We start from the raw sequence: 46,724 nt of genomic DNA, 5'->3' as shown, positions 1-46,724 counted from the left end.
CCCAAGTACGTCCAGTACGAGGGCGATCCGGGCGCACGCCCAGCCGGGCGCCCAACGCCGCGGGCTGATCCGCCAAGATCGACCGGACAGGACCTGGAGCCGGGGCGCGGGCGCCCCGGCCGGTCGGGTGGGTCGGGTCGATCGAGGACCTCGGTGCTGGTGGAGCGGCGGGGTCCGTCAGAACGGGTTGGTACAGGTGGTGACCTGCTGGGTCGCCTCCAGCGCCGGGCCGGCGGTGGCGCAGATGATCCGCAGGTCGGTGGTGACGACGCGCGGGGTGACCGCCTTCGCGGAGCCCAGGCGCACGGTGGTCGCGGAGGCGACCGTCTCCCACGGGCTGCCCCAGGCCTTCTGGGTCCGCACCTCGACCTGAACCATCGTCAACTGGCGCGAGTCGGCGGAGACCTGGGCGACGCCGAAGAAGCCCTCGCCGTCGTGCTGGTGCGAGATGCAGGGCGTGTTGAGCACGGCGGCGCAGGCCACCGCTTCGTTCTCGGTCGTCGCCGGGGCCGCGATGGCCGGTCCGGCCGTCAGGCCTGCTATCCCTGCCACCATCATCGTCACAGCTGCGATCCGAGCGCGCATGATATGAACCTCCTTGGAAATTAAGGGGATCTCACTCCTTGAGATGAGTCTTGCACAGAACGTGGTCATGTCGTGTGTGTGTTGCGTCACACTCAAGGTGACCATTCAACTACGTGCTGCAACCACCTGCCGAGCGGTCGACGGACCGCAGGTGGGAGGCCTGGGGGCAACTCGGCGACGCCCGGGCCGGGTTGGCGGTGTCCCTTCACTCGTCCGAGTGGCGAACTGCCGTCGGGGCGAATCCGGCCGTTAGCATCGACCCGAACCGCGGAGGTGTCTGCGTGGACACGGTCATCGTGCAACTGCCCGACCGGGGGCCCGTGATGGCACCCGGCGAACCGCCCGGCCTGCTGCGGATGGGCCCCGGCGAGGCCGCGGTGTTCGGGCGCGGCGAGCCTGGCCGCCCGGCCCCCATCCCGCTGCCCGACCAGGGCGTCTCCCGGCGCGCGGGGGAGGTCACCGCCGCCGAGGACTACTGGCGGCTGTCCAACTTCAGCACCTCCGCCACCTACGTGGTGGAGAACCTGGAGGGCGCGGGCGAGCACGTCAAGGTGGCGCCCGGCCGGCTCGGCGCGCCCGTCCCGTTCGAGTTCTCCAGGGTGCTGCTGCCCGCCCTCGGCGAACCCGCCTCGTTCAAGGTCTTCGCCCCGCAACACGCGTACCTGGAGGGTCGGCCAGGCGGCGTCGAGGGCGAACTCACCGTCAGCCCGTTCGCCCTCGACCCGACCGCCAAGTACTTCCTGGTGCTGCTCGCGCTCTGCGAGCCCCGGCTGCGCTCGCCCTCCGCCGCCGTCGTCCCCGGTGTGACGGACGTGCTGGCCCGGCTGCGCGCCCTGCCCTCCTGCCACGGGCTGACCCGCTCGGCGGTCAACTACCACATCGACTACCTGGTGTGGACGAAGCTGCGGCTGCGCGAGCCGTACGAGGATGGCCCCGGCGGCGGCAAGCGCGAGGAACTCGCGGCCCTGGCACTGAAGTTCGACCTCGTCCGGGAGGAGCACCTGGCCCTGCTCCCGCCCCGGCGCCCGGTCGCCCGACCGTGAGGCCCGCCGGCCAGCCGCCCGACGGTCAGCCGCCCGTCGAGCCGGTACCCGTCGAGCCGGTACCCGTCGAGCCGGTACCCGCCGAACCGGCGTCCGAGCAGCGGGTGCCGGAGAAGGACCAGCCCCTGCCGGAGCGGCAGTTCGAGGTGCCGGCCGGCTACCGGCTCGCGGGCTACCGCACCGGCGCCTACCTCGGGGCCGGCGCCTGGGGCAGCGTGTACGCGGCCGAAGGCCCCGACGGCACCCCGGCCGCCGTCAAACTGCTCAGCCCCGCCCGGCTCAGCCCCGGCCAGCGCCGGACCATGACGGAGGTCGCCCGCAGCGAGATGCGCTTCAGCCGCCGCGCGGACCACCCCCACCTGATCCGCACCCTCGCCGTGACGGTCGTCGACGACCCGGCCCACCCCGGCCTGGACGGCGCCGTCGCCCTGGTGATGGAACGTGCCGCCCGCAGCCTCCAGGACGTCCTCGCCGCCGCCCGCCCCGGCGCCCCGGTGCCCGGTGCCGAACGCGTCCTCACCGAGGTCTGCGCCGGGCTCACCCACATGCACCGGGGCGGCTGGGTGCACGGGGATCTCAAACCGGCCAACATCCTGCTGATGCCCGACGGCACCGCCAAGATCGCGGACTTCGGCCTTACCGCCGAACTGGAGGGTACCCACGCCTACGCGCCGCCGCTCGGCTCGCCCGACCACGTCCCGCCCGAGTGGTGGTCCGAGCGCACCGGCGCGCGCGGCGTCGCGGTGCGCCCCAGCGCCGACATCTGGGCCTTCGGGGTGATCGCCCACCAGGTGCTCACCGGCGGCCTGCACCCGTTCCTCGGCGCCACCGCCCGGGCCCGCTCGCTGGCCGCCCAGGCGTACGCGCGCGGCGCGGCGTCGCTGCGGCTGGACGAGGCGCTGCCCGGGCCCTGGCGGGCCGTGGTCACCGCCTGCCTGACCCCCGGGCGGGAGGAGCGGGCCCGCACCGACCTCGCCGCGCTGGTCGCCCGGGCCGTCGCGCGTCCGGCCTGCCGCCGCGGCGCCGCCCTGCGGGCCGCCACCGGCCTGCTGGCCTGCGCCGCCACCGTCCTCGCCCTGACCGGGGCCCCCGAGCCGGAGGCCGCGGAGCAAGGCGCCGCAGTACCCGCCGCGGGGTCGGCCGCCCACCCGGCCGCGCACCCGCTGCCCGGCGCGATCCCGGCCGGCTCCGACGTCCCGGTCGCCTACCGCGGCATGATCGAGGACGCCGCCCGGCGCTGCCCCGAGCCCGAGATCACCCCGGTGCTGCTGGCCGCGATGCTCAAGGCCGAGAGCGGCTTCGACCCGAACGCGGCCCGCCCCGAGACCGGCGAGTACGGCATCGCCATGTGGACGCCCGCCGTCTTCGACGCCTGGGCGAGGGCCGCGGCCCACGACGGCCCCAAGTCCTACCTGGACCCGGGCGACGCGATCGCCGCGATGGGCAACTACGTCTGCTGGCTGGACCAGCAGCTCAAGCACCGGGGCTTCACCCGCGACCTGCCGGCCCTGGTCACCGCCGCCTACCGGACCAGCGACAAGACGGTGGCGGCCGCCGAAGGTGTCCCGGAACGGGTCCGCCCGCACGTCGACAAGGTGCTCCGGTACCTAGCCGACTACGGCGGGTGAGCGGGCAAAACGGGATGAGTTGTACCACATCCCTACGTATCCCGGCGCGGTCAGCCGGGTGGGCGGCCCCCGGTCTGGGATGCTCGGCGGCATGATCACGAAGCTCCGCGCGGCCACCGCGCAATGGACCGTCGTCGTTCCGGTGGTGTCGTTCGTCGTCCTCGCCCTGACCTGGCACCGGGACCTGCCCGGTTGGGTGGTGGGCGTCGTCGCCTGCTTCCTGGCCGGCGCCGTGCTCGCCGCCGTACACCATGCCGAGGTGATCGCGCACCGGGTCGGGGAACCCTTCGGATCGCTCGTGCTCGCGGTGGCGGTCACCGTGATCGAGGTCGCGCTGATCGTGACGCTGATGGCCGACGGCGGCTCCAAGTCCGCCACCCTGGCCCGGGACACCGTGTTCGCCGCCGTGATGATCACCTGCAACGGCATCCTCGGCCTGTCCATCCTGGTCGCCGCGATCAAGTACCGGACCGCCGTCTTCAACGCCGAGGGCACCGGCGCCGCGCTCGCCTGCATCGGCACCCTCGCCACCCTCAGCCTGGTGCTGCCGACCTTCACCACCAGCTCCCCGGGCCCGCAGTTCTCCACCACCCAGCTGGTCTTCGCGGCCACCGCCTCGATCGTGCTGTACGGGCTGTTCGTGACCACCCTGACCTTCCGGCACCGGGACTACTTCCTGCCGGTCACCCCCGAGGGCCGGGTGCTCGACGAGGAGGACCACGCCGCGCCGCCGACCGCCAAGGCCGCCTGGATCAGCCTGCTGCTGCTCGGCGTGGCCCTGGTCTCCGTGGTCGGCCTCGCCAAGGGCGTCTCGCCGACCATCGAGCATGCCGTGGACGACGCCGGACTGCCGCACTCCGTCGTCGGCGTCGTGATCGCCCTGCTCGTCCTGCTGCCGGAGACCATCGCGGCGCTGCGCGCGGCCCTGCGCAACCGGGTGCAGACCAGCCTCAACCTGGCCCTCGGCTCGGCGCTCGCCAGCATCGGCCTGACCATCCCGGCCGTCGCGATCGCCTCCTCCTGGCTCTCCGGCCCGCTCGTCCTCGGCCTCGGCCCGGCGCACATGGTGCTGCTGACCCTGACCATCGTGCTCGGCACCCTGACGGTCATCCCGCGCCGGGCCACCCCGCTCCAGGGCGCCGTGCACCTCGCCGTGCTGGCCGCCTACGTGGTGCTGGCGCTCAACCCCTGACGCCGCCGCAGCAGTTCCCCAGAGCCCCTGCCTCCGACACCGCCGTCGGAGGCAGGGGCTCCGCGGTCTCCCGGGCGGAGCGTGCCGGACGGCGGCCCGCCGACGGGCCCGTCTGGAGCGCGGTGGTCAACGGCGGGCTCCGACCCGGCGGGTGACCGCGCGCCCGCCCCGGTGGCCGGTATTGACCGGTCATCGGGGCGGGCCCGCGTGTCGGGGCGGCGGGCGGGTGCCGTGGTTCTCTATCGTCCGTCTCGGACCGCCGAGTCCGGCCGCGTCCGAATGGCCCCGTCCGAACGAACCTGTCCGAATGGCCCTGTCCGAATGGCCCTGTCCGAGTCCGTCCGGGGCCCCTGCGGCCCCGCAGCCGATCCGACCCCGTGGGAGTGCGTGATGCCCGGCCCAGAGCAGCAGGTGCCCGCAGACGGCGGCCGGGCCCCCCGGCCCGCCCGGACCGAGGAGGACGCCGACGTCATCGTGGTCGGCGCCGGCCCGGCCGGCTCCACCGCCGCCTACCACCTCGCCCGCACCGGCCTGGACGTCCTGCTGCTGGAGAAGTCCGCGTTCCCGCGCGAGAAGGTCTGCGGCGACGGCCTCACCCCGCGCGCCGTCAAGCAGTTGACCGACCTCGGCATCGACGTCTCCGAGCAGGCCGGCTGGCTGCACAACCAGGGGCTGCGGCTGATCTCCGGCCGGCGCGCGCTGGAGTTCGACTGGCCTGAGCTGTCCGCCTACCCCGGCCACGGACTCGTCCGTCGGCGCGCCGACTTCGACGAACTGCTCGCCCGCCGGGCCGCCTCGGCCGGTGCCCGGCTGATCGAACGGGCCAACGTGGCAGGCCCGTTGGTGGACGAGCGGAGCGGCCGGATCACCGGCGTCACCGCGAAGCTCGGCGACGAGCGCCGGCCCGTCAGCTACCAGGCGCCGGTCGTGGTCGCCGCCGACGGCAACTCCACCCGCCTCTCCGTCGCGATGAAGCGCTACCGCCGCACCGACCGCGCCATGGGCGTCGCCTACCGCACCTATTTCACCACCCCCCGCCACCAGGACCGCTACCTGGAGGCCTGGCTCGACCTGCGCGACCCGGGCGACCCCGCCCGCCGCCTGCTGCCCGGCTACGCCTGGGTGTTCGGCATGGGCGACGGCACCGCGAACGTCGGCCTCGGCGTCCTCGACACCGCCCACGTCGACCTCGACTGGCGCGACCTGCTCCGCCGCTGGTGCGACAGTCTGCCGCCCGCGTACGGCTACACCCCCGACGCCGTCACCGAGCCCGTCCGCGGCTCCGCCCTCCCGATGGGCCTCAACCGCCAACCCCACTACGCCGACGGCCTGTTGCTCATCGGTGACGCCGGCGGCACGGTCAGCCCCGGCACCGGCGAAGGCATCGCCTACGCGATGGAATCCGGCCGCTACGCCGCCGAGACCATCGTCCAGGCCCTCGCCCGGCGCACCGACCGCGGCCGCGAACTGGCCCTGCGCGCCTACCCGCAGGCGCTGCGCTCCGCCTACGCCGGCTACTTCGCGCTCGGCCGGCTCGCCGCCGACCTGCTCGGCCGGCCCAGGCTGCTCGGCGCGGCCGGCGCCGCCGGGCTCGGCCACCCGGCGTTGCTGAAGGTGGCGTTCCGGCTCATGGTCAACCTCACCGAGCCCAACTCCAACGACGCCCTCGACCGGCTGCTCCACCTGATCGGGCGGGTCGCGCCGGGGCGCTGACGGGTGGTTGCGCGGCGTGCCGGGGCCGGTGCCGGACCGCTCAGTCTTTCGGGTGAACCGGTCCGGCGTCCCGGGGTTGGCCGGAACCGGGGAATTCGGTGCGTCTTCGGCCTAGTCGTGTTGACGGATGATCAGCTGATCCGCTTGCCTGGTGTCGAAACGGACACGGAGGGTGAGCAGGACGCCCCCTCCGTGCGACCCCCCTCACGGCGGAGACACCGTGCGCCTTCGCCTTCGCCTGCTCGTCGCGCCACTCGCCGCAGCCGCCGCCCTGATCGCCCCGAGCATCCCGGCCGCCGCGGCCGATACCGCCACTGCGGGCACCTCCACCGCGGGCACCTCCGCCAGGGCCGCCACGCCCCCCGACGAGTGCTCCGCCGACTTCTACCAGGGTGACAAGCGGCTCGGCCCCGCCGACCTGCCCACCACCGGCCGGGTCGGCCGGGAACTCGTCGGCTACCAGCGCACCGGCTCCCTGAGCGAGCAGCAGTTCCTCACCACCTACTACGACCCGGCCGGCAACAACGGCGCCGGCGGCTGGATCTACCCGCCGTCCGACGGCTACGTCACCCTGCCCGACGGCACCCCGGTCGAGTTCGATCTCACGCTCTACCCGAACCAGAACATCGACCGCTACGGCAGCGAGTACGGCGCCTTCCTCGCCCCCGAGGGGCTGCCCTACTCCACCCGCTCCATCCCGCCGCAGAGCCTCGACGGCACCCCGCCGGCGGGCTGCAACTACCACGACTACAAGGTGGTCAAGCCCTTCAAGGTGCACGCCGGCCCGATCGCCCCGTGGTTCGGTCAGCCCGGCTGGGGCCTGCAGTACCAGCTCGACGCGGCCCTGGTGCCCGGCGGCCCGGCCAAGCTGAACGTGCTCTGGCTGGTCGACAACGGGTACCTGTCCCGGATCGTCTGACCCGGCCGTCCGGACGGCGCACGGCCAGCACGCCGTGCGCCGTCCCGCTCACCGGACGTCACCGGAAGTCACCGGGCGGTGGGAGCGGATCCCCGGCCGGGGAAATTCGCTGGCGGGCACCGGAGCGGGCGGGATAGGAAGGCCGGATGAGCACCACCGAGAACTCCGCCGAGCGGCGCGTCCTGCGGCCCGCCACCCTCGACCTGGGCGACTTCGCGCTGCGCCCCTGGGGCAGGGCCCTCGACCTGCCCGGCGGCACCGTCCCCGCCCTGATGGCGGCCGCGGCCGACCCGGAGATAGCCCGCTGGAACCCGCTGCGCATCGCCGACCCGGCCGACGCCGAGGCCTACCTCGACCGCTGCGACACCGGCTGGGCCGAGGGGCGCGCGGCCGCCTTCGCGATCACCGACGCCCTCGACGGGACCCTCCACGGCAACGCCTTCCTGGGCTGGACCAACCAGCCGGACGGCATCGCCACGGTCGGCTACTGGCTGCTCCCCACCGCCCGCGGCCGGGGCATCGCCACCCGAGCCGCCACCGCCGTCACCCGCTGGGCCGTCGCCACCGCCGACGCCCGCCGCATCGAGCTCTGGCACGGAGTCGGCAACGAGGCCTCCTGCCGCGTCGCCGTCCGCGGCGGCTTCCGTCACGAGGGCACCACCCGGGCCTCCTACCGCTACGGCGACGGCGACTACGTCGACGAACACCTCCACGCCCGCCTCGCCACCGACCCGGACGCCGGGTAGGCAGGCCCGCCGACCGGCCGCCGCGCGAGTCCTCCCGGTGCCGGTAAACCGGTGGGCCGCAGGCTGCGCGCACGGCGGGGGAGCGGCCTAACCTGGAAGGGCGCGTACGGTGCGTGGCCCGGGAAGGGAAACGGTCGGCCATGACGGTGATCTCGGCGGCTCTCTTCGGTACCGATTGGCGCCCTGCGCCGGCCGGTTCCGCCGAACTGCTGCGGGAGTGCGCCGCCCGGGGCTGGACGGTCGTGCTGACCGGGCCCGGGCCGGGCGGGGCACCGGCCCTGACCGTGACCGCCCCCGGGCGTGACCCGGTGCGGGCCGCGCTGGAACTGGTCGGCGGCACGCCGTCGCACGCCGTGGCGGTGGCCGGCAGCGTGCGCGAGGTGCTGGCGGCGCGGCGGGCCGGGGTGCCGTGCGTCGCCCTGGCGGCCGGTGCGGACGCCGGCCCCGAGCTGCGGGCGGCGGGCGCGGTCGAGGTCCACCGCGACGCCGACGCCCTGCTGCGCGTCCTGGACGACAGCCTGCTGGCCCGTCCCCGGGCCTTCGGCCCCGTGGGCGCCGCCGCCGGCGCCGCACCACACGCCGTAACCGGCGGCCCCCTGAGCGGTTAGCGCCTGCCCGTACCGGGCAACCGCCCGGGTGCGAGCACGTCACCGGAAGTGTCGGAGGTGACCGAGATGGACGGACCCGCGTTGAGCGGATGGGAGCGACGGCTCCTTGAGGAGATCGAGTCCGATCTGCGCCAGGACACGCGCCTCGACCGGAAGTTGAGCACGATGGGCGCCAAGCCGCCGAGCCGGGCCCGGCGCGTGCTGCGCGGCGTCGGGCGCCGCCTGTCCGCCGGGGTGGTGCTGACCGCCCTGGTGATGTCCGCGATCTGCCTCAGCATCGGCGTGCGGACCCCGACCACCGCGGTGCTGACCGCCCTCGGGGTGGTGTGGGCGGCCTCGGTGGCGGCGGCGATCGCCACCTCGGCGCTGCTGCGCCGCCGGGCCGCGGGCCGGGGCGAGGGCCGGGACCAGACTGCGGGCGGAGACCGGGGCGAACGCCGGGCCGCACCCCCCGACCGGGACGAGCGCCGCGAACGCCGCCCCTGGGACCAACCGGAGGCATGATGACCACCGACCTGTGGGAGTACCGTCCGGGCCCCCACCACGCCGCCGACCTGAGCCTGACCGGGTACGAGGTGCAGGCGACCGACGGCCCGCTCGGCCGGGTCGAACAGGACACCGGGGACCACCTGCTGATCGACGCCGGGCCCTGGGTGGCGGGCACCCGGCTGTCCGTCCCGGTCGGCCTGGTGTCGCGGATCGACCACCTGGAGCTGACCGTCCACCTGGACTGCCCGCGCGCCCGGCTCAGCCCCACCCCGCCCGCCGCCGTCCATCTGGGTTCTGCCTGCGATCCATACCGGCGCTGAGCCATGGGCTGGCCGTCCACCACGCTCACCGGCCGGACGATCGCCTTCCTGGTCGCGCCGTACGGGGCGGAGCAGATCGAGCTGGCCTCGCCGTGGCAGGCGGTGGCCGAGTCCGGCGGCACCCCGCGGTTGCTGTCCACCGGGCCCGGCCGCGTCCAGGCCGTCCGGCACCGAGCCCCGGGGGACACCTTCGCCGTGGACGTCCTCGTCGCCGGGGCGCGGCCGTCCGCCTTCGACGGCCTGGTCCTGCCCGGCGGCGTCGCGAGTCCCGACGCGCTGCGGCTGGACGAGGCCGCGGTGGCCTTCGTCCGTGCCTACTGCGCCTCCGGCCGCCCGGTCGCCGCGATCTGCCACGCCGCCTGGACCCTGATCGAGGCCGACGCCGTCCGCGGCCGCACCCTCACCTCCTGGCCGAGCCTGCGCACCGACCTGCGCAACGCCGGCGCCCACTGGGTGGACGAGGAGGTGTACGTCTGCCGCGCCGGCCCCGGCCCCCTCGTCACCAGCCGCCGACCCGCCGACCTGCCGGTCTTCAACGACACCCTGGTCACCGAGTTCGTCCACGCGGCGAAGCGCCGGAAGGGGTGAACCCGCGTCCTGCTACGGGGAGTTCCGGGTCAGCCGGGGCCCGAGGTGCGCGGGGGGCGGTCAGTCGCCGCGCAGCCGGACGAAGGCGGCGGCGGGTGGGCGGCCGGTGAGGGTCAGTTCGGCGCGCAGCGGGCCGGTGAGGGGGTGGACCGGGCCGTGCTCGGGGTCGGTGACGGGCGGGCCGGCGAGGGGAGCGGCGGCCTCGGCGACTTCGCGGGCCTGGACCGGGGTGAGCCGGGGGGTGCTGAGGAGCACCCGGCCGTCGTCGAGTTCGAGGACGAGGGCGTGCGGACGGGAGGCCGGACCGGTGAAGGCGCGGACGGTGGCGTCGAGGGTGTCGCTGCGGCGGTACTTGACCCAGGCGCGGCCGACGCCGCGCGGGCGGTAGGGGGAGCCGGCGGCCTTGCAGACCAGGCCCTCGACGCCGGTGTCGGCGAGGCGGGCCATCCAGTCCAGTGCCTCCGCCCGGTCGGTGGTGGCCAGGACCGGCTGGATCGGCGGCGGGACGTCGGCCAGGGCGGCGAGCAGCAGCCGGCGGCGGTCGGTGAGCGGCAGCCGGCGCAGGTCGCGGCCCGGCAGGGCGAGCAGGTCGAAGGCGATCAGGCCGAGGACGACGTCCGGGGCGGCGGCCCGGGCCCGGCGGGTGCGCAGCAGTTCCCCGAAGGCGAACCGGCCGGCCCGCCAGGCGACGAGTTCGGCGTCCAGCACCAGCCCTTCGGGCAGCCGGGCGACGGCGGCGGCGATCGGCGGGAACTCGGGGGCGAGGTCGCGGCCGGTGCGGGACTGCAGGACGGGCGGGCGGGCGCCGCGGGCGAAGGCGACGCAGCGGAAGCCGTCCAGCTTCAGCTCGTACTGCACGCCCGCGCCGCCCAGGCCGTCGGCGGGCGGGACGGCGGTGACGGCGGCGGGGCGCATCACCTCGACGGGCGGGTGGAGCACCTGGCGGGGCTGCTCCTGGCGGGGCGGCCCTTGCCGGGTCGCCGGGCCGGCCGGGAGCGGTCGGGCCCGCTCCGGGTCCAGCAGCGGGGCGAACAGGTCGCCGTGGGCGGCGAGGCGCTCCGGCACCTCGGCGAGGGTGAACACCAGGTCGTCCGCCGTGGCGGCGCGCTCCAGCTCGGCCCAGGACAGCGGGGTGGAGACCGTCGGCAGCGGCCGGGCCCGGAGGGTGTACGGCGCGGCGGTGGTCTTCCTGGCGTTGTTCTGCGACCAGTCGACCAGTACCCGGCCGGCCCGCCGGGCCTTCGCCATGGTGTGCACCACCAGCTCCGGGCGGTCGCCCTCCAGGGCGGCGGCGAGCGCCTTCGCGTACGCCGAGACCCGGGCGCTGGGGGTGGGCTCGATCGGGACCAGCAGGTGCAGGCCCTTTGAGCCGGAGGTCTTCACCCAGGCCGCCAGGCCGTCCGCCGCGAGCCGCTCGCGCAGCAGGACGGCGACGGTGCGGCAGGTGAGGACGGACGCGCCCGCGCCGGGGTCGAGGTCCAGGACGAGGCGGTCGGCGAGCCCGGGTTCGGCCGCGTGCCACTGCGGGACGTGCAGTTCCAGACAGCCCAGGTTGGCGGCCCAGAGCAGTGCGGCGCCGTCGTCGAGGACCACCTGGCGCAGGCCACCGCCGCTGCTCGGCACCTCGACGGTGCGCACCCAGCGCGGGGTGCCGGCCGGCGGGTTCTTGGCGATGAACACCTCGGCCTCCACACCGTCCGGGCAGCGCAGGAAGGAGACCGGGCGGTCGCGCAGGTGGGGCAGCAGGGCGCCGTGCACGGCGGCGTAGTAGCGCAGCACCTCGCCCTTGAGGGTGCCGGTGCGCGGGTAGTACACCTTGTCGAGGTGGGAGAGCGCGAGGGTGCGCCCGTCCACCGTGAGCTGCGGCATGGGTGCTCTCCGGAGCCTGGGCGGGCCTGTGCGTGGCCCCCGCAGCCAGTCTGCCCGGGCGGCGGCGGGGGCGCAGCCGGTCCACCGGCGTCGGCGGCGGCTCAGCCCCGCGCGGGGGCGGCGGGCCGCGGCGCGCCCGGGTAGGTGCCGAAGTACCACTGGTTGCCCTCCGGGTCGGCGGCGGCGAAGTCGCGCGAGCCGTAGTCCGTCTCGGTGAGCGCGGTGGTGATCCGGGCCCCGGCGGCGACGGCGCGGTCGTGCACGGCGTCCGGGTCCGCGGTGACCACGTACGCGGTGAAACCGCCCGGCCGGCCCGGGCAGGGCGCGCCGCCCTCGGGCGTCTCCCGGTCGGAGCCGAGCATCACGCCGCCGCCCTCCGGCCAGGCCAGTTCGGCGTGGGCGACGAACCCGCCCTCACCGTAGGCGACGACCTCCTGGAAGCCGAAGGCGTCGACCAGGAAGCGGATCAGGGCCCGGGCGTCGGTGGCGCGCAGGCTGGGCCAGACCTGCGGGGCGGGGGCGGTGCCGTCCATGGCTGTCTCCTCGGGGGCTCGGATTGCTTACGCCTCCCACTCTGCGGCCGCCGCAGCCGCCCCGCCTTGGACGTTTCGGAACTTCGCCTCCTCCGGCCCCTCCGCCGCCAGCCACACGCTCGGCGCCGCCCCGGCCAGGGCGCGGAACTCCCGGGCCAGGTGCGCCTGGTCGAAGTACCCGCAGCGGACGGCCAGGTCGCCGAGCCGGGGCGGCGGCGAGGCGGCCAGCAGATGGCGGGCCCGGTCGAAGCGGATCACCCGGGCGGCGGCCTTCGGCGTCAGACCGGTCTCCCGGCGGAACCGCTCCTGGAGGTGCCGGGCGCTCCAGCCGGTCTCCCGGGCCAGCGCCGCCACCGGCAGGGCGCCGTTGCTGCGCCGCAGCGCCCGCCAGGCCCAGCCGACCTCCGGCGGCACCCGCCCGGACGGACGGGCGGCCCGCAGCAGCGTCCCGTCCAGCACGGCGAAGCGCTCGGACCAGGTGTGCGCGGACTGCAACTGCTCCTGGAGGCGCGGGCCGAGCCGCCCCAGCACCTCCTCCGCCGGGAGGTCGATCCCGGCCAACTCGCCGGCGGGCAGGCCGAACAGCGCCCGGGCGGCGAGCGGGTGCACGGCGATCTGCACGCCGGACTGCCGGCCGTCGTGGGTGATCAGCGCCGGGCCGGTGTGCAGGCCGCCGAGCAGCGTCCGGTAACTGCCGGGCGGCTGCGCCGGGTCGGGGTGCCCGGCGATCACCAGCGGCTCGTCCAGGGTGAGGATGAACGTCAGGTACGGGGACGGCAGGCCGCGGTGCAGGGCGGGCGGGATGCCGCGCTGGCGGTACCCGGAGTACCAGGCCACGTACGGGCGCAGCGCGGGCGCGGGCCGGGCGCGGACGGCTTCGTCGATCAGGCCGGCGTCGGTGTCTGCGGCCGTGTCTGCGGCCTCGTCGGCTGCGGCTGCGGACGTCTCGGGGGCTTCCGTCGTCACGTTCCCAGTATCGGCGGCCGGTGGGGCGCGTGCCGCAGTGGAACGGGCGTCTTGGACAAATGTGTACCGGGGCCGCCGAGTTCGGCCGTCCTGCGGGTGCCCCCGGTGGAGCGGCCGTCTCGTTCAGTGGATCATGCTTTCTTGCCAGGCGGGATGCGCGCACACTGATGGGCATGGGAAAGCAGTACGAGAGCATCAACGGCAGGCTGCGGGCGTTCATCGAACGGCAGCCCGTGTACTTCGTCGCGACCGCGCCCGTCTCCACCGACGGGCACGTCAACGTCTCGCCCAAGGGCCGCTCCGGCACGCTCGTGGTGATCGACGAACTCACCCTCGCCTACCTGGACTTCGGCGGATCCACCGCCGAGACGATCGCCCATCTGCGGGAGAACGGCCGGATCACGCTGATGTGGTGCGCCTTCGACGGCCCGCCGACCGTGGTGCGGGTGCACGGCCGGGGCGAGCCGGTGTTCCGCGACGACCCGCGCTTCGCCGGGCTGTTGGGCCGCTTCGACCCGGCCGTCGACGGCTCGGGGCTGCGCGCGATCGTGCTGGTGCGGGCCGAACGGGTCAGCGACTCCTGCGGGTTCGCCGTCCCGCTGATGGACTACCGCGCCGACCGCGAGCTGCACGCGCAGTACTTCGGCCGCAAGGACGAGGAGGAGTTCAACACCTACTGCGAGGGCAAGCAGTACGTCGGCACCAGCATCGACGGCCTGCCTGCTCTCCCGCTGCCGCTCCCGCCCCGGCCGGGCACGTCGTAGCGGACCGTCGGGCCTGCGCTACGGGCAGGGTTCCTCGACCCGCATCGCGGTCAGGCCGATCACCTGCCCGGTCAGCACCTCGCCGGCCGCCGGGCTCTGCCCGCACACCTGCCACTCCCACTGCACCACCACGACCCGCCCCCGCGGATCGGCGTCCCGCACGCTGACCGGGTACCAGAGGGGCAGCAGCGCCCGTGCCGCCAGGACGGTCTGGCCGCGCAGCTCGGGCATCGGCGGGTGGGGCGGGCTGGGCGCGGGGATCGCGTAGCCGGGCCGGTCGTCCGGCGGCAGCGTGCGGCCGGGATCGGTGTGCGGATCGCAGGCGGCCAGCCCGAGCGAGGCCACGAGCACGAGCAGGGTCCAGGTGCGGCGCATGATCCCCCCGGTGGAATTCGCCTACGGTCCCGGCGAGCCGACCGTACCTGCCGTGCGGTGCGCCGGATCGGTTCGTGACCGGCTCGCGGCCGGAACGTCGCCACCTCGGTACGCGCCGGGGCCCGGCCGGGGCCCCCGGGGAAGCCCGCGCACGAGCGGAACGGGCACCGTGCGGCGCGGGCGGGCGTGTGGTCGGCCGCGGCGGGCGGGAACGCGACGACGCCGCCGCACCCGGGGAGGGTACGGCGGCGTCGGGGGCCCTGGACAGGCGGGCCGGGGGGTGGGGACTACTTGCCCAGACCGGCCTTGACGGAGCAGATCGGCCAGGCGCCGGGGCCCTGGGCGGCGAGGACCTTCTCGCCGATGGCGATCTGCTGGTCCTTGGTGGCCTGGTGGGCCTGCGGGGCGTACGCGGTGCCGCCGAAGGCGGCCCAGGTGCTGGAGGTGAACTGCAGGCCGCCGAAGAAGCCGTTGCCGGAGTTGACGGCCCAGTTGCCGGTGGCCTCGCAGGAGGCGACCTTGTCCCAGACCGTGGCCGGCGCGGCGGAGGCGCTGGTGGCCGTGACGAGGCCGGCGACCGGCAGGGCGGTGATCGCCCCGGCCATCAGAGCCATCCGGACGCGGTTGCGGCGCTTCGGGGTGGCAGTGGTGGTGGCAGCGGCAGTCTCGTTACGGAAAGTCATGCGGGTCCTTTCGGAGGGGGCTGCGAGCGTGCGGAACCAGGCCCTCGGAAGGCCGTTGGTTTCGGGGGACACGTTGCTCGCCTGGTCCGGCACCGTTCCGGTTCCGGGGCGGTGAGGCCGACCGGAGCGGAGTGCTCGGTGCAACGAGTTCGAAGGTACGGGGGCGATTGAGGCGGTTTCAAGGATTTGGAGGTTTAGGCATGTCAGGGGGCTGTTACCGGTCGTAAGGATCAAGGAAATGACATGATTTGGCCCGATTTGCCACCATTTGCAAGATCAAACCACCCGGCGAAGTGGCCTGCGTCACGCCGCATGCCCTGTGAGCCCGCCCACATCGTCGACAGTGTGTGACAGCCCGCCAGCCCTCGGTGTCGAAATCGCCGCACCGCCCGGCGCCCCGGGTGGCCCGCGCCACAACCCTCACCGGGAGGGCCCCCTCCGCTCACGCACGGTGGCGGGCATAGCCTCGGGGCCATGAGCAACGAGAGCGATGCAGAGGACGTGGAGGCCGTCGGCGGCGCCGAGGAGCCCGGGGTGGCAGCGGCCCCCGCGGGCTTCGAACTGGGGACGGACGGGCCCAAGGTGATCCTGGCGGGGCTGGACGGCTCCGACTCCTCCTGGCGCGCCACCGCCTACGCCGCCGGGCTGGCCCGCCGGCAGGGCGCCACCCTCGCGGTCGCCTACGTCCAGCCGATCCTGGGTGCGGCCACCGCCCTGGCCGGGGCGGCAGTGGAGGAGACCACCCAGGAGATCGCGGACGAGCTGCTGTCCGCCCTGCGCGAGGCCGAGCACCACGTGAAGGAGGTGTGGCGGGTGGAATGGCGCTTCCTCACCATGCGCGGAGACCCCTATACGGGGCTGGCCAAGCTCGCGGACGAACTGCGCGCCGACGCCGTCGTGGTCGGCGCCTCCGAGCAGGCCGGGCACCGGGTGATCGGCTCGGTCGCCGTCCGCCTGGTGAAGGCGGGCCGCTGGCCGGTCACCGTGGTGCCGTAGCGCGGGCCGGGCCGCCCGGCAGGGGGCCGGGCGGCGGCGGGTAGGGTGCGTGACCATGACGGAAACGCCGGGCGCGCACCCCACCGGGCCCGCCCACCCGACCGGCAGCGACCTGCACCTCGACCTCCCCGCCGTCGGGGGCCGCCGTGCCGCGCTGATGGCGGCCCTGCGCGAGGCGATCCGCAGCGGCCGACTCGCCCCCGGCACCCGGCTGCCGCCGTACCGCGCGCTCGCCGCCGACCTCGGGCTGGCCCGCAACACCGCCGCCGAGGCGTACGCCGAACTCGTCGCGGAGGGCTGGCTGACCGCCCGTCAGGGCTCCGGCACCGCCGTCGCCGAGCGCGCCGAGCCCGTCCTGCCGAGCCCGTCCCCTCGACCCTCCCTGCGGCCGGGGCCCGTCCACGACCTGCGCCAGGGCCAGCCGGACGCCGCGTCCTTCCCGCGCACCGCCTGGCTGGCCGCCGCCCGCCGGGCCCTGACCGCGGCGCCCAACGAGGCCTTCGGGCCTGGTGATCCGCAGGGACGGCCCGAACTGCGCACCGCCCTCGCCGACTACCTGGCCCGCGTCCGCGGAGTGCGCACCGACCCGGACCGGATCGTGGTCTGCTCGGGCTTCGCCCACGCGCTGCGGCTGCTGTTCGCCGGCGGGGCGCCTGCCCTGCCGCCCGCGGCGACCGGGCCGCTGGCCGTCGAGGCGTACGGGCTGGGGTTCCACCGCGGGCTGCTGGCCGCCGCCGGGGTCGCCACCGTGCCCCTTCCGGTCGACGAACACGGCGCCCGGCTCGGCGGGTTGGCGCACCGTCAGGATGTCCGGACGGCCCTGCTCACCCCCGCCCACCAGTTCCCGACCGGCGGGCCGCTGCACGCCGGCCGCCGCGCCGCCGTGGTCGACTGGGCGCGCGGGCGCGGCGGCCTGCTGCTGGAGGACGACTACGACGGCGAGTTCCGCTACGACCGCCAGCCGGTCGGCGCCGTCCAGGGGCTCGACCCCGAGCGGGTGGTCTACCTCGGCTCGGTCAGCAAGAGCCTGTCGCCGGCGCTGCGGCTCGGCTGGATGGTGCTGCCGGACCACCTGGTCGACCGGGTGCTCGCCGCCAAGGGCGAACGCGAGGGCTGGGCCAGCGCGTTGGACCAGCTGACCCTCGCCGAGCTGATCGACTCCGGCGGCTACGACCGGCACGTGCGGCGGATGCGCCGCCGCTACCGGGAGCGCCGCGACCAGCTGGTGGCCGCGCTGGCGGCGAGCGCCCCGCACATCGGGGTCTCCGGCGTCGCGGCCGGCCTGCACGCCGTCCTGCGGCTGGAGCCCGGCACCGAGGAGGCGGTGCTCCAGGCTGCCGCCCGTCGGGGCCTGGGCCTGGACGGGCTCGCCGACTTCCGGCACCCGGGGATCGGCCCGGAGGCCATGCCGGTCATGGACGGCCTGGTCGTGGGCTACGCCACGCCGCCCGACCACGCCTACCCGGCGGCGCTCGCCGCGCTCTGCGACATCCTGCCGCCGCCCGCCTGAACCGGCCGGACCCGGGGCGGCCGGACCGGCGCCGGCCTGCCGGGCGACGGGCCTCGGGTGGCCGTCCGGGGCGGCGGGCGAAGCATAGGGCCCCGGGCGGGGGAGTGGGGGCGGAACGCGGCCGGGCTGGTCCACGGTGTCCGCCCCCGACTCGTGCGTCGGTACGGACCGGGGCGGAGCGGGGCAACGGAACCGGTACGGCGCCCTACGCTCCTTGGTCATGCGCAGAACACATTTGAGCCGTGTCGCCCTCGCCGCGTGCCCGGCCCTCGCCGTCGGTCTGCTCCTCTCCGCCACACCCGCCCAGGCCGACACCCCGCTGCCGTTCACGGCCGTCTCCGACCGGCAAACGACCGTCCGGGGCGGCGAGTTCACCCTGACCCTGACGCTCAGCAACCCGTACGACACGCCGATCCAGTTCGTGTACCAGAGCGTTCAGCCGACCTACCAGACCAGTCTGGAGAACGGCCTCAAGTTCGCCGCCACGGCCTGCGGCACCCAGACCAACGGCTGCAGCGACAACGTCCACGGCGGCATCGCCCGGTACAACGTGCCGCTCGCCCCCGGTGCCACCAGCAGCTTCACGGTCACCTACACCGTGGCGCCGGACTCGACCTGCGGCGCGGCGACCAGGATCGACTTCTACTCCTACCTGTACTACGAGTACAAGGGGGGCGAAGCCAAGAACTCCGGCATCGTCGGCATCCCCGGCAGCCAGATCGCCTGCGCCTGACGCATCGCCCGACCGGCGCTGCCCTCGCCGCTTCCCCGTCGCACCCCCACTGCGCATCCCCGATCCCCCGTCAGGTGCCGGCCGCCCCCGTCCCGGCACCTGACGGGCCGTTCGCGTGCCCGGAGCCCGGTGGCGGGCCGGTGCCCATGGTCGGGGCGCAGCTGACCTGCCCCGTTTCGCCGCCCCCGTTGACGGTCCGCTCCCGCCGATGTCGTACGGGAGGTACGCCGCCTGTCCGCTTTGTCCGGGCGTGCGGGCGGTCGCGGGCGGGCGTCGGTCGCGCGGGACCCGCGGTGGCGAACGGATGTTCTCGCGACCCGGGGCCCGAGCGGAATGGGACTGCTTCAGATTCACCCTATCGGGGGGTAGTCGGTCTCCGCGCGGGCCCGGCCGGGCGCTGGTGATCTAGGGTTCCCGATGGGCCGCCGGGAGACGGTGGCCGTGATCGCGATGAATCGCCAACACCCCCATCGATACGCGTGTCTGATGATCCGTCATGGCATCAGTCGGGGTGGACAGGGACGACTCCGTCGCCGTCCGACCCTGACCGCGTGATCCGACCAGATGAATGGAGACCCCTGCCGATGCCCGTGGACGCGAGCCCGGAGACAACGCAGGTCCCGCAGCAGTCCAGCCTCACGACGGCCGCTGCCCGCAACCTTGCCACCACGACCAAGTCCGCACCGCAGATGCAGGAGATCACCTCCCGCTGGCTGCTCAAGGTGCTTCCCTGGGTACAGGCCGCCGGCGGCGCCTACCGTGTCAACCGACGGCTCACCTACACCGTCGGCAACGGTGTGGTCGAGTTCATCAAGACCGGCTCCCAGGTCCGGGTGATCCCCGCCGAGCTGGGTGAGCTCGCCCTGCTGCGCGGCTTCGAGGACGAGGAGGTGCTGGCCGCCCTCGCCGACCGCTGCGAGCAGCGCGACTTCGGCCCCGGCGAGGTGCTCACCACCCAGGGCGAGGCCGCCGACCGGATCTTCCTGATCGCGCACGGCAAGGTCAACAAGATCGGCACCGGCAAGTACGGCGACGACACCGTGGTCGGCGTGGCCGGCGACGGCGACCGCTTCGGCGACGACGCCCTGCTGAACCCGGACGCCGCCTGGGAGTTCACCGCCACGACCGCCACCGCCGGCGTCGCGCTCACCCTGACCCGCCGCGACTTCGCCGCCATCCGGGACAACTCGCCGAGCCTCCAGGAGCACCTGCTCGGGTTCCTGGCCCTGCCGCAGCAGGCCCAGAACGAGCGCGGCGAGGCCGAGATCGCCATGTCGGCCGGCCACCACGGCGAGTTCGAGCTGCCCGGCGCCTTCGTGGACTACGAGCTCAAGCCCCGCGAGTACGAGCTGAGCGTCGCGCAGACCATCCTCAAGGTCCACACCCGCGTCGCCGACCTGTACAACGAGCCGATGAACCAGGTCGAGCACCAGCTCCGGCTGACCATCGAGGCGCTGCGCGAGCGCCAGGAGCACGAGCTGGTCAACAACCCGGAGTTCGGCCTGCTCAACAACGCCGACTTCGACCAGCGGATCCAGACCCACTCCGGCCCGCCCACCCCGGACGACCTGGACGAGCTGCTCAACCGCCGCCGCGACCCCGACTACCTGCTCGCCCACCCGCGCACGATCGCCGCGATCGGCCGCGAGTTCAACGCCCGTGGCCTGTACCCCCACCACGTCGACCTCGGCGGGCAGCAGGTGCCGGCCTGGCGCGGGGTGCCGATCCTGCCGTGCAACAAGATCCCGATCACCAAGGAGAACACCAGCTCCATCCTGGTGATCCGTACCGGTGAGGACAACCAGGGCGTCATCGGCCTGCACCAGAACGGCATCCCGGACGAGTACCAGCCGTCGCTGTCCGTCCGCTTCATGGGCATCGACGAGAAGGCGATCATCTCGTACCTGGTCAGCGCCTACTACTCGGCCGCGATCCTGGTGCCGGACGCGGTCGGCGTCCTGGAGAACGTCGAGATCGCGCACCGCCGCCACTGAGGACGGCCGACAAGGGGCCCGGGCCGTAACCGGCCGGCTCGAAGATCGTTTGACCTGATGACGGACGGCCCGCCCCCGGAAGGCGGGCCGTCCGCCTGATCGTGCCCCATCACGTCTGATCGCGTCTGATCACGCCTGCCCGCGTCCTCCTGCGGGCCGGGCGGATCGCCCTGTTCTGATCCCGTCCCTGGCGACCCGAGAGGTGAGTGGAGCCCATGCCGCAGCGCCGGCAGTCCCGACGGATATCGCTGGACGGCGGTGGGGGTGCGGCCTCCGGTCGGCGGACCAGGCTGATCGGCGCCGCGGTCGGCGTGGTCGCGATGTGCGCCCTGGTCGGCGGCGCCTCGGCGTCCGGCACCGAACACCACGGCGGGGAGCAGCCGCGCGGCACGACCGTCGACTCGTGTGTCTGCACCGGGACGGACGTGTCGGTGCAGGTCGGACCGGGCGGGGACGTGAACGTCGGGGTCGACGTGGACGTCCAGGTCGGCGTCACCGTCGCCCCGACCGCCGACGCGCGGCACCAGGGCCCCAAACCCCCGCACCGGCACCACCCGTGCCGCACGCCGAAGGCCGCGCCCGGACCGGCCTCACCACGACCCTCGGACACCACGGGGTTCCGCCAACAGCCCGGCCGCCCGGACGACGAGCACGGCGGGTACGGGGGCCACGACGGGGACGGCGGCCACGGCGGGGACTGGTGGCACGGGGACTGGTGGCACCACCACCATCACCACCCGCACCCCTGCCCGAGCCCGACGGCGACCCCGACGCCGAGCCCCACCCACACGCCCAGCCCCACGCCGACCCTGTCGCCGAGCGCCACGCCGACGCCGAGCGCAACCCCGACGCCTTCGCCGACGTCGAAGCCCAGTCCGACTCCGACACCCGTCCCCACGGCGTCGCCGACCCCCGCGCCGACAACGCCGGCTCCCAGCCGGACGCCTGGGCCCACCTCACCGCCGGCGGCACCCGCGCCCCCTCCGCCGCCCGCGCCGAACCCGCCCGCGCCGAACCCGCCTGCACCCCCGGCGCCGGCCCCGGCGGCACCCGCGCCCCCGCCGGACCCGGTGGCCCCCAGTCCGGCCACGCCGAGTCCGGTGCGCCCGAGCCCGCTGTGGCCGACCCCGGCGGCGCAGCCGGTGTACCACGTGCGGGCGGCACAGCCGCCGGCCCCGCCGCAGCACCACCACAACGCCCCGGCGACGACCACGATGCTGCTGGTCACCGTGCCCGCCATCCTGGCGGCGGCGGCCCTGCGCCCGGGCCGTGGACGCGGCCGCGGCCGTTCCGGGCGGTCCTGACCGCCCCGCCGAGGCGGCCCGCCCCGGCTCCCGGTCCGGCCCTGGAGCCAGACCTGCCCGGCCCGGGCCGGCCTCGATCCTTTTTCCATCACAAGCCAAGCCAGAGAAGGGAGTTCCCATGTCCGAATGGTTGGCGTTGGCCATCGCGATGGCGGCGGCCTGTGCCGTCGTGGTGGCGGTGGTGGTGCTGCGGCACCGCCGGGTGGGCACCGAGAAGAACGTCGACGAGACCCCGGACGTCATCGACTACATCACGATGATGATCGGCGTGGTCTACGCGATCGTCCTCGGCCTTGCCCTCGCGGGCGTCTGGGAGGCGCGCGGCGCCGCCCAGGACGACCTGTTCCGGGAGGCGCAGTCGCTGCAGGAGGTGAGCGACCGGGCGGTGGTCTACCCGGCCGAGTTCCGCGACCAGGTCCGGGCCGACGTGGACGCCTACGTCTCGTACGTGGTGAACGTCGAGTGGGAGTACATGCGCAAGAACGGCGAGATCTCCGACAAGGGCACCGAACTGCTGGACAAGCTGCGGGTGGACGTCGCCACCCGACCGCCGGCCTCCGAGCTGGAGTCGCAGTCCTACCAGCCGATCATGGACCGGATCAGCCAGGCCGACGACGCCCGCAACTCGCGCGGGCAGAACGCCGGGCCGACCATGCCCGGGGTCGTCTGGTTCGGCCTGATCACCGGCGCCGTGGTGACCGTCGGCATGCTGTTCGCGCTGCAGATCCGGCGCACGCCGAGGGAGTTGATCCTGGCGGGGTGCTTCAGCGCGCTGATCGCGTTCCTGCTGTTCATGATCTGGGACTTCGACGATCCGTTCGGCCGGAGCGTCTCGGTGACCACCCAGCCGTTCGTCGACCTGTTCCCCTCCCTCGGGCTGAAGGGCTGAAGGGCTGAAGGGCTGAGCAAGGCCCGCTGAACCTCGCCGAAGCACGGTGGGCCCGCGCGGAGATCCGCGCGGGCCCACCGGTGTGCCGGGCGTCAGCGCAGGCTGCCGTCCATGGAGTTGAGCAGCGTGCCGGAGGCGTCGTCGTTCTCCAGGGAGAAGGCGAACAGGCCGCCGAGGCCCTTGCTCTTGGTGTAGGCCCCGCGCGCCTGGATGGCCTGCGGGGTGTCGCCGGTCCAGAAGTTGGTGCCGTCGTAGACCCAGCTGCTCTCGGTGACCGGGTCCCAGTGGGTGGTGGCGGCGGTCGGGTTGAGCTCCTTCCAGGCGGCCAGTCCGGCCTCCTGGCTCAGCGGCTTGGCGGCCGTCGGGCCGGTCGCGCTCTGGTACAGGCCGTAGTTGGAGCCGGCCGGGACGCCCGTCCAGCCGCGCCAGTAGAACGGGATGCCGAGCACCAGCTTGTTGGCGGGGAAGCCGCCGGGGATGCCGTACTCGGGCAGGCCGGTGGTGTACGCGGCGAGCATGGTGTCCACGTTGTACTTGCGGGTGCCGGGGGTGATCGGCGTGGTCGGGTCGGCCGGGCTGTCGTGCAGCGGGTCCTGGTGGTTGGTCGGGCCCTTGGCGTCCCAGGCGCCGTGCATGTCGTAGGACATGACGTCGGCGTAGTCGAGGTAGTTGCCGATCTTGTCGGTCTCCAGCTGGGCGATCTTGTCCTGGCCGCTGGGCAGGGCCGCGGACAGCAGGTAGCGCTTGCCCTGGGCGGAGCCGAGCGCGTCCAGCTGGGTGCGGAACTCCTTGAGCAGGAGGGTGAAGTTCTGCTTGTCGGCGGGGGAGTAGTGGTTGCCGGTGTGGCCGCCGGCCGAGCCCGGGTACTCCCAATCGAGGTCGACGCCGTCGAAGATGCCGGCCGCCGTGGCCGCGCCGCCGGAGGCGTCGCCCGCGACGCCGGTCGGCAGGTTCCCCTTGAGGAACATGTCGACGCAGGAGGAGACGAAGGTCTTCCGGGAGGCGTCGGTGGCGGCCGCGTCGGAGAAGTACTTGGAGTACGTCCAGCCGCCGATCGAGATGGTGAACCGCAGGTTCGGGTACTTGGCCTTGAGCTGGCGCAGCTGGTTGAAGTTGCCCTTGAGCGGCTGCTCCCAGGTGTCGCTGCTGCCGTCCACGCTGGTGCCGGAGTTGTAGTCGGACTGGTAGTCGGCGTAGGCGTCGCCCGCGCCGTCACCGGCGTTGGGGTTGTTCTCGTTGGTCGAGTCGGAGGCCTTCACCGCCTGGAAGCAGGTGAGCTTGGTGGGGTCGATGTTGGCGAACGCGTAGTGGATGACGTCCAGCTTGCCCGCGGCGCCGCTGGTGTCGACGTTCTTCGGGTAGTACGCGTTCTCGTAGACGCCCCACTGGTCGAAGTAGGCCGAGCGGACGGGCTGTTGCGCGGGCGCGGCGGCCGTCGTGGTGCTCACCGCGGCGGACTGGGCGGAGGCGTGGGAGCCGGAGTAGCCCTGGACGCTGAAGGTGTACGCCTTGCCGGGCAGCAGCGAGCTGACGGCGACGGAGGTGCCCATCGAGGTGGCGACCAGCTGGCCGTTGGACCACACCTTGTAGGCGATCGGGCCGTCGCCGGTGGTCAGGGTGGAGGGCTGCCAGGTGAGCACCACGGCGCCCGCGGTGACCTTGCTGACGGCAACGCCGGTGGGTGTGGTGACCTTGCCGTCCCCGGCGGGGCCGCTGGCGGTGGCCGTCGCGGTCGGGCTGCCGGATCCGGTGGGGCTGCCGCTGGCTGTCGGGCTGCCGCTCGCGGTGGGGCTGGTCGAGGCGGTGGGGCTGCCGGACGCGGTCGGGCTGCCGGACGCGGTCGGGCTGCTGGACGCGGTGGGGCTTCCGGAAGCCGTCGGGCTGCCGCTTGCGGTGGGGCTGCCGGTGGAGGTGGGCCCGGCCGGGCCGGTGAGGCTGAGGTCGTCGGCGTAGTAGGCGCCGGTGCCGTACCAGCCGTGGGTGAAGACCGTCACCGAGGTGGTGGTGGCACCGGTGGTGAAGGTGGTGCTCAGCTGGTTCCAGCCGGTGCCGCCGGGCGTCCAGACCGAGGAGTTGACGCCCGTCCCGGTGGCGCCGAGGTAGACGTAGCTGCCCTGGACGAAGCCGGACAGGGTGTACGTGGTGTTCGGCTGGACGGTGACGGTCTGCTGGCACTGCGCGGTGTCGGAGGCCGAGGCCGCGCCGCTGAGCGCGTAACTCCCGCCGTGCACCGGGGTGGTGACGACGGAGCCGTTGGCGCAGGTCCAGCCGGCCAGGGTGCCGGCCTCGAAGTCGCCGTTGGCCAGCAGGTTCACCGGGGCGGCCGAGGCGGGGCTGAGGGTCAGGGCGAGGGCGGCGCCGCTGGTGCTGAGCGTGGCGGCGAGGGCCAGGGCCATGGCCCGTCTGCGCGGAGCGGTCCGGCGCCCGGCGGCCTGGGTGGGCCGTGCGGGCATGACGCGGTCGTGCATGCGGTGTGTCCTCCGGATGTGTGGGGGTTCCGGCGGTGCGTGGCCCGGGTGGGCCGGGGGAGCCGCCCTGGCGCTGTGGGGGCGCGCGGGCAGGTGGAGCGTGCCGACGTACGGACGGCGGGCGCGGCGGGTCGGCTGACCCGCTCGCGTCACGACATCACAGATTGGACTGGACCAATATTCGCCGTCAAGGGTGTCCGCCCGCTGGACCGTTCCGGGCCGCCGCCGCCCGGGCCCGGTAGGTTGACCGCTGCGGAGCAGGCCCGCCGAACGGAGGACTCGCCATGGACAGCCAGGACTGGGACGACCGCTACGCCGCGACCGAGCTGGTGTGGGGCGCCGAGCCCAACCGCTGGGTGGTCCGCGAACTGGCCGGCCTCACCCCGGCCCACACCCCCGGCCACGCCCTCGACCTGGCCGCCGGCGAAGGCCGCAACGCCATCTGGCTGGCCGGCCGGGGCTGGGAGGTCACCGGGCTGGACTACTCCGCCGTCGCCCTGGAACGCGCCGAGCGGCTCACCGCCGACCTGCCCGACGAGGTCGCCGACCGGCTCACCTGGCGGCACGGCGACGCCCGCACCTTTGAGGCCCCCGCCGCCGGCTACGACCTGATCCTGGTCGTCTACCTCCAAGTCCCCGCCCAGGACCGGCGGACCGCGCTGCGCCGCGCCGCCGCCGCGCTCGCCCCGGGCGGCACCCTGCTGGTGGTCGGGCACGACCTGAGCAACCTCACCGAGGGCGTCGGCGGCCCGCAGGACCCGGCCGTGCTGTTCACCCCGGAGGACGTCCTCGCCGACCTCGCGGACCGCGGCCTGCGCACCGTCCGGGCCGAACGGGTGCACCGGACGGTCGGCCCGGAGCCCGGGCACAAGGGCGAGGGCGGCGACGTCGCGGTCGACGCGCTGGTGCGCCTGGAGCGGGGCACCGAGTGACGGGGCACCGAGTGGCGGGAGACCAGGTGATGAGGGGCCGAGCGATGGAGCACCGAGTGGCGGCGCGGCCGGCCCGGCGCACCCTGCTCACCGGCCTGGCGATCGCCGCTCCGGTGCTGCTGGCGGGCTGCTCGGCCTCCTCCGGCAAGGCCGGCAAGAAGGCGGGCAAGGAGGCCGGCGCGGCCAGGGCGAGCGACGCGGGCGGCGAGGCCCTGGTGATGATCATCAGGCACGGGGAGAAGCCGGACGGCAGCCACCCGGGACTGGACGAGAACGGCGGCCACGACGGCAAGTCCCTGACCGAGCGCGGCTGGTCCCGCGCCCGGGCGCTGCCCACCCTGTTCGTCCCGCCCGCCCCCGGCCTGCGCACCCCCGCCCGGATCCTCGCCGCCACCGACCAGGGCCCGCTGGCCGGGGCGCACCGGATGCGGCAGACCGTCACCCCGCTGGCCGCCAAGCTCGGGCTGACCGTCGACACCGGGTACGCCGAGTCCCAGGAGACCGCCCTGGCCGGCGTCGCCCTGGCGGGGCCCCAGCCGGTGCTGATCTGCTGGGAGCACTCGCGGATCCCGCGGATCGTCGAGGCGCTCGGCGCCGCCGGCAGCGGCGCGCCCGCCACCTGGCCGGACCGCTTCGACCTGGTCTGGGTGTTCGCCCGCCCGGCCGGCGGGGCCTGGACCTTCCAGGAGGTCCGCCAGCACCTGCTGGACGGCGACGCCTGATCCGCCTGCCGGCGTACGCGATGTGACGAAGCGTCAACTAGCTTGTGAGTCATGAGGACTCGCACGTTCTTCGCCGCCGCGGCCGCCGCGGCCGTCACGGCGCTGCTGCTGTCCGGCTGCGCCGAATCCGGCTCCGAGGGCGGGCCGCAGCCCCGGCCGACCCGGGCCAGCGGCGCGCCGCCGACCGGGGGCGAGCACCGGGCCGACGGTGCCGAACTGCTCTACCGGGCCGAGGGCGGTCGCAGCGCCCAGAACCCCGCCTTTGCCCCGGACGGTCGCTCGGTGTTGCTGACCGAGTTCAGTGAGGGCTACAACAAGGGCGCTGCCGCCCTCGGGGTGCTGCCGCTGGACGGCGGCCGCACGCCGCAGAAGGTTCTGGAGGATCCCGACAAGGCCGCCGTCAACCTCCCGGGCACCAGCTGGAACGCCGCCACCGGTGCCTTCACCTTCGCCACCGACCGGGAGTCCGGCCACGACGAGGTCTGGCTGATGACACCGGGCGGCAGCCCGGAGCGGGTCACCCGGCACGAGGACGGCAGCGGCTACAGCGAGCCGAGCTTCTCCCCGGACGGCGCCTGGATCGTCTTCCAGCAGAGCTGGGAGCCAGAACACGCCGCCGTGCACGGCGACGACGCCGAACAGGACTCGCTCTGGAAGGTCCGCCGCGACGGCGGCCCCCCGGTCCGGCTGGTCGACGGCAAGGGCACCGGCACCGACAACCGGCAGCCGAACTGGTCGCCCCGGGGCGACCGGATCGTCTTTCAGCGGCGCGCCGCCGGCAGTGAGAACTGGGCGCTGTGGACGGTCGGCGCGGACGGCACCGGCCTGCGCCAGGTCACCGACGTGCCGGGCGAGCACACCGATCCCACCTGGTCCCCGGACGGCCGGTACCTGGTGTTCTCCTCCAACCTCGGCGACCTGCCGAACGCCCAGGTCTTCGTGGTCGCGGCCGACGGCGGCCGCCCCGTCCGGGTCACCGGCGACGACGGCTCGTACGACGGCGCGCCGAGCTGGTCCCCGGACGGGAAGTGGATCGCCTTCGAGTCCGCCCCGGGCGGCGAGGCCAACCCCGCCGCCCTCTGGCGCATCCCCGCGCCCGCGCTCTAACTGAATGTCACCGTCACCACCGAGTACTGCACGACGGTCAGCGGCACGCTGACCGTCGCTCCCGTGACGGTGTACGGGACGGGCTTGGGCGTCGGGTCGGTGCCGTCCGGGGTGGCGACGGTGACGGCCGTGACGGCGGCGCCGGCCGGGAGGGCGTAGGAGAGCGTGCAGTTGGCGGGCGTGGTGCGGAAGGCCGCCGGGGTGTCGCCGAAGTTGGTGAAGTTCACCAGGTGGACGACGGTGTCGTTGCCGAGCCGCCGCGCGTCCAGGAAGATCCGGCGGTCCCCGGCCAGGGTGACGGCGGGCGGTGCGGACTGGCGGACGGGGGCGAGCAGTTGGTCGGCCGAGGCCTGGTCGGTCTTGGTGAGGTAGCTGAGCCCGGCCCGGTTGCGGACGTACCAGCAGGTGCCGCTGCCGTAGGAGTTCTGCTTGTTGGCCGGCAGTGGGCTTCCGCGGCGCAGCCCGAGCACGTCGGAGAGGGCGAACTCGGTGCGCTGGCCGCCCAGTTCGTCGAGCGCGGTGGGCGCCGGGCCGGTGATCACGATCGTCCCGCCGGCCGCGACGAAGCCCCGCAGCACGGCCGCCTCGGCGTCCGAGACCGCCTGGAGGTCGGGCAGCAGCAGCACCTTGAACCGGGCCAGGTCGGCGGCGGCCAGGCCGGGGCTGGGCACCGTGTCGAACGGGATGTGCGCGTACACCAGCGCCTTCACCGCGCCCCGGAACTCGCCCAGCCAGGGGACGGAGGCGCAGCTCTGCTCCGGGTCGTCGCCGCCCCACCAGTCGGCGATCCCGGCCGGCGCGGTCGCGTTGACGTACATCCCGATGCCCGCGCCCGGGTTGACGTAGTCCCGGGACGGGCTGGAGTGGTAGACGCCGACCTGGGCGGTCGAGGCGGCGTTGTAGAGCCGCTCCTGGTTGGTCTGGACGAAGCGGTACATCCGGGCGCGCATCGCCGCGTCCACGGTGTCGTTCTTGTACGGCGTCTTCACCTCGTAGGGGTTGCAGCCGGCCGCGATCAGCTGGGACATCACCAGCGAGGCGTCGTCGGCCTGCCAGCCGTAGGAGAACGCCCAGGCGGGCTTGGTGCCGCTGGCGCCGCGCGCGTACTTGTACATCGAGATGAGACAGACCCAGTCGGAGGCGGTGGCGTGCCGCATGCCGTCGTAGTTGCCGAGGATGTCCACCTCCCAGACCTGGCTGACGGCGCCCTCGGCCTGGCGCAGGTAGCCGCCGTCCAGGCCGATCGAGGTGGCGTAGCGGTAGTCCATCGAGACGGTCTCGACGAAGGTGACCAGGTCGGGGTTGACCGTGTGCCCGGCGGCGGCGATGTCGAGCTGGAACTGGAGCAGGTTGCGGTGGCGCCATTCGACGTAGCGGCGGAACACCGGGTCGGCGAAGTCGGCGGCCTTGGGCAGGGCGAGGCCGGTGTCGGCCTTGAAGGCGGCCGCGCCCCAGGTGGAGGCGTCGCACCAGGAGAGCACGCCGTCGAAGTAGATCGGGACGTCCGGCCAGATGCCGTCCACGCCGGTGGCGGCCACGCCCTTGATCCGCTTGAGGTAGTAGTCCCGCCAGGGCGAGTTGGGGCTGAGCCAGACGCTCTCGTCGCCCGGGTCGACCCAGACCACCACGCTGCCGTAGAACACGTTGGGCTTTCCGGCGAGGTCGCGCTGCACCCAGGCGCCACCCTGGTCGTTCTTGTAGAACGAGCGGCCCTTCTCGCCGCCGGGGGAGATCAGCTCCAGGGAGGGGTAGTACATGACGACCTTGAGGCCGGCGGCGTGCGCCAGGCCGGTGAAGGTCTTCACCTCGGCCATGTGGGCCGCGAACTCGGCGTCGGTGAGCCAGTTGGAGAGCAGGGTGTCGAGTTCGATGACGCTGACGTTCTGCGCCTTGAGGGCGTCGACGGCGCTCTGCATGTCGGCGGGCTCGTTGAAGGTGCCGTCGCCGACGCGGGCGAACCGGGCCCAGTCCGGCCAGGGCTGCGCCGTGGCGGCGGCGCCCGGGAGGGGGGCGGGTACGGGCGCGGACTCCGGTACGGGCACGGGCGCGGGCTCCGGGGTGGCGGCCCAGGCCTGGCCGCCGGGCAGCAGGCGGACGGCGGCGAGCGCGCCGCCGGTGCCCAGGCCGGCCCGCAGCAGGCGGCGGCGGCCGAGGCGAGAGGTGGTGGCGGCGGTGGCGGGTGCGGGCGGTGTTCCTTCGTGCTCGGGCATGGTGGTCCCCCCAGCGTGGGTTGGCGGATCACGGGAACGTGCGCGGAACGCTCGGTGCGTCGGCGGCCGTTCTCCCGGTCGGCGGCGCCTCCGAGCCGACCCTAGGCCGCGTGCCGCCCGCCTGTTCGGCCCCTGTTCGCGGCTACGCCAGACGTCGGATCGCCGGTTGCCAGGTTGACCGAGCCGGATTGCGCGCCCGCCCCGCGCAAGCTCCTCCCCGGGGCGCTTGACAGTGTGCAGACCGCCCCCGGTGGTGACGGCGGGGGGAGTGCGGGGTAGGGGTGCGGGGAGCGCGTCGGTCGGATGATCATAGAAGTTCGACAGTGCTGTAGATTCACGGCACGGAGCGGCGGCAGGGACGAGGAGGGCACGATGAGCGTTTCGCTGGCCAAGGGGCAGAAGATCAGCCTGGAGAAGCCGGGCGGCGGTCAGCTGAGTGTGGTCCGGATGGGCCTGGGCTGGAAGGCCGCGCAGCCCAAGGGCTTCTTCGCCAAGCTGCTGGCCGCCGGTCGGGAGATCGACCTGGACGCCTCGGCGGTGCTGTTCTCCCAGGGGCGGCCGGTGGACGTGGTCTTCTTCCAGCACCTCAACAGCAATGACGGTTCCGTCCGGCACAGCGGCGACAACCTGGTCGGCGGCGCGGGCGACGCGACCGACGACGAGTCGATCATCGTCGACCTGACCAAGATGGCCGCCGAGGTCGACCAGATCCTCTTCACCGTCAACTCCTTCACCGGCCAGACCTTCCAGGAGGTCGAGGCGGCCTTCTGCCGGCTGGTCGACGAGCAGACCGGCGCCGAACTGGCCCGGTACACGCTCACCGGGGGCGGCCCGTACACCGCGCAGATCATGGCCAAGGTGCAGCGCACGCCCACCGGTTGGCAGATGACCGCGATCGGGCAGCCGGCCAGCGGGCGGACCTTCCAGGACCTGATGCCGGAGCTGGTCAAGCACCTGTGACCCGATCCGGGGCCGGCCCGCCGCGGCCGGCCCCGTCGCGGGCCTTGATGTCAGCGCACTTCCAGGTCGCGGCGCCGGAACCCGGCCAGCGCCAGGGCGATCAGGGCGGCCGCGACCAGGGTGAGCGCCGCGAGCGGCGTCCAGTCCATGGCGGCCGCCGGGAGCCGGGGCACCTGCCCGAACGGGGAGAGCCGCTCCAGGACCGCCGGGAGCTTCAGCAGCGGGCCCAGGTACCCGATCACGAACGCGTACGCCGGCACCAGCCAGGCCAGCTGCGTCGCCCGGGGCAGCCAGCCGTACACGGCGGCGGCGAAACCCACCGTCACCCACTGGGCGGGCGCGAACGCCAGGGCCGCGCCGAGCAGTCGCGGGAACGCGCCGGCGTCACCGGTGGACAGCGCCCCGGCCAGGCCGAAGCCCACCCCCGCCGCGAGCAGCACCGCGGTCGAGCCCAGCAGCGCCGCCGCCAGGTGCCCGCCCAGCCAGCCGGACCGGGACACCCCGGTGGCCAGCACCGGCTCGGCCCGCCCGGCGCTCTCCTCGGCGCGCGGGCGCAGCGTCGCCAGCACCGCGTAGACCGCGCCGACCACCGCCACCACCAGCAGGGTCATCGCGGCGAAGGAGTCGGTGAGCGAGCGGCCGCCGAGCCGGGCGAGGGCCTCCTTCAGCTGGTCGACGTCCTTGACCATCGCGTCGGCGCCGCCCAGCAGTGACCCGTACATCGCGCCGAGCAGCAGCAGCGCGACCGCGAAGCCGCCCAGCAGGCCGCGGTGCAGGCGCAGGGCGAGGCCGAGCGGCGTGCCGAGGGAGGGTCGGGCGGTGGGCGGCCCCGGGCGGGCGGCGCGCAGGCCGGCGCCCACGTCCCGGCGGGTGCTCAGCGCGAAGCCGGCCGCGCCGGTGACGACGGTCAGGGCGAGTGCGGGTAGCAGCGGCCACCAGCGGTCGTCCACGAACGGGTAGCTGCGCTGGAGCCAGCCGATCGGGGAGGCCCAGGAGAGCCCGTTCGACCCGGCGTCCCCGGCCGCGCGCACCGCGTAGGCGGCGCCGAGCACCGCGAGGGCCAGCCCGGAGGCCGTCCGGGCGTGCGCGGTGACCTGGACGGCGACGGCGGCGACCGCCGCGAACAGCAGTCCGGCGGTGGTGGTCGCGGCTCCGAACAGCAGCGCGCCGCCGGTGCCGAGCCCGGGGACGCCGAGGGCGGGCAGCCCGGCGGCGAGCAGCAGGCCGAGCGCGAGGTCGGCGACGGCGGCGGCGCCCAGGGCGGCCGCGAGCTGGGCGTGCCGGCCGACGGCGGCGGAGCGGACCAGCTCGGCCCGCCCGCTCTCCTCCTCGGCCCGGGTGTGCCGGGCGACGGTCAGCACGCTCATCAGCCCGGCCAGCACCGCCAGCAGGCCGAGCAGCCGGTGGCCGAGCATGGCGCCCCAGGTGTAGTCGGCCAGGTAGTGCCCGGGGCCGGTCATGGCGAGGACGGCTGAGCCGGCGGAGGCGTGGGCGATCGAGGCGCGGTCGGCGGCGGTCGGGTAGAGGGTGTGCACGCTGTTGGCGCTGGCGAGGGTGAGCAGGCCGAGGCCGAGCACCCAGGCGGAGAGGCGGAGCCGGTCGCGGCGCAGGGCGAAGCGGAGCAGCGTGGCCGTGCCGGCCAGGGTGGTGTGCGGGCGGGGCGGGCGCGGGGCCGTGGCGGGCGCGCTGGTCGCGGTGGTGGTGGCGGTCATCGGGCGGCCTCGCCGTCGAGCGGGTGCCCGTTGGCGGCCAGCTCGTCGCCGTAGTGGCGCAGCATCAGCTCCTCCAGCGTGGGCGGGTGGCTGACCAGGCTGCGCAGTCCGGCCTCGCCGAGGCGGCGGATGGCGGCGTCCAGGTGGGCGCCGTCCACGGCGAAGTGCACCCGGGCGCCCTCGGTGCGGACGGCGTGCACGCCCTCCAGCGTCTCCAGTCCGGTGACGGGGCGGTGGGTCTCGGCCTCGACCGTGGTGCGGGTGAGGTGGCGCAGTTCGCCGAGGCTGCCGGTCTGCACCACCCGGCCGTGGCGGATGATGCTGACCCGGTCGCCGAGCTTCTCCACCTCGTCCAGGATGTGGCTGGACAGCAGGACGGTCCGCCCCTGCCGCCGGGCCTGGAGGACGACGTCCTGGAAGACCACCTCCATCAGCGGGTCGAGGCCGGAGGTCGGCTCGTCGAGCAGCAGCAGTTCGGCGTCGGAGGCGAGCGCGGCGACGATGGCGACCTTCTGCCGGTTGCCCTTGGAGTAGCTGCGGCCCTTCTTGGTGGGGTCGAGGTCGAAGCGCTCGATCAGCTCGTCGCGGCGGCGGCGGTCGAGCCGGCCGCGCAGCCGGGAGAGCAGGTCGATGGCCTCGCCGCCGGTGAGGTTGGGCCACAGTTCGACGTCGCCGGGGACGTAGGCGAGGCGGCGGTGCAGTTCGACGGCGTCGTGCCAGGGGTCCTTGCCGAGCAGTCGGGCGCTGCCGCCGTCGGCGCGCAGCAGGCCGAGGAGCACCCGGATGGCGGTGGACTTCCCGGCGCCGTTGGGCCCCAGGAATCCGTGCACCTCGCCGGTCTCGACGGTGAGGTCGAGGCCGTCCAGCGCGGTGGTCCGGCCGAAGGTCTTGCGCAGGCCGGTCAGGGTGATTGCCTTCGTCATGCTACTGAAGCTACCGTAGTTTCAGAAAAACGTGAATATTGGGAAGGCGTTAAAGTTCAGTCGAGTTGTTGATCATCGGAGAGGGGAAGGCGCGCGTGGTGGAGCGGGAAGCGGAGCAGGGGCGCGACGAGCAGGCGGTGTCGGACTTCGTCGAACGGTTCGCGGCCGAGCTGGCGTCCGCGGGCATGGGCCGGATGCCGTCCCGGCTCTTCTCCTGCCTGATGGCCGAGGAGAGCGGGGTGCTGACCTCCGCCGAGCTCTCCGAACGGCTGCGGATCAGCCCGGCCGCAGTCTCCGGCGGGATGCGCTACCTCATCCAGATCGGCCTGGCCGCCAAGGAACGCGAGCCGGGCTCGCGGCGCGACCGCTACCGGGTGCTCAACGACGTCTGGTTCGAGTCCCTGACCCGGCGCGACGAGTACCTGCTGCGCTGGGTGCGGGTGCTCAGGGACGGCGAGGCCACCGTCGGCGCGGGCACCGTTGCGGGGGCGCGGCTGGGGGAGAGCGCGGCCTTCTTCGCGTTCATGGTGGACGAACTGCACGGCATGCTCGCGCGGTGGCGGGTGCACCGGGAGGGGCTGGGGCCGGGGGCGCTGCCGGGGGCCGGGGCCGGGTCGGATCCGGCGTAGGGTTCGGCCTCGGTCTCGGTCTCGGTCTCGGGAGCGTAGCGGGCGGGGCGGGGAACGCGGACGGCCCGCACCAGGGGTGCGGGCCGTCGGCGGATGAGGCGGTGTCAGCGGGTCGGCGGGGCGGCCGAGGGGGAGAGGCCCGCGCTGGGGGTCGTGCTCGGGGCGGCGGAGGAGGGGGTGCCGCCCGGGGTGGGGGTGCCGCCGGGGGTCGGCGTCGCCGTGGCGCATCCGGGGGCGGCCGGGGTGCCGGTGGGCGTTCCGGTCGGGGTGGCCGTCGGGGACGGGCTGCCCGTCGGGGTGGTCGTGGCCGTGGCCGTCGGGCTCGGGCAGCCGGTGGGCGTTCCGGTCGGCGTCGTGGTGGGGGTGCCGGACGGCGTTCCGGACGGGGTGCCCGACGGAGTGGTCGACGGCGTGCCGGACGGCGTGGCCGGCGCGGTCGACGGCGGCGAGGTGCTGGGCGTGCCCGTCGGGGTGGTGCTCGGGTCCGTCGTCGGCTGCGCGGAGGACGACTGCGTCGGGGCCGGCGAGGTCGGCTGCGCGCTCGGCGAGGGCTGCCCGCCCGGGGTCGGGGTGGTCGCGGGGGCGCTCGGCGTCCCGGTGGTGGCGCCCGGCGTCGTCCCGGTCGGGGGCAGCAGCGGCGCGAGCGGCAGGAGCGGGGAGGGCAGCGAGGCCGGCGGGGTCGAGGAGGCCGGGCGGTTCGGCACGGTGGTGACGGTGCCGCTGCCGTAGTGCGCCATCCAGTTGCGGACCGTCCGCAGGTACTCGCCCGAGTTGTTGTAGCTGAGGATCGCCCGGTCGAGCTGCGCCGGGTCGGCGAGGTCGCGCCCGCCCGCGCACAGGTAGCGGGCGGCGCTCTCGGCGGCGTCGAAGATGTTGTTCGGGTCGGCCTTGCCGTCGCCGTTGGCGTCCGTGCCCCAGGTCGCCCAGGTGGAGGGGATGAACTGCATCGGTCCGACGGCGCGGTCCCAGCGCGCGTCGCCGTCGTAGCGCCCGCCGTCGCTGTCGGGTATCGCGGCGAAGCCGTTGCCGTCCAGGGCCGGTCCGAGGATCGGGGTGAGGGTCGTCCCCGCCGCGTCCACCTGGCCGCCGTTGGCCTGGCCGGACTCGACCTGGCCGATCGCGGCCAGCAGTTGCCACGGCAGGTGGCAGCCGGGCGAGCGCTGCGCGGCCGAGGCCTCGGCCTGGCGGTAGGCGGCGAGCACGGTCGCGGGCAGGGCCGGGCCGGTGGCGGCGAAGGGGCCGGCGGTGGGCGCGCCGGGCACCGTGCCGGGCGGCTGCGGCAGTTGGACGGTGCCGCCGCCGTCGGCCGGGAGGCCGGTGCCGAAGGTGCTGCCGGCGCCGGCGGTCGGGCCGCCACCGGCCGGTGAGCCGGCGGTGTCCGGCGCCGTCACGGCGTCGGCGGCCGCGACCGGGGCGAGCCCGAAGCCCGTCACCTGGGAGCCCGTCAGCGCGGCGAGTGCGGTGAAGGCCGCAGCCGTCCCCGTGACCCGCTTGCCGAGCCGCAGCCCGCGCCCGCCCTGCACCTTGCCGAACCTCGCCGTCATACCGTGCCCCTCCCCGTAGCCGTTCCGGCCCTCCCGGAACGGATGAACCGCCGTCATCGTGCCTGCCGCCGGCCGGCGGCTCCCACAGTCGCAACGATTAGTATCACGACGATCTGACGCGACAGGGGTGGCCGGAGGTTGCCCCGGCCCGGCACCGGCGTCACAAGCCGCACGTCACCAGGGGTGGGGGAACTGCCGCTCGGGCTCGGTTCGGGGCCGGGTCGGGGCCGGATCCGCGTCGCGGCCGGGCGGGCCGACGGCCCTGCCGGGTAAGCGAGTTGGCGTGCGTGCGCGTCCCCCGCAGGTTCCGTCCGCAGGCCCGGTGGCGGCGCCGGAGGGGTGTCCGGGTCGGGTGTCGGCAGCATCTCCCCTTTCTGCCAAGGGAGTTGACCGGGGGCGTGCCGGTGGTGGGCCGGGCGTGCAGGGGCCCGGACCGGCGGTCCGGGGCGCGGGGGTGGTGCGTGCGCGTCGTTCCGGGCTCCCCGGCGGCGCCCGCCGTCGACCCTCCTGACCTGCGTGGATGCCTGCCGCCGGGTGGGCGTTTCCCTACCAGGGCGGGCGTGCGGACGCCAGGGGGCGGCCCCAACTCGCCCCTGGACGGGTGACGTTCTGGTGAAAAGGGCATGCCAGGAATCTCCGCCCGGCATGCTGTGCCCCGTGACCATGCGGATGGAGGCCCGGACTGTGAGCGCGAACCTGCCCGAGACCGTCGCCGAGGGAGCGGTCGTCTTGCCGACCCCCCCTCGGGTGGTCGACGACCTGGCCCGCGACCTGACCCAGGCCGCGGCCGCCGTCCGGGCGGTCTCGCGGGTCGCCCGCAGCGGCGGGGACCTCGCCGTCGCCGCGTACACCGCCGTGGTGTGCACCGGGCGTTCGGCCGCCCGCGTACTGGAGGAGGCCGCCGCCTGGTGTCGGCAGGCCCCCGGGGCCGAGGTGCACTCGCTCGCCTGGGCCCGGGTGCCGGGGCACCGCGAGGACGTGGACGAGTACCGCGTCACCCTCGCCGTCAGCTTCCCCGACGACGAGACCGGCGAGCACCTCGGCGACACCCATCGCGCCCGCCGGTGAGGAAGCCGGTGAGGAATCCGTAGGATGATCCCCATGGGTGATGGGGACACGAAGCAGCTGACGGGCGACCAGTCGCAGGACGCGACGGGCGACGGCCCGCGAGAGCTCTCGCGGGCCGCCGCCGTGGCCGTGACGGTGCTCGCCGCCCTCTGCGGCGCCGCCGTCCTGCTGGCCGTCTTCCACTGGCTGGGCTGGAGCGTCCCCTGGGTCGGCTGGATCGTCGCCAAGGCCGGTATCAAGCTCGCCGTCGGGGGCTTCGCCGGGCTCGCCGCCGCCTTCGCCTGGCTCCGGTCGCGGCTGAGGGCCTGACCGCCGCCGTACGGACCCAGAGCCCCTGGGGTCAGCCCGCCGGACGAGGTCGCGTCCGGGGTCAACCCGCCTGCGGGGTGGGGCAGACGAGGTCGCGCTCGGGGGCGCGGCCGCCCAGCAGGTAGCTCTCGACGACGTTCGTGACGCAGGAGTTGGCGGTGGGGTACTGGCCGTGGTCGCCGCTCCCGGTGACGGTCACCAGCTTGGAGCCGCGCAGCGCGCGGTGCGCGCCGAGCGCCGCCTCGTAGTACGTCGCCGGGTCGTGCACCGAGTTGAGCATCAGCACCGTCGGCAGGTGGGCGCCGGTCACCTTGACCTTGGGGGCGGGCGCGGTCGGCCAGGACGCGCAGACCGCGCTGAAGGCCAGCGTGCGGGCGCCCGCCAGCGGATAGCGCGCGGTGTTCTCCGCGCCGCGCTGGACCCAGGTGTCCATGTCCTTGGTCCACGGGGTGTCGTTGCAGGTCACCGAGAAGTACTCGGCGAGGAACTCCGGGCTGAGGTACTGGCCGAACAGCCGCCCGGCCATCGTCTTGGCCGCGGGGTCGGCCCCCTGCCAGTCGTCGACGGCGGTCAGGGCCTGGGCGAGGAAGGGGAAGGTGTCCCGCTCGTAGATCGCGCTGATCGCGCCGTTGTCCAGTTGGTTCGGGCCGATCGTCAGGGAGCCGTCGACGATGGGCCGGTCGTGCAGCGCGGCGCGCCGCTGCTCCCAGCGCGCCTGCACCTCCTCGGGGGTGGAGCCCCAGTGGTAGGTGGCGTCGCGGGCCGCCAGCCACGGCACGAAGTCCTCGTCGAAGCGGCGCTGGAAGCTCATCGGCTGGCCCAGTTCGAACTTCTCCCAGGTGCCGTCGAAGCCGATGTTGCTGTCCAGGACCATCCGCTCGACCCGGTGCGGGAAGAGCGTCCCGTAGTAGGCCCCGATCATCGAGGCGTAGGACGGGCCGAAGTAGCTGAGCTTCTGCTCGCCGAGCAGGCCGCGGAACAGGTCGATGTCGTGGGCGGTCTGCTCGGTGTTCAGGTAGGGCAGCAGGTCGCCCGTGCGCTCCTGGCAACTGGCGGCCAGCTTCTTGGAGTTGGCGACCACCCGGTCGATCGCCGCCGGGGACTGGTCGCGGAAGTCGCCGGCCAGGAAGTCCTGGAACTCCTCCGGCGTCTGGCACACGGCCCGGGTGCTCTCGCCGACCCCGCGCTGGTCGAAGCCCACGATGTCGTACGCGGCGCCGACGGCCGGGGCGGCCGTGGCCAGGTTCGCCGGGCGCAGCAGGCCCGACGCGCCGGGGCCGCCGGCGGCCATCAGCAGCGTGCCCTTGCGCTTGGCCGGGTCGCCGGCGCGGTGCCGGGAGACGGCGATCGTCACGTCGGCGCCGGCGTCGGCGTGGTGCCAGTCGCGCGGGGCGGTCATGGTGGCGCAGTCCAGCGCCGGCTGCTTGGCGCAGGGCTGCCAGGCGAGGGTCTGGTGGGTGTAGCGGGCGGGGGCGACCTCGGCGTCGCCCGGGTTCCGGCCGGCGTCCGGGGCGGCGCTGGCGGTGGCCGGCACGGCGAGGCCGGCCAGGACGGCGGCGACGACGGCCACGGCGGCGCGCCGGGTGCGGGAGGCGGTGGCGCCGGCCGCCGGGGTGTGCGAGGCGGTGGTGTTCGGCGCGGTGGTGCTCGGCGTGATGGTGTGCGAGGCCGTGGTGTTCGATGCGTTGGTGTTCACGGGAATGATCCTGTCCGAGCCCGCCCTGACGGTCGATCATGCGGGGTTCCGTGTCCGGGGTGGTGCTGGGTACACCCCGGACGCGGAGGATCGCCCCAGGGCGTGTTTCATCATTCGCGTCGCGCGCCCGGCGGGAATGATGAAACACGCCCTGGGTCAGTAGGCGGCGGTGAAGCGGGTGCGGCGGTGTGCGGGCTGCTCGGCCTCGTCGAGCAGGGCGACGGCGAGGTCCTCCATGGAGATCACCGAGGCGCCCTCGGCGTCCACCAGCAGTTCGTCCCGTCCGAGCCGGAAGCGGCCGGTGCGCTCGCCGGGTTCGAGCAGGGCGGCGGGGCTCAGGTAGGTCCAGTCGACGTCCGGGTCGGCGGCGCGGTAGAGGTCGAGCTGCTCGCGGCAGGCCCGGGCGATCGGCCGGAGCTCGGCGGGGAAGCCGGGGTCGTCGGCGAGGGCCGTCCCGCCGCGGCCGGGGAGGGTGAGGCTGCCCGCGCCGCCGACGGCCATCAGGCGCACGCCCGTTCCGGCGAGGCCGGCCAGCAGGCCCCGGGTGGCGGCGGACAGCTCGTGCTCGCTGCCGGGCGCCGGGCGGGTGGCGGTGATCACCAGGTCCTGCCCGGCGGCGAGGCGGGCGACGTCCTCGGGGTTGCGGGCGTCGCCGACACCGAGGGCGACGGCGGCCGGCAGGCCGTGCGGTTTGGCGGGGTCGCGCAGGACGGCGGTGATCCGGTGGTGGCGGGCGAGCGCCTCGGTCACCACCCGGCTGCCGACGTTGCCGGTGGCGCCGAACACGGTGATGTGCATGGAGGTTCTCCTGGTGCGGTGGGTGTCAGCGGCTGCTGGACGGGGATCGGGGAGTGCGGAGGGGAGTTCGGCGGGAGCGGGGCGGGGTCAGGCGTTCTCGCGGACGGCTGGCGCGGCGGTCGGGGCGGCGGGTACGGAGGGCGCGGTGGTGCCGGGGCGGCGCCGGGTCTGGGCCGCGATCAGCGAGCCGAGGACGATCAGTGCCCCGAGTGCCTGGAGCGGGCTGAGGTCCTGCCCGAGGGCCAGCCAGCCGATCGCGGTGGCGACCACCGGGCTGAGCAGCGAGAGGAAGGAGACCGAGGTCGGCGGCAGTGCCCGGATCCCGCGGAACCAGAGCGCGTACGTGAGCGCCGCGCCGATCAGGCTGAGGTAGCCGTAGCCGAGCAGGTTGCCGCCGGTGAGGTGGGACGGCGGGGCGCCCTCGACGAACAGCGCGACCGGCACCAGCAGCAGTCCGCCGGCGGTGAGCTGCCAGCCGGTGGTGGCGAGCAGCGGGGCGGGGGAGACCCAGCGCTTGGAGAGGACGACGCCGGTGGCCATGACGACCGCGCCGGCGAGTGCGGCGGCCACGCCGATGGCGTCCAGCTGGGCGTTGGCCCGCAGGACCAGCAGGCTGACGCCCGCGATCCCCGCGATGCCGCAGATCACCGTCCGCGGTGTGAGCCGGTCGCCGAGCAGTGCGGCCGAGAGTCCGGCGGTGATCAGCGGCTGGACGGCGCCGACGGTGGCGGCGACCCCGCCGGGGAGGCGGTAGGCGGCGATGAAGAGGAGGGCGAGGAAGGCGCCGATGTTCAGCGCGCCGAGGACCAGTGCGCGCCACCACCAGCTGCCCTTCGGCAGCCGGCGGGTGACGGCGATCAGCAGCAGTCCTGCGGGCAGGGCCCGGAGGACGGCCGCGAGGAGTGGACGGTGGGGCGGGAGCAGTTCGGTGGTGACGATGTACGTCGACCCCCAGACGGCGGGGGCTATCGCCGTCACCAGCACGATTCCGAGGCGATTTCTTAGCACTAAGCAAATGTATCTCAGCGCTAAGGCATCTCTCACCGCTTTGGCGGGGTGACGTGGCTCACAGTTACCTCATCGCTAAGGAATCCCGGCGGAATCCCCTACCCTGAACCTGTGGCAGATGCAGATCATGTGGACCGAGTAGTCGCGCAATGGGCCGTCGAGCGCCCCGACCTGGACGTCTCCCCGATGGAGGTGATCGGCCGACTCAAGCGCCTCTACCGCCTGATGGACGCGGAGCTCAACCGGACCTTCGGCGAACACGGCCTGGACGCCGCCTCCTTCGACGTCCTCGCCACCCTCAAGCGCAGCGGCCCGCCCTACCGCCTCACCCCCACCGGACTGATGCAGTCCGCCATGGTCACCTCCGGCGCCATCACCCAGCGCCTCGACCGCCTGGAGGCCCGCGGCCTGGTCACCCGCACCCAGAGTGACCAGGACGGCCGCAGCCGCGTGGTCGGGCTCACCCCCGAGGGCCACGCCCTGATCGACCGCGCCCTCCCCGACCACCTCGCCACCGAGCGGCTCCTCCTCGCCGGCCTCGACGCCCCCCGGACCGCCGCGCTCGTCGACGCCATGCGCACCCTCCTGGCCGCCCTCGGCGACAGCCCGGAGTGAGCGGGAGGGCAGGCGGGCGGACCTCCCCGCCCGACCGGCCTACGGGTTGACCGCCACCGCCTTGAAGAAGGTGTAGTGGAACGTCCCGCCCGGCTCGGCCGTGCGGCGCAGTTCGGCGATGCCGTGGTCGAAGGCGTCGGGGGTGGTCAGACCGGCGGCCAGCGCCTCGGTGCGGACGGCCTCGACCATCGCGACGAAGGTGCGCCGGGTGAAGCCCTCGACCAGGGCGGGGCGGGCGCCGTCGGCGTGGACGGTGCGGGGGTGGACGGCCACGCCCCGGAAGCCGGCCTCCGCCAGGAGCGGGTACAGGCGGCGCCCGAGCAGGGCGTCGCCGCCCGCCGCCGCCTGGAGCCGCACCAGCAGGTCGACCGTGGCGCGGGCCGCCGGGCCCTGCGGGTGGAAGAAGGCCGAGCCGTGGTCGCCCTCGATCACCGTGATCGTGCCGCCCGGCCGCAGCACCCGCCGCAGCGCGGTCAACGCGGCCACCGGATCGGCCAGGTGCTCCAGCACGAAGCACACGAAGACGTGGTCGAACGCGCCGTCCGGGAAGGGGAGTCGGTGCAGGTCGCCGTGGTGCCAGGTGACCCGCGCGGTGGGCGCCTCGGCCGCCACCCGGGCCCGGGCCTGCGCCAGCGACTCGGCCGAGACGTCCACCGCCGTCAGCAGCACGCCGGGACTGGCGGCCAGCAGGTGCGCGGTCTGCGCCCCCACCCCGCAGCCGGCCTCCAGCACCCGGCTGCCCGCCGGGTACGCGGTGCCCGCGTGCAGCAGCTCGGCGAGGGTGTCCGCCTGGTCGCCGAGCCGTTGCGCCTCGGTCTCCGAGTAGCCGTGGACGTAGCCGGGGGCGTAGTTATGGCCGGGGCCTTCGGCGTCCTGCCGGTCGTTCAGTGGTGCCGTTTCCGTGGTCATGGCCCCACCCTCACGCCACAATGGCCCGGTGAACAGGTCCAAAGAAGCGCTGGACGACAGGTCCAAACAGGCGGACCCGGGCGCCGACTTCCTCCAGCTCGACACCGCCGACGCCCCGCCCGGCGGCCTGACCGGCTGGCTCGCCCGCCGACTGCGCGAGGCCATCGCCGACGGCCGCCTCCCCACGGGCAGCAGGCTGCCCGCCACCCGGGGGCTGGCGGCCGAACTCGGCGTCTCCCGGGGAGTGGTGACCGACGCCTACCGGCGCCTCGCCGAGGAGGGCCAGATCGCCGGCCGGGGCAGGGGCGGCACCGTCGTCGTCGCGGTTCCGGCGCCGCCCGCGCCCCCGTTGTCGGCCGTATCCCCGTTGTCAGCCACATCCCCGGCCCCGCCGCGCGCCCGGCCGGAGCCCGTCCTGTTCCACGCCGACCCCGACCCCGAGGTGTTCGACCTGCTGCGCGGCACGCCCGCCCGGATCGACCTCACGCCCGGCGTGCCCGACCTCGCCGCCTTCCCCCGCACCGCCTGGCTGCGCGCCGAACGCGCCGTCCTCGACGGCCTCGCCGCCGCCGACCTCGGCTACGGCGACGTCCGCGGCACCCCCGCACTGCGCCGGGCCGTCGCCCACTGGCTGGCCCGCAACCGGGGCATCCGCGCCGACCCGGACGAGGTGCTGATCGTCGCCGGGACGGCCCAGGCCCTCGCCCTGCTCGGCCGGGCCCTCGGCCGGGTGGGCGTCACCGAGGTCGCCGTCGAGGACCCGGGCTCGCTCGGCGCCCGCCAGCACCTCGCCCACTGGCTCGCCGCGACCCCGCCCGTCCCGGTCGACGCCGAGGGCGTCCGGGTCGACGCGCTGCGCGCCACCGGCGCCCCGGCCGTCCTGCTCACCCCGGCCCACCAGTACCCGACCGGGGTCGTCCTCGGCGGCGAGCGGCGGCGCGAACTGCTGCGCTGGGCGGGCGAGGGCGGCCTGGTCATCGAGGACGACTACGACGCCGAGCACCGCTACGACCGCCCGCCCGTCCCCGCGCTGCGCGCCGCCCTGCCGGAGCAGGTCTGCTACGCGGGCAGCATCTCCAAGCTGCTCGCCCCCGCGCTGCGCACCGGCTGGCTGCTGGTGCCGCCGCGGCTGCGCGAGGCCGTCCTGGAGGCCAAGCGGTTCGCCGACCTGGGCAACCCGGTGCTGCCGCAGCTGGTGCTGGCCCGGCTGATGGAGTCCGGCGAACTCGACCGCCACCTGCGGCTGTTGCGCCACCGCCACCGCCGCCGACGGGACGCGATGATCGCCGCCGTCCACGCCCACCTCCCCGGCGCCACCGTCCACGGCGCGGCGGCCGGCCTGCACCTGATGCTCACCCTGCCGCCCGGGGTCCGCTGCACGGACACCGAACTGGCCACGGCGGCGCTCGCCGAGGGCGTCAAGGTGCAGCCGCTGTCCTGGCACGCGCGCCTGCCGTACCCGCCGGGGCTGGTGCTCGGCTACGCGGCGGGTGCGCCGGGGGAGATCGCGGAGGGGATCGCCGTCCTGGGGCGGTTGCTGCGCCGGTAGGGCTGAGGGTTGAGCTCTGAGGTCTGAGGGCGTCCGGCGCCCGGGTCCCCCGTCCGCTCGGGCGCGGGTGTGCTCCTCCGGGGTCCGGGCTATGGTGGCGACGGGCTCGGGTGCCTTGACAGGCTTGGATGCCTTGACGGGCCGTATCCCGCTGCCGACCTCAGGGAGGCGTGATGGCCGTGCTTCGGCGCACCGTCCAGTTCGGCGCGATGCTGGTGGTGTTGGCGGCCACGCTCGGGCCGGTTCCGGCCGGGTCGGTGTCGGCGTCCGTACCGGTGTCCGTACCGGTGTCCGTACCGGTGTCCGCGCCGGAGTCGATACCGGGGTCGATACCGGGGCGGGTCAGTGCCCCGGGTGAGGGGACGGTGGCGGCGGAGATGGCCGATCAGGACGCGCGGCAGCTCGCGGGGCGCCGGATCGTACTCTCCTACGCTGGTCCGACACCGCCGCCGGGCGTGCTGCAGACGATCCGGGAGGGGCGGGCGGCCGGGGTCATCCTGTTCGCCGAGAATGTCACGAGCCCGGCGCAACTCGCCGAGGCCGTCGGTCAGTTGCGGCAGGCGGCGGCGCAGTCGCCGGTGCCCGAGGGGCTGTTGCTGATGACCGACCAGGAAGGCGGCAAGGTGCGCCGCCTGCCCGGCGCGCCCGAACTCTCCGCCCGCCGGACCGGATCGGCGCCCGACCCGCTCGGCGCGGCGGGCCGCGCCGGGGTCGGCGCCGCCGGGACGCTCGCGGACGCGGGGCTCAACGTGAACCTCGCGCCGGTGCTGGACGTCTACGACACCCCGGGCAACTTCATCGACCGCCATGAGCGCTCCTACGGTCAGGACCCCGCCGGCGTCGGCGAGTTGGGCAGCGCCTTCCTCGCCGCCCAGCAGGGCCTGGGCGTCGCCGCCACCGCCAAGCACTTCCCCGGGCTGGGCTCGGCCGTCAACGGCGAGAACACCGATGACCGCCCCGTCACCCTGTCCGTGCCGCTGGACGAGCTGCGTACCCGCGGTGAGGAGCCCTACCGGGCGGCCATCGCGGCGGGCGTCCGGCTGGTGATGGCCTCCTGGGCGGTCTACCCGGCGCTCGACCCGGACCGCCCGGCCGGGATGTCGCCCGCCGTGGTCGAGGGCGAGCTGCGCGGCCGCCTGGGCTTCCGGGGCGTCACCGTCACCGACGCCCTGGAGGCCGAGGCCCTCGCGCTGTACGGCGGCCCCGGCGACCGCGCGGTGGCCGCCGCCGAGGCCGGGATGGACCTGATCCTCTGCTCCGCCCGCGACCCGCAGCAGGCCGAGGACGCCACCACGGCCCTCGCCGACGCCCTGGACTCCGGCCGGCTCGACCGCGCCGCCTTCGCGGCTGCCGTCACCCGGGTCGACGCCCTGCGGGCCTCGCTGGGCTGAGCCGCCACCGGTCGGCCGGCCCCGCGCCGGGCGCCGGGGAGGCCGGCGGCGGCAGGTGCGCGGAGCCCGACCCTCCGGGGTGGGATTACGCCATCAAAGGTCTGGTTTCGGTCTGCTCGGCAGTTCGAAGGCAGAATCCCGGTCATCGCATGGGAATCGTATGGCAAAGTCTCGTCATGGCACATGTGAAATGTCACATGTGACCTCACCTGTTCTGATCGTTCCTCGTACCCTCCGAAGGAGGAGGCAATGAACCGCATCACCCGGATCGCCTCGGGCGCGGCCGGTGCCGTCGCCCTGCTCGCGGCGCCGGTGCCGGCGCTCGCCGTGCCGACCAGTGGCGCCGCCGAGACCGCCGCCACGGTGACGACCTGCGGCTACAACGGCCTGCAGGCCGGGCTGTCGACCAAGGTCTGCGCCGAGGTCACCGGCGGCAGCGTCGTGCTGTACGGGCAGATCGGCCTGGCCGGTCCGCCCACCCCGGACACCCCGTGGCCGCCGAGGCCGCAGGAACTGCTCACCCGCCTGTCGGCCGGGGTGGTCGGCGGCGAGTCGCTCGGCTCGGCGAGCGTGCGCGCCGTGTTCACGGCCGCCACCGTGCGGGTCGACGGCATCAGCGTCACCGTGCCGTGCGGTTCGACCCTCCACGCGACCTTCGCGGTCGAGTCGATCTCGCGGGGGCCGGCCCCGGTCGAGGTGGATGTACCTGTAGGCTGCTGACGGAACCTCACCATGAGCGCCGAGTCCGGGAGTTGGCAGCATCCCGGGCTCGGCTTCCAGCGTTCCCGCGCGCCCTCCGGATGTGACGTGGACCACTCGGGGGCGGCCCCGGCGGGCCGGGCGCCCACTGTGACGACTTGAAGAAATCTTCATCTGTGGCGATGATGCTTGCCGGCCGCCGGTGAGGACGCGGCCGCACGCCCGCCGAGCCGTACCCGAGGGAGGGACGCGGACCATGCCCGTCCCGCTGTACCAGGCCAAGGCGGAGTTCTTCCGCACCCTCGGCCACCCGGTCCGGATCCGGGTGCTGGAACTGCTCCAGGACGGGCCCCGGCCGGTGCGCGAGCTGCTGGCCGAGATCGAGGTCGAGCCCTCCAACCTCTCCCAGCAGCTCGCGGTGCTGCGCCGTACCCAACTGGTCGCCGCCACCCGCGAGGGCAACACCGTGGTGTACGCGCTCAGCACCCCGGACGTGGCCGAGCTGCTGCGGGCCGCGCGCCGGATCCTGACCGAGCTGATCACCGACCAGGGCGCGCTGCTCACCGAACTGCGCGAGCCCGGCGGCCGGCCGCACCGTTGAGCCCGCCGAGGCCCTCGGGCCGGTCGAGCGTGTCGAGCGTGTCGAGCCCTTCGAGCCCTTCGAGCCCGTTGAACCCTTCGAGCCCGTCGGGCCCGCTGAACCCGCGCCCGACCCGGCCGGCCGACCCGAGGAGAACCCCCGCCATGAGCGAGAGCACGAGCGACGGCGCGCGCGAGGAGAAGCGCCGACGCAAGGCCATGCTCATCCGGGCGGGCATCTACATCTTCGCCACGCACCTGTTCGCCGGCTTCGTGCTGCTGCTGTTCGCGCTCGGCGGCCGCAAGTAGGCACCTCCTGCGTCCTGTCCGGCCAGGATCGGCCGGACAGGGCCCAGGGGCTCTCTTTCGGATCACGTCGGATCAGCGCGCGGCGTCGGAGTGCGTGCATCGCAAGGCGGAGGAGGGAGTCCATGCGGAGTATCGGCGAC

Annotated in this window: 45 protein-coding genes and 1 pseudogene; 30 read left to right on the top strand and 16 right to left on the bottom strand. The window is 74.7% G+C overall.

Features of this window, described 5'->3' with window-relative positions; all coding sequences use genetic code 11:
* Positions 1-177: 177 nt before the first annotated feature.
* A complete protein-coding gene (locus AB0R04_RS34130; RefSeq protein WP_363377471.1) occupies positions 178-585 on the bottom strand; it encodes a hypothetical protein in 408 nt (135 codons plus the stop codon).
* A 281-nt stretch (positions 586-866) separates the two neighbouring features.
* Here AB0R04_RS34130 and AB0R04_RS34125 point away from each other — a divergent pair, with 281 nt between their 5' ends.
* The 10 genes from AB0R04_RS34125 (at position 867) to AB0R04_RS34080 (ending at position 9,831) form a co-directional block, all read left to right on the top strand.
* Positions 867-1,628, top strand: a complete 762-nt coding sequence (locus tag AB0R04_RS34125) for a serine/threonine protein kinase (protein ID WP_363377470.1) — start codon at positions 867-869, stop codon at positions 1,626-1,628.
* Positions 1,625-3,256: a serine/threonine-protein kinase gene (locus tag AB0R04_RS34120; protein WP_363377469.1), complete on the top strand. Its 1,632-nt coding sequence runs from the start codon at positions 1,625-1,627 to the stop codon at positions 3,254-3,256. The genes AB0R04_RS34125 and AB0R04_RS34120 overlap by 4 nt, the downstream gene beginning before the upstream one ends.
* 91 nt (positions 3,257-3,347) lie before the next feature.
* The gene (locus tag AB0R04_RS34115) at positions 3,348-4,448 is read left to right on the top strand and encodes an ionic transporter y4hA (RefSeq protein WP_063351661.1); all 1,101 of its coding nucleotides are present in this window, start codon (positions 3,348-3,350) and stop codon (positions 4,446-4,448) included.
* 390 nt (positions 4,449-4,838) lie between these two features.
* Positions 4,839-6,161: a geranylgeranyl reductase family protein gene (locus AB0R04_RS34110; protein WP_063350605.1), complete on the top strand. Its 1,323-nt coding sequence runs from the start codon at positions 4,839-4,841 to the stop codon at positions 6,159-6,161.
* 220 nt (positions 6,162-6,381) lie between these two features.
* Positions 6,382-7,080, top strand: a complete 699-nt coding sequence (locus tag AB0R04_RS34105; protein WP_363377468.1) for a TNT domain-containing protein — start codon at positions 6,382-6,384, stop codon at positions 7,078-7,080.
* 146 nt (positions 7,081-7,226) lie between these two features.
* The gene (locus AB0R04_RS34100; RefSeq protein ID WP_363377467.1) at positions 7,227-7,826 is read left to right on the top strand and encodes a GNAT family N-acetyltransferase; all 600 of its coding nucleotides are present in this window, start codon (positions 7,227-7,229) and stop codon (positions 7,824-7,826) included.
* Between the two features lie 140 nt (positions 7,827-7,966).
* On the top strand, positions 7,967-8,434 hold the full coding sequence (locus tag AB0R04_RS34095; RefSeq protein WP_363377466.1) for a hypothetical protein: 468 nt from the start codon (positions 7,967-7,969) through the stop codon (positions 8,432-8,434).
* 66 nt (positions 8,435-8,500) lie between these two features.
* Complete coding sequence (locus AB0R04_RS34090; protein ID WP_363377465.1) at positions 8,501-8,938, top strand: hypothetical protein; 438 nt, start codon at positions 8,501-8,503, stop codon at positions 8,936-8,938.
* On the top strand, positions 8,938-9,243 hold the full coding sequence (locus AB0R04_RS34085; protein WP_363377464.1) for a PRC-barrel domain containing protein: 306 nt from the start codon (positions 8,938-8,940) through the stop codon (positions 9,241-9,243). Before AB0R04_RS34090 ends, AB0R04_RS34085 begins: the two co-directional genes overlap by 1 nt.
* Positions 9,244-9,246: 3 nt before the next feature.
* Positions 9,247-9,831, top strand: a complete 585-nt coding sequence (locus AB0R04_RS34080) for a type 1 glutamine amidotransferase domain-containing protein (protein ID WP_363377463.1) — start codon at positions 9,247-9,249, stop codon at positions 9,829-9,831.
* A gap of 60 nt (positions 9,832-9,891) precedes the next feature.
* On the opposite strand, the gene AB0R04_RS34075 is transcribed toward AB0R04_RS34080, so the two are convergent.
* The 4 genes and pseudogenes from AB0R04_RS34075 to AB0R04_RS34060 all read right to left on the bottom strand — a co-directional run bounded on the left by AB0R04_RS34075 (position 9,892) and on the right by AB0R04_RS34060 (position 13,199).
* Complete coding sequence (locus AB0R04_RS34075) at positions 9,892-10,746, bottom strand: DNA ligase (RefSeq protein ID WP_363377473.1); 855 nt, start codon at positions 10,744-10,746, stop codon at positions 9,892-9,894.
* 75 nt (positions 10,747-10,821) lie between these two features.
* Positions 10,822-11,700 (bottom strand): annotated as a pseudogene (ligD, locus tag AB0R04_RS34070) (non-homologous end-joining DNA ligase); the annotation flags it as partial.
* A gap of 101 nt (positions 11,701-11,801) precedes the next feature.
* A complete protein-coding gene (locus tag AB0R04_RS34065; protein WP_363377462.1) occupies positions 11,802-12,233 on the bottom strand; it encodes a VOC family protein in 432 nt (143 codons plus the stop codon).
* A gap of 27 nt (positions 12,234-12,260) precedes the next feature.
* A complete protein-coding gene (locus tag AB0R04_RS34060) occupies positions 12,261-13,199 on the bottom strand; it encodes a helix-turn-helix domain-containing protein (protein ID WP_363377461.1) in 939 nt (312 codons plus the stop codon).
* A 173-nt stretch (positions 13,200-13,372) separates the two neighbouring features.
* Between AB0R04_RS34060 and AB0R04_RS34055 the strand changes: the two genes are divergently transcribed.
* Positions 13,373-13,963 (top strand): pyridoxamine 5'-phosphate oxidase family protein, encoded by a 591-nt coding sequence (locus tag AB0R04_RS34055; RefSeq protein WP_363377460.1) that lies wholly within the window; start codon positions 13,373-13,375, stop codon positions 13,961-13,963.
* Positions 13,964-13,981: 18 nt separating this feature from the next.
* Here the strand turns inward: AB0R04_RS34055 and AB0R04_RS34050 are convergent, their stop codons facing one another.
* Complete coding sequence (locus tag AB0R04_RS34050) at positions 13,982-14,338, bottom strand: hypothetical protein (RefSeq protein WP_363377459.1); 357 nt, start codon at positions 14,336-14,338, stop codon at positions 13,982-13,984.
* Positions 14,339-14,625: 287 nt separating this feature from the next.
* Complete coding sequence (locus AB0R04_RS34045; protein ID WP_063350615.1) at positions 14,626-15,021, bottom strand: transglycosylase family protein; 396 nt, start codon at positions 15,019-15,021, stop codon at positions 14,626-14,628.
* A gap of 474 nt (positions 15,022-15,495) precedes the next feature.
* On the opposite strand from AB0R04_RS34045, the gene AB0R04_RS34040 reads away from it, so the two are divergent.
* The 6 genes from AB0R04_RS34040 to AB0R04_RS34015 all read left to right on the top strand — a co-directional run bounded on the left by AB0R04_RS34040 (position 15,496) and on the right by AB0R04_RS34015 (position 22,447).
* Positions 15,496-16,017 (top strand): universal stress protein, encoded by a 522-nt coding sequence (locus tag AB0R04_RS34040; RefSeq protein ID WP_363377458.1) that lies wholly within the window; start codon positions 15,496-15,498, stop codon positions 16,015-16,017.
* A 55-nt stretch (positions 16,018-16,072) separates the two neighbouring features.
* The gene (locus AB0R04_RS34035) at positions 16,073-17,527 is read left to right on the top strand and encodes a PLP-dependent aminotransferase family protein (RefSeq protein WP_363377457.1); all 1,455 of its coding nucleotides are present in this window, start codon (positions 16,073-16,075) and stop codon (positions 17,525-17,527) included.
* 220 nt (positions 17,528-17,747) lie between these two features.
* On the top strand, positions 17,748-18,260 hold the full coding sequence (locus tag AB0R04_RS34030; protein WP_063350618.1) for a hypothetical protein: 513 nt from the start codon (positions 17,748-17,750) through the stop codon (positions 18,258-18,260).
* A gap of 584 nt (positions 18,261-18,844) precedes the next feature.
* Positions 18,845-20,254 (top strand): family 2B encapsulin nanocompartment shell protein, encoded by a 1,410-nt coding sequence (locus tag AB0R04_RS34025; protein WP_363377456.1) that lies wholly within the window; start codon positions 18,845-18,847, stop codon positions 20,252-20,254.
* A 215-nt stretch (positions 20,255-20,469) separates the two neighbouring features.
* A complete protein-coding gene (locus AB0R04_RS34020; protein ID WP_363377455.1) occupies positions 20,470-21,558 on the top strand; it encodes a hypothetical protein in 1,089 nt (362 codons plus the stop codon).
* A gap of 118 nt (positions 21,559-21,676) precedes the next feature.
* Positions 21,677-22,447 (top strand): hypothetical protein, encoded by a 771-nt coding sequence (locus tag AB0R04_RS34015; RefSeq protein ID WP_363377454.1) that lies wholly within the window; start codon positions 21,677-21,679, stop codon positions 22,445-22,447.
* A 92-nt stretch (positions 22,448-22,539) separates the two neighbouring features.
* Here the strand turns inward: AB0R04_RS34015 and AB0R04_RS34010 are convergent, their stop codons facing one another.
* The gene (locus AB0R04_RS34010) at positions 22,540-24,843 is read right to left on the bottom strand and encodes a glycosyl hydrolase family 18 protein (RefSeq protein WP_363377472.1); all 2,304 of its coding nucleotides are present in this window, start codon (positions 24,841-24,843) and stop codon (positions 22,540-22,542) included.
* 356 nt (positions 24,844-25,199) lie between these two features.
* Here AB0R04_RS34010 and AB0R04_RS34005 point away from each other — a divergent pair, with 356 nt between their 5' ends.
* Genes AB0R04_RS34005 through AB0R04_RS33995 form a run of 3 tightly spaced genes read left to right on the top strand, consistent with a single transcriptional unit; the run spans position 25,200 to position 27,676 of the window.
* Positions 25,200-25,847 carry a class I SAM-dependent methyltransferase gene (locus tag AB0R04_RS34005; RefSeq protein WP_363377453.1) on the top strand — a complete coding sequence of 216 codons (648 nt, stop codon included), beginning with the start codon at positions 25,200-25,202 and terminating at the stop codon, positions 25,845-25,847.
* A 44-nt stretch (positions 25,848-25,891) separates the two neighbouring features.
* Positions 25,892-26,569, top strand: coding sequence for a hypothetical protein (locus AB0R04_RS34000; RefSeq protein ID WP_363377452.1), 678 nt, complete (start codon positions 25,892-25,894; stop codon positions 26,567-26,569).
* Between the two features lie 51 nt (positions 26,570-26,620).
* Entirely contained in the window at positions 26,621-27,676 is a 1,056-nt protein-coding gene (locus tag AB0R04_RS33995) for a hypothetical protein (protein WP_363377451.1), read from the top strand.
* On the opposite strand, the gene AB0R04_RS33990 is transcribed toward AB0R04_RS33995, so the two are convergent.
* Complete coding sequence (locus tag AB0R04_RS33990; RefSeq protein ID WP_363377450.1) at positions 27,673-29,886, bottom strand: hypothetical protein; 2,214 nt, start codon at positions 29,884-29,886, stop codon at positions 27,673-27,675. The two genes, AB0R04_RS33995 and AB0R04_RS33990, sit on opposite strands and share 4 nt — an antisense overlap.
* 372 nt (positions 29,887-30,258) lie before the next feature.
* Here AB0R04_RS33990 and AB0R04_RS33985 point away from each other — a divergent pair, with 372 nt between their 5' ends.
* On the top strand, positions 30,259-30,846 hold the full coding sequence (locus AB0R04_RS33985; protein WP_363377448.1) for a TerD family protein: 588 nt from the start codon (positions 30,259-30,261) through the stop codon (positions 30,844-30,846).
* 50 nt (positions 30,847-30,896) lie between these two features.
* Here AB0R04_RS33985 and AB0R04_RS33980 read toward each other — a convergent pair whose 3' ends face one another.
* Together AB0R04_RS33980 and AB0R04_RS33975 are read right to left on the bottom strand one after the other, a co-directional pair.
* Entirely contained in the window at positions 30,897-32,558 is a 1,662-nt protein-coding gene (locus tag AB0R04_RS33980) for an ABC transporter permease (RefSeq protein ID WP_363377447.1), read from the bottom strand.
* Positions 32,555-33,481: an ABC transporter ATP-binding protein gene (locus tag AB0R04_RS33975; protein ID WP_063350628.1), complete on the bottom strand. Its 927-nt coding sequence runs from the start codon at positions 33,479-33,481 to the stop codon at positions 32,555-32,557. The genes AB0R04_RS33980 and AB0R04_RS33975 overlap by 4 nt, the downstream gene beginning before the upstream one ends.
* A gap of 95 nt (positions 33,482-33,576) precedes the next feature.
* Here AB0R04_RS33975 and AB0R04_RS33970 point away from each other — a divergent pair, with 95 nt between their 5' ends.
* A complete protein-coding gene (locus tag AB0R04_RS33970; protein WP_363377445.1) occupies positions 33,577-34,110 on the top strand; it encodes a MarR family transcriptional regulator in 534 nt (177 codons plus the stop codon).
* A gap of 104 nt (positions 34,111-34,214) precedes the next feature.
* Here AB0R04_RS33970 and AB0R04_RS33965 read toward each other — a convergent pair whose 3' ends face one another.
* Positions 34,215-35,654: a lytic murein transglycosylase gene (locus tag AB0R04_RS33965; protein ID WP_363377444.1), complete on the bottom strand. Its 1,440-nt coding sequence runs from the start codon at positions 35,652-35,654 to the stop codon at positions 34,215-34,217.
* 729 nt (positions 35,655-36,383) lie between these two features.
* Between AB0R04_RS33965 and AB0R04_RS33960 the strand changes: the two genes are divergently transcribed.
* Together AB0R04_RS33960 and AB0R04_RS33955 are read left to right on the top strand one after the other, a co-directional pair.
* A complete protein-coding gene (locus AB0R04_RS33960) occupies positions 36,384-36,722 on the top strand; it encodes a hypothetical protein (RefSeq protein WP_363377443.1) in 339 nt (112 codons plus the stop codon).
* A gap of 33 nt (positions 36,723-36,755) precedes the next feature.
* Positions 36,756-37,031 (top strand): hypothetical protein, encoded by a 276-nt coding sequence (locus AB0R04_RS33955; protein WP_363377442.1) that lies wholly within the window; start codon positions 36,756-36,758, stop codon positions 37,029-37,031.
* Positions 37,032-37,092: 61 nt separating this feature from the next.
* Here the strand turns inward: AB0R04_RS33955 and AB0R04_RS33950 are convergent, their stop codons facing one another.
* From AB0R04_RS33950 to AB0R04_RS33940, 3 genes are all read right to left on the bottom strand, one after another.
* A complete protein-coding gene (locus AB0R04_RS33950; protein WP_363377441.1) occupies positions 37,093-38,727 on the bottom strand; it encodes an alpha/beta hydrolase in 1,635 nt (544 codons plus the stop codon).
* Between the two features lie 156 nt (positions 38,728-38,883).
* Complete coding sequence (locus tag AB0R04_RS33945; protein ID WP_363377440.1) at positions 38,884-39,525, bottom strand: NAD(P)H-binding protein; 642 nt, start codon at positions 39,523-39,525, stop codon at positions 38,884-38,886.
* Between the two features lie 87 nt (positions 39,526-39,612).
* The gene (locus AB0R04_RS33940; protein WP_363377438.1) at positions 39,613-40,533 is read right to left on the bottom strand and encodes an EamA family transporter; all 921 of its coding nucleotides are present in this window, start codon (positions 40,531-40,533) and stop codon (positions 39,613-39,615) included.
* 111 nt (positions 40,534-40,644) lie between these two features.
* Between AB0R04_RS33940 and AB0R04_RS33935 the strand changes: the two genes are divergently transcribed.
* Positions 40,645-41,148: a MarR family transcriptional regulator gene (locus tag AB0R04_RS33935; protein ID WP_363377437.1), complete on the top strand. Its 504-nt coding sequence runs from the start codon at positions 40,645-40,647 to the stop codon at positions 41,146-41,148.
* A 39-nt stretch (positions 41,149-41,187) separates the two neighbouring features.
* Here the strand turns inward: AB0R04_RS33935 and AB0R04_RS33930 are convergent, their stop codons facing one another.
* On the bottom strand, positions 41,188-42,057 hold the full coding sequence (locus tag AB0R04_RS33930) for an L-histidine N(alpha)-methyltransferase (RefSeq protein ID WP_363377436.1): 870 nt from the start codon (positions 42,055-42,057) through the stop codon (positions 41,188-41,190).
* A gap of 28 nt (positions 42,058-42,085) precedes the next feature.
* Between AB0R04_RS33930 and AB0R04_RS33925 the strand changes: the two genes are divergently transcribed.
* The 5 genes from AB0R04_RS33925 to AB0R04_RS33905 all read left to right on the top strand — a co-directional run bounded on the left by AB0R04_RS33925 (position 42,086) and on the right by AB0R04_RS33905 (position 46,584).
* Positions 42,086-43,606: a PLP-dependent aminotransferase family protein gene (locus AB0R04_RS33925; RefSeq protein WP_363377435.1), complete on the top strand. Its 1,521-nt coding sequence runs from the start codon at positions 42,086-42,088 to the stop codon at positions 43,604-43,606.
* Positions 43,607-43,779: 173 nt separating this feature from the next.
* Complete coding sequence (locus tag AB0R04_RS33920; RefSeq protein ID WP_363377434.1) at positions 43,780-44,997, top strand: glycoside hydrolase family 3 N-terminal domain-containing protein; 1,218 nt, start codon at positions 43,780-43,782, stop codon at positions 44,995-44,997.
* A gap of 249 nt (positions 44,998-45,246) precedes the next feature.
* Positions 45,247-45,717 carry a hypothetical protein gene (locus AB0R04_RS33915; protein WP_363377433.1) on the top strand — a complete coding sequence of 157 codons (471 nt, stop codon included), beginning with the start codon at positions 45,247-45,249 and terminating at the stop codon, positions 45,715-45,717.
* Positions 45,718-45,952: 235 nt separating this feature from the next.
* Positions 45,953-46,297, top strand: coding sequence for a metalloregulator ArsR/SmtB family transcription factor (locus tag AB0R04_RS33910; RefSeq protein ID WP_063350638.1), 345 nt, complete (start codon positions 45,953-45,955; stop codon positions 46,295-46,297).
* A gap of 143 nt (positions 46,298-46,440) precedes the next feature.
* Positions 46,441-46,584, top strand: coding sequence for a DUF6126 family protein (locus AB0R04_RS33905; protein WP_363377432.1), 144 nt, complete (start codon positions 46,441-46,443; stop codon positions 46,582-46,584).
* Positions 46,585-46,724: the final 140 nt, after the last annotated feature.

Source organism: Kitasatospora sp. NPDC056731 (assembly GCF_040687675.1).
GTDB lineage: Bacteria > Actinomycetota > Actinomycetes > Streptomycetales > Streptomycetaceae > Kitasatospora.
The sequence above is the reverse complement of the archived record's forward strand: the minus strand, read 5'-3'. Positions and strand labels throughout refer to the sequence as shown.

What these genes read in the sequence shown, in the direction of transcription:
- AB0R04_RS34035 (WP_363377457.1), top strand. Translation starts at nt 16,073, where the DNA reads ATGACGGAAACGCCGGGCGCGCACCCCACCGGGCCCGCCCACCCGACC.
- AB0R04_RS34050 (WP_363377459.1), bottom strand. Translation starts at nt 14,338, where the DNA reads ATGCGCCGCACCTGGACCCTGCTCGTGCTCGTGGCCTCGCTCGGGCTG.
- AB0R04_RS33955 (WP_363377442.1), top strand. Translation starts at nt 36,756, where the DNA reads ATGGGTGATGGGGACACGAAGCAGCTGACGGGCGACCAGTCGCAGGAC.
- AB0R04_RS34005 (WP_363377453.1), top strand. Translation starts at nt 25,200, where the DNA reads ATGGACAGCCAGGACTGGGACGACCGCTACGCCGCGACCGAGCTGGTG.
- AB0R04_RS34075 (WP_363377473.1), bottom strand. Translation starts at nt 10,746, where the DNA reads ATGCGCCCCGCCGCCGTCACCGCCGTCCCGCCCGCCGACGGCCTGGGC.
- AB0R04_RS33930 (WP_363377436.1), bottom strand. Translation starts at nt 42,057, where the DNA reads ATGACCACGGAAACGGCACCACTGAACGACCGGCAGGACGCCGAAGGC.
- AB0R04_RS33920 (WP_363377434.1), top strand. Translation starts at nt 43,780, where the DNA reads ATGGCCGTGCTTCGGCGCACCGTCCAGTTCGGCGCGATGCTGGTGGTG.
- AB0R04_RS34015 (WP_363377454.1), top strand. Translation starts at nt 21,677, where the DNA reads ATGTCCGAATGGTTGGCGTTGGCCATCGCGATGGCGGCGGCCTGTGCC.
- AB0R04_RS33990 (WP_363377450.1), bottom strand. Translation starts at nt 29,886, where the DNA reads ATGCCCGAGCACGAAGGAACACCGCCCGCACCCGCCACCGCCGCCACC.
- AB0R04_RS34020 (WP_363377455.1), top strand. Translation starts at nt 20,470, where the DNA reads ATGCCGCAGCGCCGGCAGTCCCGACGGATATCGCTGGACGGCGGTGGG.
- AB0R04_RS33945 (WP_363377440.1), bottom strand. Translation starts at nt 39,525, where the DNA reads ATGCACATCACCGTGTTCGGCGCCACCGGCAACGTCGGCAGCCGGGTG.
- AB0R04_RS33975 (WP_063350628.1), bottom strand. Translation starts at nt 33,481, where the DNA reads ATGACGAAGGCAATCACCCTGACCGGCCTGCGCAAGACCTTCGGCCGG.
- AB0R04_RS34115 (WP_063351661.1), top strand. Translation starts at nt 3,348, where the DNA reads ATGATCACGAAGCTCCGCGCGGCCACCGCGCAATGGACCGTCGTCGTT.
- AB0R04_RS34055 (WP_363377460.1), top strand. Translation starts at nt 13,373, where the DNA reads ATGGGAAAGCAGTACGAGAGCATCAACGGCAGGCTGCGGGCGTTCATC.
- AB0R04_RS34000 (WP_363377452.1), top strand. Translation starts at nt 25,892, where the DNA reads ATGGAGCACCGAGTGGCGGCGCGGCCGGCCCGGCGCACCCTGCTCACC.
- AB0R04_RS34040 (WP_363377458.1), top strand. Translation starts at nt 15,496, where the DNA reads ATGAGCAACGAGAGCGATGCAGAGGACGTGGAGGCCGTCGGCGGCGCC.
- AB0R04_RS34030 (WP_063350618.1), top strand. Translation starts at nt 17,748, where the DNA reads ATGCGCAGAACACATTTGAGCCGTGTCGCCCTCGCCGCGTGCCCGGCC.
- AB0R04_RS33985 (WP_363377448.1), top strand. Translation starts at nt 30,259, where the DNA reads ATGAGCGTTTCGCTGGCCAAGGGGCAGAAGATCAGCCTGGAGAAGCCG.
- AB0R04_RS34010 (WP_363377472.1), bottom strand. Translation starts at nt 24,843, where the DNA reads ATGGCCCTGGCCCTCGCCGCCACGCTCAGCACCAGCGGCGCCGCCCTC.
- AB0R04_RS33910 (WP_063350638.1), top strand. Translation starts at nt 45,953, where the DNA reads ATGCCCGTCCCGCTGTACCAGGCCAAGGCGGAGTTCTTCCGCACCCTC.
- AB0R04_RS34130 (WP_363377471.1), bottom strand. Translation starts at nt 585, where the DNA reads ATGCGCGCTCGGATCGCAGCTGTGACGATGATGGTGGCAGGGATAGCA.
- AB0R04_RS33915 (WP_363377433.1), top strand. Translation starts at nt 45,247, where the DNA reads ATGAACCGCATCACCCGGATCGCCTCGGGCGCGGCCGGTGCCGTCGCC.
- AB0R04_RS34090 (WP_363377465.1), top strand. Translation starts at nt 8,501, where the DNA reads ATGGACGGACCCGCGTTGAGCGGATGGGAGCGACGGCTCCTTGAGGAG.
- AB0R04_RS34085 (WP_363377464.1), top strand. Translation starts at nt 8,938, where the DNA reads ATGACCACCGACCTGTGGGAGTACCGTCCGGGCCCCCACCACGCCGCC.
- AB0R04_RS34110 (WP_063350605.1), top strand. Translation starts at nt 4,839, where the DNA reads ATGCCCGGCCCAGAGCAGCAGGTGCCCGCAGACGGCGGCCGGGCCCCC.
- AB0R04_RS34080 (WP_363377463.1), top strand. Translation starts at nt 9,247, where the DNA reads ATGGGCTGGCCGTCCACCACGCTCACCGGCCGGACGATCGCCTTCCTG.
- AB0R04_RS34045 (WP_063350615.1), bottom strand. Translation starts at nt 15,021, where the DNA reads ATGACTTTCCGTAACGAGACTGCCGCTGCCACCACCACTGCCACCCCG.
- AB0R04_RS34095 (WP_363377466.1), top strand. Translation starts at nt 7,967, where the DNA reads ATGACGGTGATCTCGGCGGCTCTCTTCGGTACCGATTGGCGCCCTGCG.
- AB0R04_RS33965 (WP_363377444.1), bottom strand. Translation starts at nt 35,654, where the DNA reads ATGACGGCGAGGTTCGGCAAGGTGCAGGGCGGGCGCGGGCTGCGGCTC.
- AB0R04_RS33905 (WP_363377432.1), top strand. Translation starts at nt 46,441, where the DNA reads ATGAGCGAGAGCACGAGCGACGGCGCGCGCGAGGAGAAGCGCCGACGC.
- AB0R04_RS34025 (WP_363377456.1), top strand. Translation starts at nt 18,845, where the DNA reads ATGCCCGTGGACGCGAGCCCGGAGACAACGCAGGTCCCGCAGCAGTCC.
- AB0R04_RS34100 (WP_363377467.1), top strand. Translation starts at nt 7,227, where the DNA reads ATGAGCACCACCGAGAACTCCGCCGAGCGGCGCGTCCTGCGGCCCGCC.
- AB0R04_RS33995 (WP_363377451.1), top strand. Translation starts at nt 26,621, where the DNA reads ATGAGGACTCGCACGTTCTTCGCCGCCGCGGCCGCCGCGGCCGTCACG.
- AB0R04_RS34065 (WP_363377462.1), bottom strand. Translation starts at nt 12,233, where the DNA reads ATGGACGGCACCGCCCCCGCCCCGCAGGTCTGGCCCAGCCTGCGCGCC.
- AB0R04_RS33980 (WP_363377447.1), bottom strand. Translation starts at nt 32,558, where the DNA reads ATGACCGCCACCACCACCGCGACCAGCGCGCCCGCCACGGCCCCGCGC.